Raw genomic sequence first — 53,764 nt, 5'->3', positions numbered from 1 at the left:
GTCGATGACGGCAGATTTACAGTCTGCTCCCTTTGGCCGCTCGGGAACCCCACCACGGGGTAATGCTTGGTACTGGCCTGCTTCCTTCTCGGGAAGCGGGGCGCATCATACCAAATGATGCGCCCCTGTAAAGCATTCGTTTGACAAAAATAAACTGGTTGCCTGATTTTTACGCGTAACGCCGTAAAGCTAACCAATTCATTTCTCAGTCGATTAAAGAATAATCGTCCGGTTACCGTAAACGAAGACGCGCTGCGCCAGTACCTGATACAGCGCCCGGCTCAAGACGTTTTTTTCAACATCGCGCCCAGCGCGCATCATATCTTCTGCGGTATAAGTATGATCGACGTGAATCACGTCCTGCATGATGATCGGGCCTTCATCCAGATTGTCATTCACGTAGTGGGCGGTAGCGCCAATGATTTTCACGCCGCGCTCATAGGCCTGATGATAGGGACGGGCGCCGATAAACGCCGGCAAAAACGAATGGTGGATATTGATGATTTTGTTCGGGAAGCGGGCGACAAATTCTGGCGTCAGGACGCGCATATACTTGGCCAGCACCACGTAATCCGGTTCGTGGGCGGCGATAGCATCGCCCATCCGCTGATCGTGTTCTTCGCGGCTCAGTCCTTCATGGCTGACCAGCTCAAACGGAATACCAAAGCGCTCCACCAACGAGCGCAGGGTGTCATGGTTGCCGATAACCGCGGCAATATCGACATCCAGCCCGCCGTAGTTGGCTTTCATCAGCAGATCGCCCAGACAGTGCGCCTCTTTCGTCACCAGAATCACCACCCGGCGACGGCCTGCCGGATTCAGTTCGCGGATGGAGCCTTCAGGCAGGGCGCTGTCGAGATCGGCCAGCAGAGTAGCGTCGTTAAAAATGCCTTCCAGTTCGGTGCGCATAAAGAAACGACCGGTACGGTGGTCAACAAACTCATTGTTCTGCACAATGTTGAGTTCATGCTTGTAGCAGATATTGGTGATACGCGCGATGAGGCCTTTCTGATCAGGGCAAATAGTGCGTAGTACTTTACGTTGTAATGAATGCATCGCGAGGAAAATCCTGTAATGTTTGCAAGCGCTGCGCCAGCGTTACTGGCCGCAGCATTTTTTAAATTTTTTACCTGAGCCGCAGGGGCAGGGGTCGTTACGGCCAATCAGCGGTCGTGTCCCGTCGATATAGTACCACTGTCCATTTTCTTTTAAGAATCTGGAACGTTCAATAATGGCGCCAGGGCGGTTATTGTCATTAAAGCGGGCGACAAAGCTGACAAAACCTTCATTTGGAGCTCGCCCCTCATCACTGGCGAACAGGGTTAAGCCCAGCCATTCGGTCTGGGAAAACCCTTTCTCCAGCTCGGCGCGAAATTGCTGCGCCTGACAGGACGGGTGCCAGGTTTTGATTAGATAGTCAGCGTCTTTCATGACGAACGCGCTATAACGGGAGCGCATAAGCTGTGACGGGCCCGGCGCAAGCTCAGCGCCGGACAGATATCGCTGGCAACATGAGCTATACTCCAGTGCGCTGCCACAGGGGCATAATTGCGACAAAACTGCCTCCATGGAAGAAAGAGTAACGGCGCTTCTACGCCAAAGGGCATTATGTTAACTGAGCCGTGACAATGTTGCCACGCTCAGAGTGGAAGGATAGTTATTAGTACTAATGAGAAAGCTTAAAATTGGTCTGGCGCTAGGTGCGGGAGCAGCTCGCGGATGGTCGCACATTGGCGTCATCAACGCCCTCCAGCGGGCCGGTATTGAGATTGATATCGTAGCCGGTTGTTCTATCGGTTCGCTGGTAGGGGCGGCGTATGCCTGTAACCGACTCCCGGCACTCGAATCATGGGTCTGCTCATTCAGCAACTGGGATGTCCTGAAGCTGATGGATCTCTCCTGGCGCAGGGGGGGACTGCTGCGGGGGGAAAAGGTATTCAATCATTACCGCCGCATTATGCCCGTCACCGAGATTGAACGCTGCGAGCGCCGGTTTGCTGCTGTTGCCACCAATTTAAGCACCGGTAGGGAGCTGTGGTTTACCGAAGGCGATCTACATTTAGCCATTCGCGCCTCCTGCAGTATGCCGGGGTTAATGTCGCCAGTAAGGCATAATGGTTACTGGCTGGTCGATGGCGCGGTGGTCAATCCGGTTCCTGTGTCGCTCACCCGGGCAATGGGAGCGGATATTGTGATTGCCGTCGACCTGCAACATGATGCCCATCTTATGCAGCAGGATTTGTTCTCCCTTGAAACGCCGCGGCAGGAAGCGGAAGAGAAGGAGGGGCCATGGCATACTCGTCTGCGCGCGCGCTTGACGCGAATGAGTTCCCGCCGTACGGCCGTGACGCCGACGGCGATGGAGATCATGACCACATCTATCCAGGTACTGGAAAACCGTCTTAAACGCAATCGTATGGCGGGTGACCCGCCGGATATCCTGTTGCAGCCATACTGTCCGCAAGTTTCGACGCTTGATTTTCATCGCGCCGGAGAGGCGATTGCCGCGGGGCAACTGGCGGTAGAAAAGAAAATGGATGAATTATTACCATTAGTGCGTACAGCCGTTTGACGTACGAGTTACTGACTTAAGCAAATTCTGACAGGCGATAGTGAGAATAGCGTGCCACTATTGAATTATCGTCAGCCAGGGGAGATATCATGACGCAGCCATTGGCGGGAAAACAGATTCTGATAGTTGAAGACGAACCCGTTTTCCGCTCACTCTTGCATGGATGGCTGACCTCGCTGGGAGCAACAACCTTCCAGGCGGAAGATGGCAAGGATGCCCTGCATAAAATGACGGAGGTGCATCCGGACCTGATGATTTGCGACATTTCTATGCCGAGAATGAACGGTCTGGAGCTGGTGGAAACGCTGCGTAACCGCGGCGAACAGTTACCGATCCTGATGATCTCCGCCACCGAAAACATGGCAGATATAGCTAAAGCGTTGCGACTTGGCGTCCAGGACGTGCTGTTAAAGCCAGTAAAAGATTTCGATCGCCTGCGCGAGACCGTTTACGCCTGTCTCTATCCCGCGATGTTCAGTTCGCGCGTGGAAGAGGAAGAGCGTTTATTTGAGGACTGGGATGCGCTGGTCAGTAATCCCATCGCCGCTTCAAGACTATTGCAGGAATTACAGCCGCCGGTGCAACAGGAAATGTCGCACTGCCGCGTTCATTATCGACAACTGGTGTCGGCAGACAAGCCCGGTCTGGTACTCGATATCGCGCCGCTTTCGGAAAATGATTTGGCTTTCTATTGTCTGGATGTCACACGCGCAGGCGATAATGGCGTGTTGGCAGCATTATTGCTGCGCGCGTTGTTTAATGGTCTGCTGCAGGAGCAACTGGCGCACCAGGGACAACGGCTACCAGAAATGGGAAGTTTGTTAAAACAGGTGAATCAACTGCTGCGTCAGGCAAATCTTCCGGGCCAGTTCCCTCTGTTAGTAGGGTATTACCACAGCGGGCTGAAAAATTTAATTCTGGTGTCAGCGGGACTTAATGGCACGCTGAATACGGGGGAGCATCAAATTCAGATTAGTAATGGCGTTCCTTTGGGGACGCTGGGTGATGCTTATCTTAACCAAATTAGCCAACGCTGCACCTCGTGGCAGTGCCAAATTTGGGGGGCTGGCGGTCGTTTACGCTTAATGTTGTCTGCGGAATGAGCAATTGCGTTTATATCTAAGCAGACGGGATTACCTCTTGCCCTTTAGCGGTGGTAACATCGAGCAGTTTTATGCGTAAAAGTCCTAATTCGAGGCTATCGGCAGCTTTTCAGACCAGTAAATACGCGGTTGACTGATATACTCGACACGTTATTTGTAACGAGAAGTTTAAAAAACAAACAGTCCAGGAGATTTCAATGGCTGCCTTTAATTCTAAAGTCAGAAAAGCGGTTATCCCGGTTGCGGGATTAGGCACCAGGATGCTGCCGGCCACCAAAGCGATTCCAAAAGAAATGCTGCCGCTGGTAGATAAGCCGTTAATTCAGTACGTTGTTAATGAATGTATCGCTGCAGGAATTACTGAAATTGTTCTGGTAACGCACTCGTCGAAAAACTCTATCGAAAACCATTTCGATACCAGTTTTGAGCTGGAAGCGATGCTGGAAAAACGTGTAAAACGCCAGCTGCTGGAAGAAGTGCAGTCTATTTGCCCGCCGCACGTGACTATTATGCAAGTTCGTCAGGGCCTGGCGAAAGGTCTGGGTCACGCGGTGCTGTGCGCCCATCCGGTAGTGGGAGATGAGCCGGTCGCGGTTATTCTGCCAGACGTTATTCTGGATGAATATGAATCCGATCTGAGCCGCGATAACCTCGCTGAGATGATCTCTCGCTTCGATGAGACTGGCGCCAGCCAGATTATGGTTGAACCTGTCGAAGACGTAACCGCTTATGGCGTGGTTGACTGCAAAGGCGAATCCCTGAAGCCGGGCGAAAGCGTACCGATGGTGGGCGTGGTTGAGAAGCCAAAAGCTGACGTTGCGCCGTCCAACCTGGCGGTGGTGGGGCGTTATGTCCTCAGCGCCGATATCTGGCCGCTGCTGGCGAAAACCCCTCCGGGCGCTGGTGATGAAATTCAGCTGACTGACGCCATTGATATGCTGATCGAGAAAGAAACGGTTGAAGCTTATCATATGAAAGGCAAGAGCCATGACTGCGGTAATAAGCTTGGCTACATGCAGGCGTTTGTCGAATATGGTATTCGTCACAAAACGCTGGGCGACGATTTTAAAGCCTGGCTGGAAACGGCGGTAGCGAAGTAATCCGCCGCGCGGTTGAAAGCACAAACCGGGAGCGCATCTGCGACTCCCGGTTTTTTATATCGGCCCTGAGGGCAAAAAAAATCCCGCCGCAGCGGGATTTTTTATAGCGATCAACGGAGATTAGATCAGGAAATCGTCCAGTGATTTACCTTGCTCATCCATTGCTTTTTTGATCACAGCCGGGGTACGGCCCTGACCGGTCCAGGTTTTGGTTTCACCATTTTCGTCAACATAGCTATATTTAGCCGGACGTGCAGCACGCTTGGTTTTGGTACCGGCTTTAACGGCAGCCATGGTGCTCAGCAGTTCATTCGGATCAATACCGTCAGCAATCAGCATTTCACGGTATTGCTGCAGCTTACGCGTACGCTCTTCAATTTCTGCCGCGGCAGCGTTTTCTTCTTCACGGCGCTCGTTAACGACGACTTCTAATTTTTCCAGCATTTCTTCGAGCGTTTCTAGGGTGCATTCTCTTGCCTGCGCACGAAGAGTACGGATGTTGTTCAAAATTTTAAGTGCTTCGCTCATTGTAGTAATCTCAAACTTATATTGTGGGGTGGTTTGTTGAACTAATAATAGAGCGATAAAATGCGTTGTGCAATAGGGGGGAATGTAAGGAATTCAAAATTACTGGTTATTTGTCGCGAGAATTAATTAATTTAAGTTAAAATTCCCGTGCCGCTTCACATCTTTCATCGCTTATAGCGATGAGGCGAAGGCAAGCTAAAACATTGAGACGGTATGCTTTTTGAGAGGTTCAGTGAGAGAAATGATCCTTTACATGGGTAAATAACCCTCGTCAGTATTAGCGCATTTTTGGTTACAAGGCTTAATATAAAACAACCGGCAGCCCTGCTTATAGCCCCTGGGCAACCGGTCTATAAGCACGAAAAGACAATGGTTACCGCGCCAGTAGCGTAACGGGGCGTACAAATAGTGGCCCTGTAAATTCAATTCATCTTCTTAATCCTTTCGGTTTGCAGGCCCTTCAGCTTCGCGACAATACCCCTGCTGAAAGCGCGGCTGTGCGCATAAAATATGGTACAATCGTCGCCGCGATAAAACACTTTGATTGGGGTCACGCAGCCGATGGCACAACTTTATTTCTACTACTCTGCAATGAATGCAGGTAAGTCGACCGCTCTGTTGCAATCTTCGTACAATTACCAGGAGCGGGGGATGCGTACCGTCGTTTATACCGCTGAGATTGATGACCGCTTTGGCGCCGGAAAAGTCAGTTCACGTATCGGGCTCTCCTCGCCGGCCCGATTGTATAATCCACAGACCTCGTTATTTGACGATATTGCGGCGGAGCACCAGCTAAAGCCGATTCACTGCGTGCTGGTGGATGAAAGCCAGTTTCTGACGCGTGAACAGGTTCATGAGCTGTCCGAAGTTGTCGATACGCTGGATATTCCGGTGCTTTGCTATGGGTTGCGGACGGACTTTCGCGGTGAGCTCTTTACCGGCAGCCAGTATTTACTGGCCTGGTCAGATAAGCTGGTTGAGCTGAAAACGATCTGCTTCTGCGGCCGCAAGGCCAGCATGGTATTGCGCCTCGATCAGGAGGGGCGTCCTTATAATGAGGGTGAGCAGGTCGTCATCGGCGGTAATGAGCGGTACGTATCGGTCTGCCGTAAGCATTATAAAGAGGCGCTGAGCGTCGGTTCGTTAACCAAGGTACAAAACCAGCACCGTCCCTGCTGATACCCTCAGAAGCTCGTACAGGCGCCTGTGGGCGCCTTTTTAATGTCTGCTATAGGTTGGCGTAGCTGGCGATAAAGAATGGCTGATAGCGGGGATAAAAAAAGCCCCGTCAGGTGACGGGGCTTGTCGCGATGCTATCGCTGTTGGTTAAGCGGATTTTTTCGCTTTTTTCTCAGCCTTTACCGGGGCAACTTCGGCTTTCGCACCGGCTTCGCCTTCGACGAATTCGCGGCCGTAGTAGGTATCCAGCAGGATCTGTTTCAGTTCGGAGATCAGCGGGTAGCGCGGGTTAGCGCCGGTGCACTGGTCATCGAATGCATCTTCAGACAGTTTATCAACCTGGGCCAGGAAGTCAGCTTCCTGAACGCCAGCTTCGCGGATAGATTTCGGAATACCCAGCTCAGCTTTAATGCTTTCCAGCCATGCCAGCAGTTTCTCGATTTTCGCTGCGGTGCGGTCGCCTGGTGCGGAGAGGCCCAGGTGATCGGCGATTTCAGCGTAACGACGACGAGCCTGCGGACGGTCGTACTGGCTGAACGCGGTCTGCTTGGTCGGGTTGTCATTCGCGTTATAGCGGATAACGTTGCAGATCAGCAGGGCGTTGGCCAGACCGTGCGGAATATGGAACTGGGAGCCCAGTTTGTGCGCCATCGAGTGACACACGCCGAGGAAGGCGTTAGCGAACGCGATACCGGCGATAGTCGCGGCACTGTGTACGCGCTCACGGGCAACCGGGTTCTTGGAACCTTCGTGATAGGAAGCCGGCAGATACTCTTTCAGCAGTTTCAGCGCCTGCAGCGCCTGACCGTCAGAGAACTCAGAAGCCAGTACGGAAACGTAAGCTTCCAGGGCGTGAGTCACCGCATCCAGACCACCGAACGCACACAGCGATTTCGGCATATCCATCACCAGGTTGGCATCGACAATGGCCATATCCGGGGTCAGCGCGTAGTCTGCCAGCGGGTATTTCTGACCGGTCGCGTCATCGGTCACCACGGCGAACGGCGTAACTTCAGAACCGGTACCGGAAGTGGTAGTGATCGCCACCATCTTGGCTTTGACGCCCATTTTCGGGAACTTGTAGATACGTTTACGGATATCCATAAAGCGCAGCGCCAGTTCTTCGAAGTGGGTTTCCGGATGTTCGTACATGACCCACATGATTTTCGCCGCATCCATCGGGGAACCGCCGCCCAGGGCGATGATCACGTCTGGTTTAAAGGAGTTCGCCAGGTCGGCACCTTTACGTACGATGGTCAGCGTCGGGTCAGCTTCAACTTCGAAGAAGACTTCCGTCTCAACACCCGCAGCTTTCAGTACGGAAGTGATCTGATCGGCATAGCCGTTGTTGAACAGGAAGCGGTCAGTCACGATCAGCGCGCGTTTGTGACCATCGGTAATCACTTCATCCAGTGCGATTGGCAGGGAGCCACGACGGAAGTAGATAGATTTCGGAAGTTTGTGCCACAACATGTTTTCAGCTCGCTTAGCAACGGTTTTCTTGTTGATCAGGTGTTTCGGACCAACGTTTTCAGAGATGGAGTTACCACCCCAGGAACCACAACCCAGAGTCAGGGAAGGCGCGAGTTTGAAGTTGTACAGGTCACCGATACCACCCTGAGAAGCCGGGGTGTTGATCAGGATACGCGCGGTTTTCATCATTTGGCCGAAGTAAGCCACGCGAGCCGGCTGGTTGTCCTGGTCGGTGTACAGGCAAGAGGTGTGACCGATACCGCCCATGGCGACCAGTTTTTCTGCTTTGGCTACCGCGTCTTCGAAATCTTTTGCACGGTACATAGCCAGCGTCGGAGACAGTTTTTCGTGAGCAAACGGCTCGCTCTCGTCAACGTTGGTCACTTCACCAATCAGAATTTTGGTGGTGGCCGGCACGGTGAAGCCTGCCAGTTCAGCGATTTTGGCCGCTGGCTGACCAACGATAGCCGCGTTCAGCGCGCCATTTTTCAGGATAATGTCCTGAACGGCTTTCAGCTCTTTACCCTGCAGCAGGTAGCCGCCGTGGCTGGCGAAACGTTCGCGAACCGCGTCATAGACTGAATCAACCACCACAACGGACTGCTCAGAAGCACAGATCACGCCGTTATCGAAGGTTTTAGACATCAGTACGGACGCTATGGCACGTTTGATGTCGGCGGTTTCATCAATGACTACCGGGGTGTTACCGGCGCCGACGCCGATAGCAGGTTTACCGGAGCTGTATGCTGCTTTCACCATGCCTGGACCACCGGTCGCCAGGATCAGGTTGATGTCCGGGTGATGCATAAGCGCGTTAGACAGTTCTACAGACGGCTGATCGATCCAGCCAATCAGGTCCTTCGGCGCGCCGGCCGCGATGGCAGCCTGCAGCACGATATCAGCCGCTTTGTTGGTGGCTTCTTTTGCACGCGGGTGCGGAGAGAAAATGATGGCGTTACGCGTTTTCAGACTGATGAGCGATTTGAAAATGGCTGTTGAAGTCGGGTTAGTGGTCGGTACGATACCGCAGATAATGCCGATAGGCTCAGCAATAGTGATGGTGCCAAAGGTGTCGTCTTCTGACAGAACGCCACAGGTTTTTTCGTCTTTATAAGCGTTGTAAATGTATTCGGAAGCAAAGTGGTTTTTGATCACTTTGTCTTCAACGATGCCCATGCCGGATTCGGCTACGGCCATTTTGGCGAGAGGGATTCGAGCATCTGCAGCGGCCAGAGCGGCGGCGCGGAAGATTTTGTCGACTTGTTCTTGAGTGAAACTGGCATATTCACGCTGGGCTTTCTTGACACGCTCAACAAGCGCGTTCAGTTCAGCGATATTAGTAACAGCCATAATGCTCTCCTGATAATGTTAAACTTTTTTAGTAAATCAGTCGCTCGATTCGACATTATAGACAGGCCGTTAACAGCTTGCATGTAAATGTTTATGTAGAAAAATCAGGGCGCTGTTTCACCGATTTACTAAAAAAGCTTTATCTCTTTCGCTTTCAGGTACTGCTGCCTTCCACTCTGTTGGTGTCATCAAGATTACTCACTTCTGAGTACAAATTACGTGATTTAGATCAAGTATTGTCGCTGCTGATACCTTTCAGCTGACTGCTTTTTGACCGGTTCGATCAAGTGTGATGGGAGGGTTTTGAAATTAAAAAAACGATTAGCATTAAATATACAAATGGCTAACATTCGATACATATCACCGGGTTATGCATATTTATAATGAATATTGCAGGTAAAAAGCGTATGTTTCGCGCAGTTATTTTATGCTGTTAACAGTCAACCGCCAATTTTGATGATGCTGCGGAGCCCAATGTGACTCAATCACTGTTCGATTTTTCTGCATATTTCAAGTTTTTCATCGGCTTATTTGCCCTGGTTAACCCGGTTGGCATTATTCCGGTATTCATCAGTATGACCAGCTATCAGCCGGCTGCGGTGCGTAATAAGACCAACCTCACCGCCAACCTGTCGGTGGCGATCATCCTCCTGACGTCGCTGTTCCTCGGCGATGGCATTCTGCAGATTTTCGGTATCTCCATTGACTCCTTCCGTATCGCCGGCGGCATCCTGGTGGTGACCATCGCGATGTCGATGATCAGCGGTAAGCTCGGCGAAGATAAGCAGAACAAGCAGGAAAAGTCGGAGACGGCGGTCCGGGAGAGCATCGGCGTCGTTCCTCTCGCGCTACCATTAATGGCCGGGCCAGGGGCAATCAGTTCAACTATCGTCTGGGGGACCCGGTACCACTCCTGGGTGCATCTGGTCGGGTTCTCACTGGCGATAGCGGTATTTGCCCTCTGCTGCTGGGGGATTTTCCGTATGGCGCCGTGGCTGGTCCGTTTGCTGGGGCAGACGGGAATCAACGTCATCACCCGTATTATGGGCCTGTTGCTGATGGCCCTCGGCATTGAGTTTATTGTGACCGGGATTAAAGCGCTTTTCCCAGGGCTGCTGAGTTAGTTCGTCGCCAGCAGGCGGGGAGTCTCGCTTCACGCCTGCGCGATTATTAGCAAAACCTATTAGCCAGCGCGGAGCTGGCGGTAGGGATAATATTTTGCGATATCGCTATTAATTTCATGTTTTTCATTAAGATATGAAATATTTCTCTTAACATTCTCCTCACGCCTCCCCCTCCTGTGATGTTATTTTCTTCACATCATTCTCTGGTACTTGCTGTCGGATCATCGAAATGATATTAGTAATTTTAACAAGGCGGCAGATGAATGTGCTAAAAAGTAATCTATTGTTAATTTTTTGTACAAAAAACCATCTTGCGGTCGCTGCTCAGTATGCCGGCTGATGAAATTAACGTAATTGACTGATAAATAACGATATTTTTACATCGATGTTTTATGGCAAACGCCTGTCACGCTGGCAAAACCGGCAATAAAAGAGAATTCGGTAACATATTTGCAAATTGCATTGGCGGAGGTGTTTACCTTTTGGTACTTTCCGCCGTTATCGTCTGCTGAATTATGTGCGCAAATGAGAATTATTTTTAATTAACTCATTTCGCCAGAACGACCCTCCAGCGAGGGCAACGAATCGACGTTAAGACTGCCGTTCGAGCGGTCGTAATAAATAAGTCGGTGATAGCAATCTGCCAATCGCAAACTCCTGCGTTGGACAGAACCCGAAAACGGGAAAAACAGGCTGGTTAAAAAACCAGTAATTATAATGACTGGAGTTACAACACAATGACCATCATCACTAAAAAGCGTTTAATCGCCGCGGGAGTGCTATCCGCACTGATCGCCGGCAATATGGCAATGGCAGCGGATGTCCCGGCTGGAGTGCAGCTGGCAGAGAAGCAAACCCTGGTACGTAATAGCGGCGCCGAGCCGCAATCGCTGGACCCAAATAAAATCGAAGGGGTGCCAGAGGCCAATATTAGCCGCGACCTGTTCGAAGGTTTGCTGAATACTTCGCCGAAAGATGGCCACCCGATCCCTGGCGTGGCGGAGAGCTGGGATAATAAAGATTTTAAAGTCTGGACCTTCCATCTGCGTAAAGATGCAAAATGGTCTAACGGCGAGCCGGTTACCGCCCAGGACTTCGTATACAGCTGGCAGCGTCTGGTGGATCCGAAAACAGCTTCTCCTTATGCCAGCTATCCGCAATATGGTCATATCGTTAACGTCGACGAAATCATTGACGGCAAGAAAGCGCCGAGCGAGCTGGGCGTAAAAGCCATTGACGACCACACGCTGGAAGTCACCCTCAGCGAACCGGTACCCTATTTTTATAAACTGCTGGTTAACCCGGCGATGTCTCCCGTCTACAAACCGGCCATCGAAAAATTTGGCGAAAAGTGGACGCAGCCTGGCAATATCGTTACCAACGGCGCGTATACTCTGAAAGACTGGGTGGTCAACGAGCGGATCGTGATGGAGCGTAACCCGCACTATTGGGATAATGCTAAAACCGTCATTAACACCGTTACCTGGCTGCCGACCTCTTCCGAAGTGACCTATGTTAACCGCTACCGCAGCGGTGAACTGGACATGACTTATAACCAGCTGCCGATCGAACTCTTCCAGAAGCTGAAAAAAGAGATCCCCAACGAGCTGCACGTTGACCCCTATCTGTGTACCTATTATTACGAAATCAACAACCAGAAGGCCCCGTTCACCGACGTGCGCGTGCGTACCGCGCTGAAGCTGGGTCTGGATCGCGATATTATTGCTAATAAGGTGAAAGGACAGGGCGATCTGCCGGCCTACGGCTACACCCCACCGTATACCGATGGCGCGAAGCTGAGCGAGCCGGAATGGTTTACCTGGTCGCAGGAAAAACGCAACGAAGAAGCGAAGAAACTGCTGGCCGAAGCCGGCTATAGCGCCGATAAACCGTTGACCTTCAACCTGCTGTATAACACCTCTGATTTGCACAAGAAGCTGGCGATTGCCGCCGCCTCGCTGTGGCGTAAAAACCTGGGCATTGACGTGAAGCTGGTCAACCAGGAGTGGAAAACGTTCCTCGATACCCGTCATCAGGGCACCTATGACGTGGCGCGTGCGGGCTGGTGCGCCGACTATAACGAGCCAACCTCTTTCCTGAACACCATGCTCTCTGACAGTTCAATGAACACCGCGCACTATAAGAGCCCGGCGTTCGACAAGATTATGGCTGAATCCGTAAAAGCATCCGATGAAGCGCAGCGCACGGCGGCCTATGCGAAAGCAGAGCAGCAGCTGGACAAAGACAGCGCGATCGTACCGGTCTATTACTACGTTAACGCCCGCCTGGTGAAACCGTGGGTCGGTGGCTATACCGGTAAAGACCCGATGGATAACGTCTATACCAAAGACCTCTACGTTATCAAACATTAATGGCAATACGTGGAGCGGGTCTCGGCTCGCTCCATCGTGTCTTATTTGAGAGCAGTGCAAAGGCACACGCCAGAAGGTACGGGCAATGTTAAAATTTATCTTACGTCGCTGTCTGGAAGCGATTCCGACGCTATTTATTCTTATCACCATCTCATTCTTCATGATGCGTCTGGCGCCGGGAAGTCCTTTTACCGGGGAACGCACGCTACCGCCGGAAGTCATGGCGAATATTGAAGCAAAATACCATTTAAACGACCCTATCATGACGCAGTACTTCAATTATCTGAAGCAGCTGGCGCATGGCGATTTTGGTCCCTCTTTTAAATACAAAGATTATTCCGTCAACGATCTGGTGGCCGCCAGCTTCCCGGTTTCAGCGAAACTGGGCTTCGCCGCCTTTTTACTGGCGGTGGTGATCGGCGTTGCCGCCGGGGTGATAGCCGCCCTGAAGCAAAATACCCGCTGGGACTACGCGGTGATGGGGGTAGCCATGACCGGCGTGGTTATTCCGAGCTTTGTGGTCGCGCCGCTGCTGGTGATGATCTTTGCCATTACCCTGCACTGGCTGCCGGGCGGCGGCTGGAACGGCGGGGCGCTGAAATTTATGATCCTGCCGATGGTGGCGCTTTCCCTGGCCTATATCGCCAGCATCGCGCGTATTACTCGCGGCTCAATGATTGAAGTGCTGCACTCTAACTTTATCCGCACCGCGCGGGCGAAGGGGCTGCCGATGCGTCGCATTATTCTGCGCCATGCGCTGAAGCCGGCGCTGCTGCCGGTGCTCTCCTATATGGGGCCAGCTTTCGTGGGCATCATCACCGGCTCAATGGTCATTGAAACCATTTACGGCCTGCCGGGGATCGGCCAGCTGTTCGTTAACGGGGCGCTTAACCGCGACTACTCGCTGGTGCTCAGCCTGACGATCCTCGTTGGCGCCCTGACTATCCTGTTCAACGCCATCGTTGACGTGCTGTACGCCGTTATCGATCCGAAGATTCGCTACTGAAGCCGGAGTTCGCCATGATGTTAAGTAAGAAAAATAGCGAGGCGCTGGAAAACTTCAGTGAGAAGCTGGAAGTGGAGGGGCGTAGCCTCTGGCAGGACGCGCGTCGCCGCTTTATGCATAACCGCGCCGCGGTGACCAGCCTGATTATGCTGGTGCTAATTGCGCTGTTCGTTACCTTCGCGCCGATGGTGTCGTCGTTCTCCTACTTCGATACCGACTGGGGCATGATGTCCAATGCCCCGGATATGGCCTCCGGCCACTACTTCGGAACCGACTCCTCCGGGCGCGATCTGCTGGTGCGCGTAGCGATCGGCGGGCGCATTTCGCTGATGGTCGGGGTGGCGGCGGCGCTGGTGGCGGTGATCCTCGGCACGCTGTACGGTTCGCTCTCCGGTTATCTCGGCGGCAAAGTGGATTCGGTGATGATGCGTCTGCTGGAGATCCTCAACTCCTTCCCGTTTATGTTCTTCGTCATCCTGCTGGTGACCTTTTTTGGTCAGAATATCCTGCTGATCTTTGTCGCCATCGGCATGGTGTCCTGGCTGGATATGGCGCGTATCGTGCGCGGGCAGACGCTGAGCCTGAAGCGCAAAGAGTTTATCGAAGCCGCGCAGGTCGGCGGGGTCTCGACGGCGAGCATCGTGCTGCGCCATATCGTCCCCAACGTGCTGGGGGTGGTGGTGGTGTATGCCTCGCTGCTGGTCCCCAGCATGATCCTCTTCGAATCCTTCCTCAGTTTCCTGGGACTGGGGACGCAGGAGCCGCTCAGCAGCTGGGGGGCATTGCTCAGCGATGGCGCCAACTCAATGGAAGTTTCGCCCTGGCTACTGTTGTTCCCGGCGGGTTTCCTGGTGGTGACCCTGTTCTGTTTCAACTTTATCGGCGATGGTCTGCGTGATGCCCTCGACCCGAAAGACCGCTAAGGAGCGCTGCCATGACCATGATTGAAACGGCAAAAGCGCCGCAAGCGCAGAGCCACAGCGGACTACTGCTGGACGTGAAAGATCTTCGCGTCACCTTTAAAACGCCGGATGGCGACGTCACCGCCGTCAATGATCTGAACTTCACCCTGCAGGCGGGCGAGACGCTCGGCATTGTGGGCGAATCCGGCTCCGGTAAATCGCAAACCGCCTTCGCCCTGATGGGACTGCTGGCGGCCAACGGTCGCATCGGGGGTTCCGCCACCTTTAACGGTCGGCAAATCCTCAATTTGCCCGAGCGTGAGCTGAACAAACTGCGCGCTGAACAAATCTCAATGATTTTCCAGGATCCGATGACCTCTCTTAACCCCTATATGCGGGTGGGCGAGCAGTTAATGGAAGTCCTGATGCTGCATAAAGGGCTGAGTAAAGCCGAAGCGTTTGAAGAGTCGGTGAAGATGCTCGACGCGGTAAAAATGCCGGAAGCGCGTAAGCGCATGAAAATGTTCCCGCACGAGTTCTCCGGGGGCATGCGTCAGCGCGTGATGATTGCCATGGCGCTGCTGTGCCGGCCCCGGCTGCTGATTGCGGATGAACCGACCACTGCCCTGGACGTTACCGTGCAGGCGCAGATCATGACGCTGTTGAATGAGCTTAAACGCGAATTCAACACGGCCATTATCATGATCACCCACGACCTTGGAGTGGTGGCAGGGATCTGCGATAAAGTGCTGGTGATGTACGCCGGGCGCACCATGGAGTACGGTCAGGCGCGCGATGTCTTCTATCAACCGTCGCACCCATACTCTATTGGGCTGTTGAATGCGGTTCCACGTCTGGATGCGGAAGGCGATGCGTTGTTGACCATTCCCGGCAACCCACCGAACCTGCTGCGATTGCCGAAAGGCTGTCCATTCCAGCCGCGCTGCCCGCATGCCATGGAGCAGTGCAGCAGCGCGCCGCCGCTGGAATCGTTCGCGCCAGGCCGCCTGCGCGCCTGCTTTAAACCGGTGGGGGATCTGCTATGAACGCCGTAACTGAACAACGAAAAGTCCTGCTCGAAATTGCCGACCTGAAGGTGCACTTCGATATCAAAGATGGCAAGCAGTGGTTCTGGCAGCCGTCGAAAACGCTGAAAGCGGTGGATGGCGTGACGCTGCGCCTTTACGAGGGGGAAACCCTCGGTGTGGTAGGGGAGTCGGGCTGCGGCAAATCGACCTTCGCCCGCGCCATTATTGGTCTGGTGAAAGCGACCGATGGCAAAGTGGCCTGGCTGGGTAAAGATCTGCTGGGCATGAAGCAGGAAGAGTGGCGCGACGTGCGCAGCGATATCCAGATGATCTTCCAGGATCCGCTGGCCTCGCTGAACCCGCGCATGACCATCGGAGAAATTATCGCCGAACCGCTGCGTACCTATCATCCGAAGATGCCCCGTCAGGAAGTGCGCGATCGCGTCAAAGCGATGATGATGAAAGTTGGATTGCTGCCCAACCTGATCAACCGCTATCCGCACGAGTTCTCCGGCGGACAGTGTCAGCGTATCGGCATCGCGCGGGCGCTGATCCTTGAGCCAAAGCTGATTATCTGCGATGAGCCGGTCTCCGCGCTTGACGTGTCGATTCAGGCGCAGGTCGTCAACCTGCTGCAGCAACTGCAGCGTGAGATGGGGCTATCGCTGATATTTATCGCTCACGATCTGGCGGTGGTTAAGCATATCTCCGATCGGGTTCTGGTAATGTATCTGGGCCATGCGGTGGAGCTGGGGACTTACGACGAGGTGTACCATAATCCGCTGCATCCCTATACCAAAGCGCTGATGTCGGCGGTGCCGATCCCCGATCCTGATCTCGAGAAAACGAAAACTATCCAACTGCTGGAAGGCGAATTACCCTCGCCGATTAATCCGCCCTCAGGCTGCGTATTCCGCACCCGCTGTCCGCTTGCCGGACCGGAGTGCGCCAAAACCCGCCCGGTGCTGGAAGGCAGTTTCCGCCATGCGGTTTCTTGCCTTAAGGTAGACCCGTTATAATCTCAGGGGCTGACGCAGGTCAGCCCTTTTTTTTGCGAGGTTAACGAAGTGGGTATGCTTTCTGCCGCTCGTCTGCGGCTTTATCATTTACTTTTCGATCAGAACCGACGTTCCGGCCGCCGCTTTGAAGGGCTGTGCGGACTTTTCGCCCTGCTCAGCGTACTGGTGATATTTATCGAGTCGGGACTGGGCACGCAATATCACCTGACATTAGATGAATGGCATATTTTCGTCTGGCTGGAGCTGCTGGTGACCGCGGTCTTTACCCTGGAATACCTGCTGCGTATCGCTACCTGGCCCAATCCGCTCCACTATATTTTCAGCTTTTGGGGGCTGATTGACCTGGCGACGATTTTACCGCTGTATGTGATGTGGCTATGGCCGGAAATTAGCCTCAATTATGTATTCGCCTGGCGGGCAATGCGGGCGATCCGCGCGCTGCGTATTCTCAAACTACTGCGCTTTATGCCTTCGCTCAACGTGTTCTGGCGAGCGATTGTCAGCGCGCGCCATCAGCTGATCCTGTTTTATTCGTTTATCGCCATTGTGATGGTGATTTTCGGCTCGTTAATGTATCTGATTGAGGGGCCGGAATACGGCTTTACCACGCTTAACGCCTCGGTCTATTGGGCCATCGTGACCATCACCACCGTCGGCTACGGAGACATCACGCCGCACACGCCGTTGGGTCGCATCCTGGCCTCCATTCTTATCCTGATCGGCTACTCCATTATTGCCATACCGACCGGACTTATCACCACGCATATGACCAGCGCCCTGAATCGTCGACGACAGCAGCGCCTGTGTCCGCAGTGTCAGCAGGGCGACCATGACGATAACGCCCGTTTCTGCCATGCCTGCGGTCATGCCTTGCCGAAGTAAGCTGGCGACATAAAAAAGCCTGCCGGGAGAACCGCGGCAGGCTTTTTACTGGATGTTAAAGGTTATTCACGCCACAGAATATGGCACAGCTTATGATCTTTCTCGCGGCACAGCAGAACGCGGGCGAAGATATCATTGATTTCCCCGCCGTCGGTATCCGCCAGACCAATCACCACTTCGGCGAAGAAATCCGGGTTGAGATCGTAATCCACATGCTCTTCCCAGTCTGCCGAAGGGTCGAACAGTTCGGCGCCGCCGCGCTCCTCAAACTGCAGGTTAAACAGAATGATGTCCGCCGGGTCGAGATTGTCGGCCGCCAGTTCGAGGAAGATATCGTAAGCCTGCTCGAGCGTTTCGTCTTCGGTCAGGCGGTTGTTTAAATCCATATCCATGATTGCTACTCATTCGGTATCTGATGGGCACGTTTTACAGCAACGGGCTGAAGAAGTAAAACAGTCGCTCGGCGATCCGCTGCCACAGCGGACGTTTTAACCAGAGACGGGCATCCAGCAGGCGCGAGCGCGAGATATAATCATCCTGAACCGCCGCCAGATCGCTGCCGAAACCGGCGTCATCGATGACCAGGGTAATCTCGAAGTTGAGCCACAGGCTGCGCATATCCAGGTTGACGGTCCCCACCAGACTTAGCTCGCCATCGACCAGCACGCTCTTGGTATGCAACAGTCCGCCCTCAAACTGATAGATTTTGACCCCGGCCGCCAGCAGCTCGGTGAAGAAGGCCCGGCTGGCCCAGCCTACCAGCAGCGAATCGTTCTTGCGCGGTAAAATAATGCTCACGTCAACGCCGCGCTGGGCGGCGGTACAGATCGCATGCAGCAGGTCGTCGCTGGGTACGAAGTAGGGGGTGGTCATGATCAGATGCTCTTTCGCCGCATAGGCGGCGGTGAGGAGAGCCTGATGAATCAGATCTTCCGGAAAGCCCGGTCCGGAGGCGATCGTGTGAATAGTATGTCCGCTGGCCTCTTCGAACGGCATGATATTGACGTCCGGCGGCGGCGGCAGAATGCGCTTGCCGGTCTCTATTTCCCAGTCGCAGGAGTAGACGATGCCCATCGAGGTCGCCACCGGGCCTTCCATTCGCGCCATTAGATCAATCCACTGTCCGACTCCTGAGTCCTGTTTAAAGTAGCGCGGATCGACCATATTCATGCTGCCGGTGTAGGCGATATAGTTATCGATCATCACCATTTTACGATGCTGACGCAGGTCCATCCGGCGCAGGAATACGCGCATCAGGTTAACCTTAAGAGCTTCGACGACTTCAATACCGGCGTTACGCATCATCGCCGCCCATGGGCTGCGGAAAAAGGCCACGCTGCCCGCGGAGTCGAGCATTAGCCGACAGTGAACCCCGCGGCGAGCGGCGGCCATCAGCGATTCAGCGACGCTGTCGGCCATGCCGCCGGGCTGCCAGATATAAAAGACCATCTCTATGTTGTGACGGGCCAGCTGAATATCGCGGATCAGGGCCTGCATCACGTCGTCAGATTCCGTCAGCAGCTGTAGCTGGTTGCCTTTTACGCCGCCAATGCCCTGACGCCGTTCGCACAGCTTGAACAGGGATTCGGCCACCGGGCTGTTATCTTCCGCGAAGATATGTTTGCAGGCTTTGAGGTCGTTTAGCCACTTGGCCGTCGAGGGCCACATCGCCCTGGCGCGCTCGGCCCGACGCTTGCCGAGATGCAGCTCGCCAAAGGAGAGATAGGCGATGATCCCCACCAGCGGCAGGATATAAATGATCAGCAACCATGCCATGGCGGACGGGACAGCGCGGCGTTTCATTAGAATTCGTAATGTTACACCGGCGATCAACAGCCAGTACCCCAGAATGACCAGCCAGTTCACCACCGTGTAAAAGGTTGTCATAGATGTAAAATCCTTTTGAATGACGATATGTGATGAGTTTACGCATCAGTATTTTTCTGGCAAATAAAAACGCAGCGAAAGCGGTAGTCAGTTGCTGGCAGAGGTTTATAATGGGGGCTGTTTTCACTCGTAGAGTCGTTGCAATGAAGCGTAGTAGAACGGAAGTAGGGCGCTGGCGCATGCTGAGACAGGTGAATCGCCGTAAAGCGCGCTGGCTGGAAGCCCAATCGCGCCGCAATATGCGGATCCTCGCTATCAGGAAGGGACTGGTGAAACGGCAGCGTCATGCCCTGCTGTTTATCTTCCCTGACAGCTAAGCGAGCAGGCAAACGGCACCGTACGCGGTGCCGTTGTCGTTTTCTCTCTGCGCTAAATTCCCGTTGCACATCGCCATAGGGCAATGATGGTTTTTCTTGCTGCGATGCGACGACAAAACAGAGCTCCCGCCTCAGTGAAAAAGAGATGCTACGCCTGGCTTGTAATGACGGACGACAAGATCCAGAGCCAAGTCGTTTGCGGCGCGACAGGAATTAACCGTCAGATAGCATTTATTGCCGCTCAGGGTTTATTGCCGCTCAGGAAGGGCATGGCGTTGTTAAATGCTTAATGATATGACCGGCCAGCTGCGGTAACCAGGCGGGAACTGAGGGAATGAGAAAACAGACTCAGACAGGCAAGGGGGTTATTAAGCGGTCCAGCGCGTTGAAGCTCAATGAACCGACCGATCCTGACCATGAATAATCTGAGCCTGTTATATTATCCAGAGAGGCCATGCAATAAGCATCCTGAATAAAACGCAATCGTTGCGCCAGCTTTTACTTATTTTGCATAGGCTTCCGTGGATAACGTGATGGTGACGTTATCACTTACCGCCGGCACATATTTATCAAGCTTAAAGTCTGAACGTTTTATCACCCCGGTGGCATCAAATCCAATGGCCTCTTTTTTCACCATTGGGTGCATATCCTGCTTATTCAGGACGGCATGCAGGACCACCGGTTTGGTGATGCCTTTAATGGTCAAATTACCTTCCACATCATATTTATTGTCGCCTTTGCTTTCCACTTTGGTACTCTGGAAAGTGGCGTTGGGAAACGTTTTAACATCAAAATACTCTTTGCCTAAAAACTCATCCGTTAACGCCTTGACGTGAGCGTCAATGGTTTTCACTGGCAGCGTGACGTTCACCGAGGATTTCTCCGGATTCTCTTTATCAAAGGCCAGTTTCCCTGAAACATCAGAGATATAGGCGGTAGGGTTTGAGAAGCCGAAATGGTTCCAGGAGATCACAACCGAGGTATGCTGTGGATCAAGACTGTATTCCTTAGCCGCGGCTTGCGACACAGGAATATATAAGGCAAGTACAGAAAGCAATGCGGTTTTTTTCAGGGTATTCACACAATAATCCTCAAAATCGGCAGGTACATAAATGTTAGCCCAAAAAAATACAGGGCTTATTGAAAACATTTGTTATTCCCTTTCAAATTTTTTAATCAAGCAGTGATGCCCCTACTATCACTCTGCGTGAAGTTTACGCAACGAAATTAATAGGCTTTAAAAATGATGCTCAGCAACTTAACGCTGGCAGCGTAGTTAATATCCCTTTATGCCTGCCAGGTAAACCTTTGTCTGCAGGGGTGTTATTTCCACGTGCTTTCAAGCGGCTACGGTCCTGAATATAGCAAGAGGGGCTACGTTCGGTTCCGCGGCATCCGCAGTGGATGCCCAATAATATTTTTTTCGGGCTTTCATGCCTGTCGGGAAGCAACTATCTTTCAGTAATTATTTTCTTTCTATTGCACTGTAGATTTATAGGGCTATATCAGGATGTGCTGACATTAAATGCAAGCGCTAAATAACAACGCGATCCTCCCTAACAGCCTTACACAAGGTATTAGTAATTCACTATCACGCGCGGCGTCGATGTTTTGTCAGCATTTTCTATTGCCGAAAAAAGCGAGGCGATGGTCGATGATGGGGTAGCAGGAGAAGGAGCGTGCTCATCTTCCAGGCTTCTCAGGCGGATAACAGTCAACGCTTTCACGAGGTTAAAAAGGGCGACATTTCAATGTTGTGTACCAAAATGCGCCCTTCATTCTGATGACCTGGGTGTTTTTGTGGTTAGCCAGAAAAAGGAAAGGGTATTTTCAAAAAACCTTTTTGTATGGCTTAACAGAGACCTGGCGGTAAACCCCGGCGGCGATATACGGATCGTCATTGGCCCAGGCCTGGGCCGCTTCCAGCGATTCAAACTCGGCAATCACCGTTGAGCCGCTGAATCCTGCTGCGCCCGGTTCGTTACTGTCAACGGCCGGCATTGGCCCGGCGGTAAGCAGTCGGCCTTCATCGTGTAAGAGTTGTAAACGCGCGAGATGCGCGGGGCGAACCGACAGCCGCTTTTCCAGAGAATCGGCGATATCTTCAGCGTAGATAACGTAAAGCACGGCAAAGCTCCTTATCAATAATCAGGCGAATTACGTTAAGTTAAACAGCGATGGACTGCAATGCAAAGATGCGCTCTGGAGTGGAAAGCACTGCCGACGCAGCTTTTTTCTGCAAATGGCGGCAAAAATTGACTCAGGTTAAGACGCCTTATTGAATATGATTGCTATTTGCATTTAAAATCGGAGCATCATTTTTCAACAGAAACGACTATGAGCGCAATGACCCTTGATTTACCTCGCCGCTTTCCGTGGCCAACGCTGCTGTCCGTGGCTATCCACGGTGCCGTTGTGGCGGGGCTGCTTTATACCTCGGTACATCAGGTTATTGAACAGCCTTCTCCGACGCAGCCGATAGAGATCACAATGGTGGCGCCGGCCGATCTTGAGCCGCCTCCGGCGGCGCAGCCTGTCGTGGAGCCCGTTGTTGAACCCGAACCTGAGCCGGAGCCAGAGGTAGTGCCTGAACCGCCGAAAGAGGCGCCGGTGGTGATCCATAAACCGGAACCTAAGCCGAAGCCCAAACCTAAACCCAAGCCTAAGCCGGAGAAAAAGGTTGAACAGCCGAAGCGGGAAGTGAAGCCGGCTGCAGAGCCGCGTCCGGCCTCGCCGTTTGAAAACAACAATACGGCGCCGGCGCGTACAGCGCCAAGCACCTCGACCGCAGCGGCTAAACCCACCGTTACTGCTCCAAGCGGCCCGCGGGCGATCAGCCGCGTTCAGCCGTCCTATCCGGCGCGCGCTCAGGCGCTGCGCATAGAAGGTACGGTACGGGTGAAGTTTGACGTTTCGCCTGATGGCCGCATTGATAATCTGCAGATCCTCTCTGCTCAGCCGGCGAATATGTTCGAACGCGAGGTGAAAAGCGCGATGCGCAGATGGCGTTATCAGCAGGGAAGACCGGGTACCGGCGTAACGATGACCATCAAATTCCGCCTGAACGGCGTCGAGATTAACTGATAAAACGCTGCGGCGGACCGGCAAGGTCCGCCGTGAAGCTTGTTTAACGCATTTTCTCCATCAATACATCATCCAGCGCCTGCTGGGCCGTTACCAGGTGCTGGCCGCCAAACAAAATCGCTCTGTTCAGCAGAGTATAAAGCTGATAAATCGGCTGACGATCGAGAAAACCCGACGGCAGAGGCGAAACGGACTGATAGCCGTCATAGATTTGCGGGGGCTGTTCCGGATGCATCGGCAGCATGGCTAAATCGCACTCGCGGTCGCCCCAGTAGCAGGCGGGATCGAATATATAGGGGCCATCCGGCCCTAAGGCGCAGTTGCCGGACCACAGATCCCCGTGCAGCAGCGAAGGCTGCGGCTGATGGTTGGCCAGTCGCTGCTGTACCATATCGACTAAGGTATCGATATCGCCAAAGTGCAATCCCTTCTCCGCCGCGAGCTCCAGCTGCCAGCCGATACGCTGCTCGGCAAAAAAAACCGACCAGCGACGCTGCCAGGCGTTGGGCTGCGGCGTGGTGGAAAGATCGTTATCAAAATCCAGACCGAACTGCGGCTGATCGCTCCACTGATGGAGGTGGGCTAGCTGCTGGCCAAGCAGAAACGCATTGTGCGCATCCAGCGGACGGGGAGGGAGGTACTCCATGACCACGAAGCTATAGTCGCGATCGCTGCCGACGGCAAAGACCTGCGGTACGCGAACGGTTTTGCTTCGCGACAGCAGCTCCAGCTGATCGGACTCGGCGGTGAAGATAGGCAGAAGTTCCCGTTCGTCGCATTTCACGAAGTAATCTTTCCCGCCGAAGCGTAAATGCCAGGCGGAATGGATCTCTCCACCGGGCAGCTCGGTTTTCAGTTCGATTTCAGCGTCTTCGGTATGCCAATCGCGTAAAAGAGTACTGATTGCTTGCCACATGCTGTCTCTCCCCATGTTTTCCACCATATCATAAGGTTAGCGCATTACTACCGGGTAAACCTGGAACTGACGCACAACTGACGCTTTCCGTTGCGCTAAACGCACTTATTGAGCTTTTAACCACTCGGCGAATGTGGCCACAGCGATTTCCGCCGGGCGGCCAAGGGCCGCTTCCGCCAGGCCGGCGCTGAGGGCCTTAACTTCCTCGGCCGTCTGGCCGCTCAGCAGGCCGAAGGTGTTGGTACCCAGCTCATGGGGCGTGCCCTCTTCATCATTAAGCGTCAGTACAAACCCGGCACGGGTAAAATGGTTGCTTACCTCATTGATCTCCGTCAGCGCCTGTTCATGGAAGGTCACGCTGACGACCCAGGCGGTAATCTCATTGCTCATCTCTACACCCCGTTGTTATGCATGGCCTTTCCAGCATAGACCATTCTGCTTATATTGTGATTCCCCTCCGCCGGCGCGGAGGGGGCAGGGAAGATCAACGCCCGCAGAGATAATCATAGATTTTTTGCGTATTGGCCCGCGAGCAGAGGCGGGTGCCCTGGTTGATGGTCGCGGCGCTACCGGCGGCGACGCCAAAGCGTACCATGTCTTCAAGGCTGGCGTTTTCCGCCAGACGCAAGGTCATGGCGCCCACCATGCTGTCGCCAGCGCCGACGGTGCTCTGGCTTTTCATCGGTGGCGGCACTACCTGAACGCTGCCGCTGGCGTCCACGCCTAATGCCCCCTGCGGACCCAGGGAGACCACCACCCGGCGCACTTTACCGGACTGGATCAACGACTGAGCGGCAAGGCGCACGTCATCGGGTTGGCTGAGATCGCGCTGCACGAGGGCGCTAAGCTCTTTCTGGTTCGGTTTCACCAGCTCAATATTGCCGACGTCCAGCGCGGCGGCCAGCGCATCGCCGGAACTGTCAATGATGCAGCGCAGTCCCTGCTGTTGCGCATTTTTCACCAGCTGCATCAGATTATCGACGCTAATACCTGGCGGCAGGCTGCCGCTGACCACCAGCAGAGAGCCGGGTTCGATAGTCAGAACCTTCTCTTCCAGACGGCGGAATTCATCGTCCGTCAGTGCCGCGCCGGGCATAACGAAGCGATACTGTTCGCCGCTGGCGGCCACGTGGACGTGCAGGTTTTGCCGCGTCCAGTCGCGGGTTTCGACTGTCTCGACCGGCACCTGCTCATCGGCCAGCAGGGCGGCAAGATGCTCGCCGGTAGCGCCACCGACCGGGAAAATGGCGGTGGCTTTGCCGCCGAGAAAGGTCACGGCGCGGGCCACATTGATCCCGCCGCCGCCAGGTTCAAATACCGGCGCGCTGCAGCGAAGTTTGCCTTCCGGGTAGATCTGTGGGGTTTGCGTGGCGCTATCCAGCGAGGGGGCCAGCGTGAGCGTGTAAATTTTGGTCATTCCTTCTCCTCCTTAATACGGCGACTGTCGTTAATTTAAGCATGGCACGATGACTCGGGGAGGGAAAGTCCAGTTCCTGACAGTTTTGCAAAGATGCCTCTATTTTCATTATGAAATAAAGATTGTTTCCGGAGCTGTCTTATTCAAAAAACGAAAGAGTAAGTGATTGCTATGTTATTCGTGCTTTTTTATAATTTGCTACCTTTCTTAGGACCTGCACTCCGCGATCCTCGCGAAAGTTTCCGGGACCCTCAGGTCTCTTTTATGTTGTACGGACGCTAAATTCAATGAGCCGGCGAGATTATGCCTGTTCATCATTTGTACTGTCCTAAAAAAATGTATTTTAGAGAGTTATAATGAAGCTTTTAAAGACAGTACCCGCAGCGGTTATGCTGGCGGGGGGGCTTTTTGCGTCTGTTGGCGCAATGGCCGATGATTCTGTATTTACCGTCATGGATGACCCTTCCGCTGCCAAAAAACCGTTCGAAGGGGTGGTTAACGCAGGCTACCTGGCGCAGTCCGGCAACACCAAGAGCTCTTCGATGACGGCGGATTCCACCCTGACCTGGTATGGTAATACCACCGCCTGGTCGCTGTGGGGCAACGCCAGCAACACATCGTCCAATGATGAGCGATCCTCAGAAAAATATGCTGTCGGCGGACGTAGCCGCTACAACCTGACCGATATGAACTATGTCTTTGGTCAGGGTAGCTGGCTAACTGACCGCTACAACGGCTATCAACAGCGCGATGTTGTGACGGCGGGCTATGGTCGTCAGATCCTCAACGGGCCGGTGCACAGTCTGCGGTTTGAATTCGGTCCTGGCGTTCGCTATGACGAATATACCGACGGGGATACTGATACCCAGCCGCTGGGTTATGCTTCGGGTACCTGGGCCTGGCAGATGACCGATAACGCCAAATTTTCGCAAGGGGTATCGGTGTTCGGCGCCGAGGATACCACGGTCAACTCAGAGAGCGCGTTAAACGTGGCGATTAACGCCCATTTCGCCCTGAAGGTCGCCTACAACGTGACCTGGAACTCTGAGCCGCCTGCGTCCGCGCCGGAGCATACCGATCGCCGGACCTCGCTCTCCCTCGGGTATAAGATGTAATATTTCAGGCCGGGTTTTCCCCGGCCTGTTCGTTTTGGTTTTAGCAATTAGTGATATTATTTTTTCTGGCCGTTCGTTTTACTTTTTGTAAAAAGGAAATAGCCCTCCATTTTTTCTCCATTATTCACGGGCGCCTGACAAATATTCATTCTATTTGACACAAATAGCTAAATATTCGACGGACAAATATGTGATCTGGATCTATACTAACAACCACTGACCGGAGGGCGACATTGCCCGGTCTGTTTTCCGTAATAAGAGAATTAACATCATGAAAAACAATCGATATACCATCGCAGCCCTGGCGCTGTGCGTGCTTTCTTTTGGCGCATCAGCCGCCACGCCCGTTCCGCCATCGGGTCATCAGGATCATACCCAGGTAGGTATCGCCAAAGCCTCTGACGTTGAGGCTGGTTCGAATATTGCGCCCGGCGCCCCTACCACCGGAAAATCCATGAACGACGCCTTTAATGTGCATACGCTGGTGGCCGGCGAGTGGTCTTAATATTGCAGGCTATCGTTTCGCGAGCGGTCTAATAAGCCGGGTTAAGTGGTACCGGTTTAATGGCCCGCGGTATACATTCAGCAGGCAATATCTCCACGTCTCTTTTATCATGTCCGAATAATATCGTCCGGCGCCATTGGCCAATATTACCGCGCCACATCGCTTATATTCTGCTTTTTTATCCGTGGCCCTCTTGTTTTCTCCGCATTCCGCCATCATTTATGCTGTCGCGGCTTTAATCACGTACCAATGATGTGTAAACTACTCCCCGGTGTTATCAGCAGGCGGTTGCAGGGGGGAGCGATCGTTCCGGTCGTGCTCCTATTTTCGCAGAGTGAAGCGGGAACTGCGCCTTAACCTGATGATAATTATGATTATATAGTTTTGTATGTGCTCTTTCGTGCGGGGCACCACTGCAAATAAGGACATAAAATGCCTGTAATTACGCTTCCTGATGGCAGCCAACGCCATTTTGACCACGCAGTTAGTCCGATGGATGTCGCGCTGGATATCGGTCCAGGCCTGGCGAAAGCCACCATTGCCGGGCGGGTAAACGGTGAACTGGTAGACGCCTGTGACCCGATCGAATCCGATTCCACTCTCTCTATCATCACCGCGAAAGATGAAGAAGGGCTGGAGATCATTCGTCACTCCTGCGCGCACCTGTTAGGCCATGCCATCAAACAGCTGTGGCCCAACACCAAAATGGCTATCGGTCCGGTTGTCGATAATGGTTTCTACTATGACGTAGACCTCGACCATACCCTGACCCAGGAAGATATCGACGCGCTCGAAAAACGTATGCATGAGCTCGCCGAGAAAAACTACGACGTTATCAAGAAGAAAGTGAGCTGGCATGAAGCGCGTGAAACCTTCGTGAAACGCGGCGAAAGCTATAAAGTTTCTATTCTTGATGAAAACATTGCCCATGATGACAAGCCTGGCCTGTATCATCATGAAGAATATATCGATATGTGCCGCGGTCCGCACGTACCGAACATGCGCTTCTGCCATCACTTTAAGCTGATGAAAACCGCCGGCGCCTACTGGCGCGGCGACAGCAACAATAAAATGTTGCAGCGTATCTACGGCACCGCGTGGGCAGATAAAAAAGCGCTGAATGCCTACCTGCAGCGTCTGGAAGAAGCCGCCAAGCGTGACCACCGTAAAATCGGTAAGCAGCTCGACCTGTATCACATGCAGGAAGAGGCGCCGGGGATGGTGTTCTGGCACAATGACGGCTGGACCATCTTCCGTGAACTGGAAACGTTTGTTCGTTCTAAACTGAAAGAGTACCAGTATCAGGAAGTAAAAGGTCCGTTCATGATGGACCGTGTGCTGTGGGAAAAAACCGGCCACTGGGACAACTACAAAGATGCGATGTTCACCACCTCTTCTGAGAACCGTGAATACTGTATCAAGCCGATGAACTGCCCGGGTCACGTGCAGATCTTCAACCAGGGGCTGAAATCCTACCGCGACCTGCCGCTGCGTATGGCGGAATTCGGTAGCTGCCACCGTAACGAACCGTCTGGCGCGCTGCATGGTCTGATGCGCGTGCGCGGCTTTACCCAGGATGATGCGCATATCTTCTGTACTGAAGATCAGGTTCGCGATGAAGTGAACGCCTGTATTCGTATGGTCTACGATATGTATAGCACCTTTGGCTTCGAGAAGATCGTCGTCAAACTGTCGACTCGCCCGGAAAAACGTATCGGTAGCGACGAGACCTGGGATCGCGCGGAAGCGGATCTGGCGGTGGCGCTGGAAGAAAATAACATCCCATTTGAATATCAACTGGGTGAAGGGGCGTTCTACGGCCCGAAAATTGAATTTACCCTGTATGACTGCCTCGATCGTGCATGGCAGTGCGGTACCGTACAGCTGGACTTTTCTCTGCCGCAGCGTTTAAGCGCCTCCTATGTGGGCGAAAACAACGAGCGTCAGGTGCCGGTCATGATTCACCGTGCGATTCTCGGTTCTCTGGAGCGCTTCATTGGCATCCTGACCGAAGAGTTCGCAGGCTTCTTCCCAACCTGGATTGCACCAGTGCAGGTAGTGGTCATGAATATTACCGATTCTCAGGCTGAATACGTTAACGAATTGACGCGTAAACTACAAAATGCGGGCATTCGTGTAAAAGCAGACTTGAGAAATGAGAAGATTGGCTTTAAAATCCGCGAGCACACTTTACGTCGTGTCCCGTATATGTTGGTCTGTGGCGACAAAGAAGTCGAAGCCGGCAAAGTGGCCGTGCGCACCCGTCGCGGTAAAGACCTCGGCAGCATGGACGTAAATGAAGTGATCGAGAAGCTGCAACAAGAGATTCGCAGCCGCAGTCTTCAACAACTGGAGGAATAAGGTATTAAAGGCGGAAAACGAGTTCAAACGGCACGTCCGAATCGTATTAATGGCGAGATTCGCGCCCAGGAAGTTCGCTTAACAGGTCTGGAAGGTGAGCAGCTGGGAATTGTGAGTCTGAGAGAAGCTATCGAAAAGGCTGAAGAGGCTGGAGTAGATTTAGTTGAAATCAGCCCTAACGCCGAGCCGCCAGTTTGTCGTATCATGGACTACGGCAAGTTCCTTTATGAAAAGAGTAAGTCTTCTAAGGAACAGAAGAAGAAGCAGAAAGTTATCCAGGTTAAGGAAATTAAATTCCGCCCTGGTACTGATGAAGGTGACTATCAGGTAAAACTCCGCAGCCTGATTCGCTTTCTCGAAGATGGCGATAAGGCCAAGATCACGCTGCGTTTCCGCGGTCGTGAGATGGCCCACCAGCAGATCGGTATGGAAGTGCTTAACCGCGTGAAAGACGATCTGGTTGAACTGGCAGTAGTCGAATCCTTCCCAACGAAGATCGAAGGCCGCCAGATGATCATGGTGCTCGCTCCTAAGAAGAAACAGTAAGGCCATCAAGAAACATTTCCGGTGGGCTTCGGCTCACTGGTTTTGTTCGCCTTTGTTTCGTTTATTAACAATGCGAAGTGGAAGTTATTAAAATGCCAAAAATTAAGACCGTACGCGGTGCTGCTAAGCGCTTCAAAAAAACCGGTAAAGGTGGTTTTAAGCACAAGCACGCTAACCTGCGTCACATTCTGACTAAAAAAGCTACCAAGCGTAAACGTCACCTGCGTCCGAAAGCCATGGTTTCCAAAGGCGATCTGGGCCTGGTTATCGCGTGCCTGCCGTACGCATAAGTCGTTAACGTTTAACTTTTTTAACTTAGAATAGATACAGGAGAGCACACATGGCTCGCGTAAAACGTGGTGTAATTGCACGTGCACGTCACAAGAAAATTTTGAAACAAGCTAAAGGCTACTACGGTGCGCGTTCTCGCGTATACCGCGTTGCCTTCCAGGCTGTTATCAAAGCTGGTCAGTACGCTTACCGTGACCGTCGTCAACGTAAACGTCAGTTCCGTCAACTGTGGATTGCACGTATCAACGCAGCAGCACGTCAGAACGGTATTTCTTACAGCAAATTCATCAATGGCCTGAAAAAAGCCTCTGTTGAAATCGACCGTAAGATCCTGGCTGACATCGCTGTATTCGACAAAGTAGCGTTCACCGCTCTGGTCGAAAAAGCGAAAGCAGCTCTGGCATAAGCCAGTTGAAAGAGGGAGCTTGTCTCCCTCTTTTCGTTTCAACACCATCAATACATTGACTTTTATCGGCGCAGGCTTTTCAATACAGCTCTGACGTTTCTTACCAGACAAGGTAATGCAAGCATGAATGCTGCTATTTTCCGCTTCTTTTTTTACTTTAGCACCTGAACTCAGGGGGCTTGCGCGTGAAAGAAGAAACGGAAAACAGCGCCAGAAAGCCTCCCCTGTGGAGGCTTTTTTCGTATATGAATTCGGAATATTAATTTCACTATAACCGGTGTCTGCACCGACATAATGAGGAAAACCATGTCACATCTCGCAGAGCTGGTTGCCAGTGCCAAGGCAGCCATTAACGAGGCATCAGATGTTGCTGCGCTGGACAACGTCCGCGTGGAATACCTGGGTAAAAAAGGGCATCTGACCCTGCAAATGACCACCCTGCGTGAGCTGCCGGCGGAAGAGCGTCCGGCAGCCGGTGCGGTCATCAACGAGGCGAAAGAGCAGGTGCAGCAGGCGCTGAACGCGCGTAAAGCTGAACTGGAAGGCGCAGCGCTGAATGCGCGTCTGGCCGCAGAGACCATTGACGTCTCGCTGCCGGGTCGCCGCATTGAAAACGGCGGCCTGCATCCGGTTACTCGCACCATCGACCGTATTGAAAGTTTCTTCGGTGAGCTCGGCTTTACCGTGGCGACGGGCCCGGAAATCGAAGACGATTACCACAACTTCGATGCGCTGAATATTCCGGGTCACCATCCGGCGCGCGCTGACCACGACACTTTCTGGTTCGATGCCACTCGCCTGCTGCGTACGCAGACCTCCGGCGTGCAGATCCGCACCATGGAAAACCAGCAGCCGCCTATCCGTATTATCGCGCCGGGCCGCGTCTATCGTAACGACTACGATCAGACCCATACCCCGATGTTCCATCAGATGGAAGGTCTGATCGTTGATAAAAATATCAGCTTCACCAACCTGAAAGGGACGCTGCACGACTTCCTGAACAACTTCTTTGAAGAAGATCTGCAGGTCCGCTTCCGTCCGTCCTACTTCCCGTTCACCGAACCGTCTGCGGAAGTTGACGTGATGGGTAAAAACGGCAAATGGCTGGAAGTGCTGGGCTGCGGGATGGTGCACCCGAACGTGCTGCGTAACGTGGGTATCGATCCGGAAGTCTACTCCGGCTTCGCCTTCGGCATGGGCATGGAGCGTCTGACCATGCTGCGCTATGGCGTCACCGATCTGCGCGCGTTCTTCGAAAACGATCTGCGTTTCCTCAAACAGTTTAAATAAGGGCAGGACAGAACAATGAAATTCAGTGAACTGTGGTTACGCGAATGGGTTAACCCGGCGATCGACAGCGAAGCGCTTTCCGATCAGATCACCATGGCGGGCCTCGAAGTAGATGGCGTTGAGCCGGTCGCCGGCAGCTTCAACGGCGTCGTAGTCGGGGAAGTGGTGGAGTGCGGTCAGCACCCGAACGCCGACAAACTGCGCGTCACCAAAGTCAACGTCGGCGGCGAACGCCTGCTGGACATCGTCTGCGGCGCGCCAAACTGCCGTCAGGGGCTAAAGGTCGCGGTAGCCACCATCGGCGCCGTGCTGCCGGGCGATTTCAAAATCAAGGCCGCGAAGTTGCGCGGCGAGCCGTCTGAGGGGATGCTGTGCTCCTTCTCCGAGCTGGGTATTTCCGACGACCATAGCGGTATCATCGAGCTGCCGGCAGATGCGTCCATCGGCACCGATATTCGCGAATACCTCAAGCTTGACGATAACACCATCGAAATCAGCGTCACGCCAAACCGCGCCGACTGCCTGGGCATCATTGGCGTGGCGCGCGATGTCGCTGTCCTGAACAAAGCGCCGCTGAACGCGCCGGAAATCACGCCGGTTGCCGCGACGATTGACGACGTGCTGCCGATTCAGGTTGACGCGCCGCAGGCTTGCCCGCGCTATCTGGGGCGCGTGGTGAAAGGTATCAACGTCAAAGCGCCGACGCCGCTGTGGATGAAAGAGAAGCTGCGCCGCTGCGGGATCCGCTCCATCGACGCGGTGGTTGACGTGACCAACTATGTGCTGCTTGAGCTGGGCCAGCCGATGCACGCCTTTGACCGCGACCGTATTGAAGGCGGGATCGTGGTGCGCATGGCGAAAGAAGGGGAAACCCTGGTCCTGCTCGATGGCTCTGAAGCAAAGCTCGACAGCGACACGCTGGTCATTGCAGACCATAACAAAGCGCTGGCGATGGGGGGGATCTTCGGCGGGGAACACTCCGGCGTTAACGACGAAACCCAAAACGTGCTGCTGGAATGCGCGTTCTTCAGCCCGCTGTCCATTACCGGCCGCGCGCGCCGTCATGGCCTGCACACCGATGCCTCTCACCGCTATGAGCGCGGCGTCGATCCGGCCCTGCAGTATAAAGCGCTGGAGCGTGCAACCCGTCTGCTGATCGACCTCTGCGGCGGTGAAGCCGGCCCGGTCATTGACGTTACCAGCAAAGAGAATCTACCAACACGCGCCACCATTACGCTGCGTCGCAGCAAGCTGGATCGCCTGATTGGCCACCATATCGCTGACGCGCAGGTCACCGACATTCTGCAGCGCCTCGGCTGCGAAGTGACGGTTGGCGAGGGCGAATGGCAGGCGGTTGCGCCGAGCTGGCGTTTCGACATGGAGATCGAAGAAGATCTGGTTGAAGAAGTGGCTCGCGTTTACGGCTACAACAACATTCCTGACGAGCCGGTGCAGGCGGGTCTGATCATGGGAACCCACCGCGAAGCGGACCTGTCGCTGAAGCGCGTGAAAACGCTGCTGAACGACAAAGGCTATCAGGAAGTGATCACCTACAGCTTCGTCGACCCGAAAGTCCAGCAGCTGATCCACGCCGGGGAAGAGGCGCTGATCCTGCCAAGCCCGATCTCCAGCGAAATGTCGGCGATGCGCCTGTCGCTGTGGACCGGCCTGCTGGGCACCGTGGTCTACAACCAGAACCGTCAGCAGAGCCGGGTGCGCATCTTTGAGAGCGGCCTGCGCTTTGTGCCGGACACCAATGCGCCGCTGGGCATTCGTCAGGATGTGATGCTGGCCGGGGCGATCTGCGGCAACCGCTACGAAGAGCACTGGACACTGGCGAAAGAGACGGTCGATTTCTATGATCTGAAAGGCGATCTGGAAGCCGTTCTGGATTTAACCGGAAAATTGGCGGATATCGAATTCCGTGCTGAAGCGACCACCGCGCTGCATCCGGGACAATCCGCAGCGATTTATCTTAAAGGTGAACGCATTGGTTTCATTGGGGTTGTTCATCCTGAGCTGGAACGTAAACTGGATCTGAACGGTCGCACTCTGGTGTTCGAACTGGAGTGGAACAAGCTCGCAGACCGCGTGGTGCCTCAGGCGCGCGATATTTCCCGCTTCCCGGCGAACCGTCGCGACATCGCGGTGCTGGTCGCGGAAAACGTGGCTGCCGCCGATGTTTTAGCCGAATGTAAGAAAGTTGGCGTAAATCAGGTAGTTGGCGTAAACTTATTTGACGTGTACCGTGGTAAGGGTGTGGCGGAAGGGTATAAGAGCCTTGCGATTAGCCTGATCCTGCAGGATACCAGCCGTACACTCGAAGAAGAGGAGATTGCCGCTACCGTTGCCAGATGTGTAGAGGCATTAAAAGAGCGATTCCAGGCATCATTGAGGGATTGAACCTATGGCGCTTACAAAAGCTGAAATGTCAGAATATCTGTTTGATAAGCTTGGGCTTAGCAAGCGGGATGCCAAAGAACTGGTCGAGTTGTTTTTCGAAGAGATCCGTCGTGCTCTGGAAAACGGAGAACAGGTCAAACTCTCCGGGTTCGGCAACTTCGATTTGCGGGATAAAAACCAACGCCCGGGACGTAACCCGAAGACGGGGGAGGATATTCCCATTACAGCCCGGCGCGTGGTGACCTTCAGACCCGGTCAGAAGCTGAAAAGCCGTGTCGAAAACGCGTCGCCGAAAGACAAATAATCTGAACTAATTAAAAAGGCCGCATTGCGGCCTTTTTCTTTTCTGTCAATCTTTACGCTTTGACGGCGGTGAGCATGATCTCCACCAGGATTTCTGGTCGCGCCATCTCCGCCTGCACGGCCGCTCGTGCCGGGCTATAGCCTTCCGGCATCCATTGCACCCACACCTCATTGAATGCGGCAAAGTCACGCTCGATATTTTTCAACCAGATCTGCGCGGAGAGAATGTGCTGCTTATCGCTCCCGGCTGCGGCCAGCAGCGCGTCGATCTTCTCCAGTACTTCACGGGTTTGTAAAACGATATCGTCTTCATTGCTTTTTGGCGTCTGCCCGGAGAGGAACAGCAGATCGCCATACGCAACGCTGGCGGAAAGACGAGGTTGTGGATTATTGCGAATAATTGTCATGCGGTTTGTTTCCATGTGAGACCTTCTAAAGAAATGTCTGGCATCTGATTATCGATTAACGCGCCCAGCACCACCGCGCTGCCGGCGGCGAGAGTAAAGCCGAGGCTACCCTGGCCGAGGTTCATCCACAGGTTGGGGTAGCTGGCGCGTCCCAGCATCGGCGGGCCGGCTGGCGTTGACGGGCGCATGCCGGTCCAGACTTCGGCCTCGTCCAGCCCCTCCAGTTCAGGAAAGCTGCGGGCGACGATGTTCTTCAGCGCCTGAATGCGGCATTCGCGCAGTTCGTCGCCGTCGTAGCCGATGTCCACCATCGCCGCGATGCGCAGCTGTTGGCCAAGGCGGGCATAAACGATTTTGTGCCCGTAGTCGGTGACGCTGATGTCAGGGGCAATACCTGCTTTTTCAGGATAGGGCAGGGTCAGGCTGTACCCCTTCAGGGCGCACAGCGGCACGCGAACCCCCAGATGCCCAAGCAGAGAACCACTGCCGTTACCGGCGGCGACGACATACTCATCGCCGGTGAGGGTCCCCTGACTGGTCTCCAGGCTGCTGATGCGTCCCCCGCGCTTATGGAGTCGCCGCACCTCACACTGGGTCAGCAGGCTAAAGTCGCTGCTGGCATTGAGCTTGTCGAGCAGGGCAAGGCAGAACTGATGACAATCTGCCGTTTCATCGCCTGGCGAATAGATTCCGCCCTGCAGAGAAGGACTAATATGTTTGAGCGCCGGCTCCAGCTGCAGGCAGGCTTCAGCATTCAGCGCCTGCTGATACTGAGGATCAATCCCTTTTGCTGCTTTATTAAAATCATATTCGCGACGATGGATAATTAATTTTCCGCTGCGCCGCCAGTGGAAATCGGCAAGATTATCCTCATCCCGCCACGCCTGCATGACCTGACGGCTGAGCAGCGACAGGCGTAAAATATGGTCGCCATTCATTTTATTGGTCTGGTTATTACAGGCGCGCAGAAACTGCAGCAGCCAGCGCCACTGCTGGAGAGACATCCTGAGACGCATATTCAGCGGCGAATCGGCTTTGCCCATCCATTTCATTCCCTGCAGGGGAACGCCGCTGTCGGCAAGGGGGGCGACGTAGCGGTAACTTAATTGTCCGCCGTTGGCAAAACTGGTGGCGCTGCCCGGTTCGGCATTGCGCTCCAGTAATTGCACCTGATGGCCGCGCTTGATCAGTTCCCAGGCCGTGGCCAGACCGACCACGCCGCCGCCGATAATGACAATGCGTTTGTTCATAACCCGATATATCCACCGCTGATAAATTTATCGGGTTATGTCAAAGCATTTACCCCAGCGGCGCAATTGACTTTTTATGGTCAGGGTATAACCGCAGGTTAATCTCCTTGAGCTGCTGGCGCAGACGCTGGCAGAGAAAATCGACGAACTTTTGCGCCATCGGGCTCAGGGAAACGTCGGCCCGGCGTAACAGACAGAGGTTAATCGCCATCGGCGGCGTAATGGGATGGATCATCTCCGGGGCCAGGTTGTGCTGGGCGGAGAAGATATCAGTGATGCTGCAGCCCATGCCGCGCTTCACGAACTCGGTGGCCATATAGTAGGTCTGGACGTTTAGCCGGGTGGTGGAAAAGTCGCGACGGGTGGCGATGGCGGCAGAGAGCGAGTGCGGTCCCGGCGAGATCCAGCGCTGCTGGTCGATCTGGTCGATCTCCACCGCCCCCTGACGATAATGACGGTCGATGTACACCAGCGGTACTTCGGCAATCAGGGTGGTCAGGATCTCTCCCTGCTGCACCGGCTGTAGCGTCAGCGCCAAATCTATCTCGCGCAAATCCAGTTTTTTGACCAGCGTCTCGGTGTGCTCGGTAGTGAGCGTCATCACCAGGTTGCTGTTTTGCTGATAAAAGTCGGTCACCAGCTCCGGCACCAGGCTTAACCCCAGGCTTGGCAGACAGCCTAAAGTGATCTTGGCGCGCGGATCGCGAGCCAGGTTGTCGGCCAGCAGGCGCAGGTTGTCCAGGTCCTGATAAATGCTCTGCGCTTTTTCGAAAAGTGTGATCGCCTCGCTGGTCGGCAGCAGCTTGCCGCGCACCCGCTGAAACAGGGTAAAACCCAGCTTCATTTCGGCGCTTTTTAACGCTTTGCTGGCCGCGGGCTGGGAGATATTGAGCGCTTCCGCCGCCCGCGATAAAGAGCCGCAGGTCATGACGGCATAGAAGATTTCCAGATGACGCAGTTTCATGAACAGTTAACTCAGGGTTATAGCCTACCGATAAAAAGTCATTTTCTACTAACACTAAGTTAACATAGATTTAATCACCAATCAGCGCATTGGTTACATCTTGTGCTGTAGACCCCGCCCAATGGCGGCATATTACGCTCTCAGAATCGTTTCCTTTGTACCCAAACAAACCCTCAGGCCGCGGCCAATCAATAATGAAAAAGAGGGAGGATATTTTCTGAGCAGGCCCCCATACACCACCTGACCATCATGGTCGGATTGATTGGCATTAAGGAGTGTTATGAGTGACTCAACGCTCACAGGCAATGCGCCTGTCAGACAAAATATCACGCGGAAAAACGTTATTATTGGTCTGTTATTGCTGCTGTTCGTGTTGATCGCGCTGTGGTGCCACGGTCGACCAGGCAGCGAGCTTGGTCTGCTGGGATTTACGCCGCTGGTGGCGCTAGCGATATTATCGCTGATCGGCGTTGATATTGTGCTGGCGGTCATCTCCTCGATTATTATCGCCATGATAATGACCTCGACCGGCCTGCCGGAAATGGGCACGATGCTGGCGAAATCCACCGGGTCATTTATTGCCACCGTTGGGCTTATCATTATGCTCGGCGCCGGCGTGGGGGAAGTGGCCACCCGCACCGGCGCAGCGGTTGAGCTGGTAAAATTTGTCGTCCATCGCATCGGGTTGTCGAGTCAGACGCGGGTGAAATTCGGCATTGTGGCGTCATCGATTTTAATTTGCGGTTCGCTGGGCACTATGGCCGGTGGCAATGCCATTATCGTGGCAGTAATCATTCCGGTGGCGGCAGCGGTACGCTTGACGCCGCCAACGGTCGCCGCGCTGATGATGACCGCCGGTTCCGTTGGGCTGTTTACCGGGCCTTTCACCCCCAGTACCGTGACGATCCTCAGCCTCGGTGGGTTGAGCTACCCGGATTATCTGCTGTACGTTGGTCTGCCGATGAGCGCGGTCACGCTGCTGGCCGGCTGGGTAATGGCGGGACGGATCCAGAAGATGACCGAAGGCAAACTGCGCTATGACGTCGATCTCGCGGAAAAGCCGCAAGAGGATCTCAGCGCCGCGCAGCAGCGTCGGCGTAAATTAAGCGCGCTGGCCTTCGCGGCGACCATCATCGTGATGGCGATCGTTGGCGTGGTGATTAAAGCCGGCTTCAGCTTCGCGATAATCGTGATGCTGCTGGTGGCCCTGATGACCGGCCTGGTAGGCGGCCTGCGACCGACGCAGATCCTTCAGGCCCTGTATCACGGCTGCGGCCGCCTGGTGTGGATGTTTATTCTCTACTGGCTGTACAACCCGATCCTTGAGCTGATGGATGGCCTGCACGCCTATCAGGGGCTGCTGGAGTATACCCAACCGCTGCTGGAGGGGATCTCCCCGGCCTGGCTGTGCTTTAGCATCTTCGCGTTCAATATTATCGGCCATGTGCCCGGTGCGGCGGTGGCCCAGATGACCTTTACTCATAAAATCTTTGGCCCGATGCTGATGGCCGCCGGCGTGCCGCCCCAGGGGACCACCGCCGTGCTGCTGGCCTCATCCCAGGTGGACTGGTTCGGGCCGTTTCCCTCATCAGATATGTTCGGCCAGATGGGGCTGGCGCAGTCTACTCATCTGAAATATATGCTTTATAACGGCTGGGCAATCGTGGTGGCGAACATCATTCTCTTTGCGCTGCTGTTTCAGATTCTGGTGTGACGAACGACCGCAGACGCGGAGGAGATTTTCCTTCGCGTCGACGTTTGGTCGTGAGGTTTTCCTTTTCTCACCGCGACAGCCACCGTAAAATCAGCCTCTTGTTCCCCCTGCGTAATGGAATCTATGCTGACTCTCGCCCATCTTCAACAGCGCCGCAGCCGGCGTTGGCTCTTCGGATTAACGCTGTTGCTGCTGGTCACCCTGCTGATCAGCCTGTGCGCGGGGGAGCAATGGATCCCGCCCGGCGAGTGGCTCAGCGCCAAAGGCCAGCTGTTTATCTGGCAGATCCGCCTGCCGCGAACCCTGGCGGTGCTGCTGGTGGGGGCGGCGCTGGCGCTCTCCGGGGCGATTATGCAGGCGTTGTTTGAAAATCCGCTGGCGGAGCCGGGGCTGCTGGGGGTCTCCAACGGCGCGGGCGTCGGGCTGATTGCCGCCGTCCTGCTGGGCAAAGGAGTCTTGCCCGGCTGGGCGCTCGGCCTGTGTGCCATCTTTGGCGCGCTGCTGATCACTTTTATTCTGCTGCGTTTCGCCCGCCGCCATCTGTCTACCAGCCGTCTGCTGCTGGCGGGGGTGGCGCTGGGGATCATCTGCAGCGCCCTGATGACCTGGGCAGTCTACTTCTCCACCTCTTTTGACCTGCGTCAGCTAATGTACTGGATGATGGGCGGGTTTGGCGGCGTCGACTGGCAACAGCTGTGGCTGATGATAGCCCTCCTGCCGGTGCTCTGCTGGGTCTGTCTGCAGTCGCAACCCCTGAATTTACTGGCGCTGGGCGAAGTCTCCGCTCGTCAGCTTGGGCTGCCGCTGTGGCTGTGGCGCAAATTACTGGTGGTGGCGACCGGCTGGATGGTCGGCGTTAGCGTGGCGCTGGCGGGGGCGATTGGCTTTATCGGTCTGGTGATCCCGCATATTCTGCGGCTATGCGGCTTGAGCGATCACCGGGTGTTGCTCCCGGCCTGTATGCTGGCCGGGGCAAGCGCCTTGCTGGGGGCGGATATCATTGCCCGGCTGGCGCTTTCCGCCGCAGAGCTGCCGATTGGCGTGGTGACGGCGACCCTGGGCGCGCCGGTCTTTATCTGGTTGCTGCTGCGTTCGCGGGGGCGGGGATAGCGCGGCGCCGTCGGCAGGGACGGCGCCGGTTCAGGCTTACCAGCCTTTGATCGCGTCGCCTTTGTAGACTTCCTTCGCTTTTTCCGCGACTTCGCTGGTCTGGAAGGCGGCTTTTAATTCCTGAATTTTCTTGCTGTCCTTATTATCCTCGCGGGCGACTATCGCATTCACGTATGGGGAATCCGGCCCCTCCATAAACAGACCGTCGCGGGCGGCCGACAGGCCCGCCTGGGCGGAGAAGTTGGTGTTAATGATTGACAGGCTGACGTTCGGATCGTCAAGGGTACGGGTCAGCTGCGGGGTATCCACTTCAACAATTTTCAGCTGTTTCGGATTGTCGATGATATCCAGCGTGGTGGGTAAATAGCCGACGCCCGGTTTCAGCTTGAGTAACCCCTGCGCCTGAAGCAGCAGCAGGCTGCGGCCCAGGGTGGTGGTTTCATTAGAAATGGTCACCGTCGCCCCTTCGGGCAGTTCGCTGATATTTTTGATCCGGTGAGAATAGGCGGCGATAGGGAAGACAAAGGTTTTACCGACCACCGCAAATTTATAGCCGCGTTCTTTCGACTGCGCCTCAAGGTACGGCAGGGTCTGGAAGGCGTTGGCATCGACATCTTTGTTGTTCAGCGCTTCGTTGGGCAGCACATAATCATTGAAGGAGACCACTTCGACGTCGAGGTGGTATTTATCCTTCGCCACCTGCTCCACCACTTTCCAGATGGCTTCGTCCGGCCCGGTATTGATAGCGACTTTTACTTTATTATCTTCATCCGGGGAGCAGGCGCTCAGCAGGGCGACAGAGGTGGCGATTAACGCCAGGCTAAACAACTTCTTCATCACTAAAACTCTCTTAAATTAACAAGTAACGAAACCATATTACATTCATGGAACACTGTACACGGAAATGGTCGACGGCCCAATTGAGAGGATTTCATGTTGCCGGCGGCCAGCGAAGCGCTGTTACATCATGCGACAACTCGGGGGGAATGGCAGTAGAATGGCGGGCGCTGAATCCGCTACAGTAGAAAGGGATCACCTTCACCGGAAACCGGTTTATCCATTGAGGACAGGCTATGCAACATGACATTCTGAATACCGAAGTGACGACCATTGATGGCGAGAAAACTACCCTGGCATCCTTTGCCGGCAAGGTGCTGCTGATCGTCAATGTGGCCTCGAAATGCGGCCTGACGCCGCAGTATGAGCAACTCGAGGATCTGCAAAAGCAGTTTGCCGCCGAGGGCTTCAGCGTGCTGGGGTTCCCCTGCAACCAGTTCCTCGGCCAGGAGCCGGGCAGTGAAGAGGAGATTAAGACCTTCTGCAGCACTACCTACGGCGTCACCTTCCCGCTGTTTAGCAAAATTGACGTCAACGGCGAACATCGCGCGCCGCTCTATCAAAAACTGATTGCCGCCGCGCCGAAAGCGGTGGCCCCGGAAGGCAGCGGTTTTTATGAGCGGATGGCCAGCAAAGGCCGGGCGCCGCTGTATGTGGACGACATTCTGTGGAACTTCGAAAAATTCCTCGTCGATCGCCAGGGCAACGTCATTCAGCGCTTCTCTCCGGATATGACGCCGGACGATCCGCAGCTGGTGGCGGCGATTAAAGGAGCGCTGGCGCAATAATGTCGTTTCTGATGCAGCTACAGGATGTAGAAGCGGCGGGGCGCCTGGCCCCGTTTTCTGCGGCTTTTCGCGCCGGGGAGATTGTCCATCTGGTGGGGCCGAACGGCGCAGGGAAGAGCACGCTGCTGACCCGCATGGCGGGGCTGTCCGACGGCCCCGGCACGGTTCATTTTAACGGCCGGCTGCTTGACGAGTGGCCGGCGAGGGAGCTGGCGCGCCGTCGCGGATATCTGTGTCAACACCAGACCCCGCCGTTCGCCATGCCGGTATGGCACTACCTGGCGCTGCATATGCAGCAGCAGGGTGATAGCGCCCGTCTGAGCGATATCGCGGCCAGGCTTGGTCTGGACAATAAGCTGGGCCGTCCGGTCAATCAGCTGTCGGGCGGCGAGTGGCAGCGCGTGCGGCTGGCGGCAGTGATCCTGCAGATCGATCCCTTGAGTAATTCCGCGGGTCAGCTGCTGCTGCTGGATGAGCCGATGAACAGTCTGGATGTGGCCCAGCAGGCGGCGCTGGATCGGCTGTTACACGAGCTGAGCGCGGCGGGGATTGCTGTGGTGATGAGCAGCCACGATCTCAACCATACCCTGCGCCACGCCGGTCAGAGCTGGCTGCTCTGCCAGGGGGAAGCCATCGCCTGCGGGGAGACCGCCGAGGTGCTGAATGAGGAAAATTTAACCGCCGCCTATGCGATCCCGTTCCAGCGCGTTGAGGTGGCCGGTCATATTATGCTCATCGCGTCACAGTAGCACGCAGTTATCTTGTCACTATATTGATAAACAAGCTAAATTATTGCGATAGAGACTAGGGACAGAGGGATCATCTGAAATGCGCTTCTGGTTCATGTTGGCGGCGGCGTTAATTTTAGCCGGCTGCAGCAGCCATCGGGCACCGCCGCCGAATCCTCGGCTGGCTGACTCCATCACGGTGGTGGCGAATCTGAACGAGCAGCTGCGCAGCTGGCGCGGCGCACCGTATCGCTACGGCGGCATGACGCCGCGCGGCGTTGACTGCTCCGGCTTCGTGGTGCGCACGTTTCGCGATAAATTTGCCCTCCAGCTGCCGCGTGAAACCCGCGAGCAGGCGGAAATCGGCACCCGCATCGATAAGCGCGATCTGCTGCCCGGCGATCTGGTGTTCTTCAAAACCGGCTCAGGGGAGAGCGGTCTGCACGTTGGCATCTACGATACCGACAACCAGTTTATTCACGCCTCCACCAGCCAGGGCGTCACCCGTTCCTCGCTGGATAACGTCTACTGGAACAAAAAGTTCTGGCAGGCGCGGCGAATCTGACGTCATTCAGAAGCAAGAGGGAAGCGAACGCTTCCCTTTTTTATGCCGATAACCCTGCACTCCGCCCGTGTTAATCCGCTGTTCCAGGCACTACACTGGAGAGAGGAGGAACCATGACCCTTTCTTTTACCACCCACTGGCGGGATGAACTGCCGGACTTTTACACTTCCCTGTCACCAACGCCGTTGGATAACGCCCGACTCATCTGGCGCAACGCCCCGCTGGCGCAACAGCTGGGGGTGCCCGACGCCCTGTTTGCGCCTGAAAGCGGGGCCGGTGTCTGGGGCGGCGAAGCGCTGCTTCCGGGCATGTCGCCGCTGGCGCAGGTATATAGCGGCCATCAGTTTGGCGCCTGGGCCGGCCAGCTGGGCGACGGACGCGGGATCCTGCTCGGCGAGCAGCAGCTGGCGGATGGCCGCCGTTACGACTGGCATCTGAAAGGCGCCGGCCTGACTCCTTATTCGCGGATGGGGGACGGCCGCGCCGTGCTGCGCTCGACGATCCGGGAAAGTCTGGCGTCGGAGGCGATGCACGCTCTGGGGATCCCGACGACGCGCGCCCTGGCGATGGTGACCAGCGATACCCCGGTCTACCGCGAGCGCGTGGAGCCCGGCGCGATGCTGATGCGGGTGGCCGAGAGCCATGTCCGCTTCGGCCATTTCGAACATTTTTACTATCGCCGTGAGCCGCAGAAGGTCCAGCAACTGGCCGACTATGTTATTCGCCACCACTGGCCGCAGCTGCAGGATGAGGCGGATAAGTACCTGTTATGGTTCCGTGACATTGTCATGCGTACCGCGCAGACTATCGCCAGCTGGCAAACCGTGGGCTTTGCCCATGGGGTGATGAATACCGACAACATGTCGATTCTCGGTCTGACCATCGACTACGGCCCGTATGGCTTCCTTGACGATTTCCAACCGGACTTCATCTGCAACCACTCCGATTATCAGGGGCGCTACAGTTTTGAAAACCAGCCGGCGGTGGGGCTGTGGAATCTGCAGCGTCTCGCCCAATCGCTGTCGCCGTTTATCAGCGCTGAAGCGTTAAACGTGGCGCTGGATGAGTATCAGCACGCCTTGCTGACCGCTTATGGCCAGCGGATGCGCGATAAACTCGGCCTGTTCAGCCAGCAGAAAGGGGATAACGACCTGCTGGACGGGCTGTTTGCCCTGATGATCCGCGAGAAGAGCGACTATACCCGGACGTTCCGCCTGCTGAGCCACAGCGAACAGCTCAGCGCCGTTTCGCCGCTGCGCGATGAGTTTATCGACCGCGCGGCCTTTGACAGCTGGTTTGCCGGGTATCGTGCGCGGCTGCGTGATGAACAGGTGGACGACGCGCAGCGCCAGCAGAGGATGCAGGGCGTGAATCCGGCGCTGGTGTTACGTAACTGGCTGGCGCAGCGGGCGATCGAGCAGGCTGAGGCGGGCGATATGGGCGAGCTGGAGCGCCTGCATGCCGCGCTGGCAGACCCCTTTACCGATCGCGAGGACGACTACGTCCGCCGCCCGCCGGACTGGGGGAAACGTCTGGAAGTCAGCTGCTCGAGCTAACTTGCCTCGCCCCGCGTTCAGCGGGGCGCTTACTTGGTCAGAATTAACTTCCCGGCGTGGGTCTGGCGCAGCAGATAGCGCTGGCCGCCATGCTCAATCACTACTCGTCCTTCGCTGCCTAACAGAACCCGACTGCTGATCTCTCTGTCCGTCGCCACGGGATAAGGGGCATTGTCTTTTGGTTTTTCAGCTGTGGCAGTGTTATCCATACGCGTCATAGCTCTCAAAATAAAAATCAAGGCAACAATGATAATCATTATCAATAATGTTGTTTTTGACGGCAAGCGTTATTTATCGTGTTACCGGATTTGGTAGGGGAGTCAGCGAAGAGAATTGCCCGCCGCAGGCGCGGCGGGCGGAGCGGTTACAGGCGTGTGGCGGTGGCCGCAGCCAGCTCGCTCAATAATCTTTCGCTGTCTTCCCAGCTCAGGCAGGGGTCGGTGATCGACTGGCCCCAGGTCAGCGGCTGGCCGGGGACCACTTTCTGAGTGCCTTCCTGCAGGAAGCTCTCTGCCATAATCCCGGCGATGGCGGTAGAGCCCGCGCGAATTTGCTGACAGATATCGGCGCACACTTCCAGCTGACGGCGGTGCTGCTTCTGGCAGTTGCCATGGCTGAAATCAACGACCAGCTGTTCCGGCAGATCGAATTCACGTAGCGCCTCGCCGGCGGCGGCGATATCCTCGGCGTGATAGTTTGGCCGTTTGCCGCCGCGCATAATAATATGCCCATACGGATTGCCGCTGGTCTGGTAAATCGTCATCTGCCCCTGCTTGTCCGGGGAGAGGAACATATGGCTGGCGCGGGAGGCGCGGATGGCGTCCACCGCGATGCGCGTATTGCCGTCGGTGCCGTTTTTAAATCCAACCGGGCAGGAGAGCGCTGAGGCCATTTCACGGTGGATCTGGCTTTCAGTGGTGCGCGCCCCGATGGCCCCCCAGCTGATGAGATCGGCGATAAACTGACCGGTCACCATATCGAGAAACTCGGTGGCCGTCGGTACCCCCAGCTCATTAACCTGCAGCAGCAGGCGCCGCGCCAGCTCAATTCCGTGGTTGACCCGGTAGCTGCCGTTGAGGTCCGGATCGGAGATTAAGCCTTTCCAGCCCACCACGGTACGCGGTTTTTCAAAGTAGGTGCGCATCACGATCTCCAGCTGCGGCTGGTAGCGCTCGCGCATGCCCTGCAGGCGGCGGGCATACTCCAGCGCCGCGTCGGTGTCGTGAATGGAGCAGGGGCCGATAATCACCAGCAGTCGGCGGTCTTCGCCGTTGAGGATTTTTTCAATTCGGCGGCGGGAGGCCGAGACGTGGGCAGCCACGTCGGCCGTCACGGGATGGCGCTGGGCCAGCTCCGCGGGCGTTACCAGGCTCTCAATGCGCGCGGTACGCAATTCGTCTGTTTTATTCATTGGGGTCTCAAAAATCTGTTTCTTCCGCGGCGAAAATGCCGGGAAGTGATGCGCATCACGATAAACCAATCCCTGCTTATTGCAAGAGCAGGGCATGATCCTGTATAGGCCACGGGTGATAGCATAAACAAATTTTTAATAATGTACTAGTGTATTAGTACATTCTGCGATTCAGCCCCATGATGTCCATGATTTTTGTCGCTATTTCCTCAACGGAATAGTTGGTGCTGTTCAGGCAGGGGATTTTATTCTTGCGATACAGGGCCTCCACTTCGGTCACTTCCATCCGACACTGGCGCAGCGAGGCGTAGCGGCTGTTCTCCCGGCGCTCCTCGCGGATCGCCGCCAGACGCTCCGGATTGATGGTCAGGCCGAACATCTTATGCTGCAGGGGTTTCAGCGAGGCCGGCAGCACCAGATTGTCCATATCGTCGGCGATAAACGGATAGTTGGCGGCGCGAATACCGTACTGCATGGCGAGATACAGACTGGTGGGTGTTTTGCCGCAGCGCGAGACGCCGAGGAGGATCACCTGCGCCTGGTCAAGGTTGCGCAGCGAGATGCCATCGTCATGGGCGAGGGTATAATCGATGGCGGCGATACGCGCATCGTATTTAATCAGGTTGCCGGGGTTGAGGCCGTGGGTGCGGTGGGCCACCGGCGTCGGGTCGAGGTTGAGCTCCTGCTGCAGCGGGGCCACCAGCGCCTGCACGATATCCTGACAAAAGCCTTCACTTTGCAGAATAATGTCGCGTATTTCCGGGATGACGATGGAGTAGAACACCAGCGGGCGAATACCCGTTTGCTGATAGATGGCGTCGATCTGCTCCTTTACCGCCCGCGCGCGGCTGATGTTTTCCACAAACGGCAGGGTTACGCTGCTGATGGCGACCGGGAATTGCGACATCACGGCATGCCCCAGCACCTCCGCCGTGATGGCGGTACCGTCAGAAATATAAAATACGTGGCGATCTACAGCACTTTCCATTTTGACCATCCGGTATAATGAGTTTAATTGCCTGAAAGCGGATATTAAATTTAAGCATATCCCTGTTTGATTTGTCTCTTGTTAAAATTGAAACGCTATTTTTGTTTTTTATGAAAAGGGTGGTTCATTTTCTTTTTGTCGCCGTTATTTCCAGCGTTTTTCATCAGAATTCCTAAAAATCATCAAGTTAGCAATATCGGGGGAACAGTCCGAAAAATGAAAAAATAATTTGCTTGAACGATTCACCGTTTTTTTCAGCTTCATAAATATGTCAGGATAATCCTGCAGTCGATCGTGAAATTTTTTTCACTGGTATTAAATCACAAAAGGATTGTCTCGATGTCCAACAATGGCTCGTCACCGCTGGTGCTTTGGTATAACCAACTCGGCATGAATGATGTAGACAGAGTTGGGGGCAAAAATGCCTCCCTTGGTGAAATGATTACGAATCTGTCCGGTATGGGTGTTTCCGTACCTAACGGGTTTGCCACCACCGCTGATGCTTTCAATCAGTTCCTGGACCAAAGCGGTGTTAACCAGCGCATCTATGCGCTGCTGGATGAAACCGACATTGACGACGTTTCCGCATTAGCGAAAGCGGGCGCGCAGATCCGACAGTGGATCATCGATACCCCCTTCCAGAGCGAACTGGAAAACGCGATTCGCGATGCTTATGACCTGCTGTCCGCCGATGACGCCGAGGCCTCATTCGCCGTGCGCTCTTCCGCCACCGCGGAAGATATGCCGGACGCCTCCTTCGCCGGGCAGCAAGAGACATTCCTCAACGTGCAGGGCTTTGACGCCGTGCTCGTTGCCGTGAAGCACGTGTTTGCTTCGCTGTTTAACGATCGCGCAATCTCCTACCGCGTGCATCAGGGTTACGATCACCGCGGCGTGGCGCTCTCCGCCGGGGTGCAGAGGATGGTCCGCTCCGATCTGGCCTCCTCCGGCGTCATGTTCTCCATCGATACCGAATCCGGCTTTGACCAGGTGGTGTTTATCACCTCGGCGTGGGGTTTGGGCGAGATGGTGGTGCAGGGCGCGGTGAACCCGGACGAATTCTACGTCCACAAACCGACGCTGGCCGCTGGCCGTCCGGCGATCGTGCGCCGCACCATGGGGTCGAAAAAGATCCGTATGGTTTACGCGCCGACCCAGGAGCACGGTAAACAGGTGCGTATCGAAGATGTGCCGCAGGCGCAGCGCGATATTTTCTCGTTAAGCAACGAGGAGGTGCAGGAGCTGGCGAAGCAGGCGGTGCAGATCGAGAAGCACTACGGCCGTCCGATGGATATCGAGTGGGCGAAAGATGGCCACACCGGTAAGCTATTTATCGTCCAGGCGCGTCCTGAAACCGTGCGTTCCCGCGGCCAGGTGATGGAGCGTTATACCCTCCACGCTCAGGGGCAGATCATCGCCGAAGGGCGCGCCATCGGCCACCGCATTGGCGCCGGTCCGGTCAAGGTGATCCATGATATCAGCGAGATGAATCGCATTGAGCCAGGCGACGTACTGGTTACCGACATGACCGACCCGGACTGGGAACCGATCATGAAAAAAGCCTCGGCGATTGTCACCAACCGCGGCGGGCGTACCTGTCACGCGGCGATTATCGCCCGTGAGCTGGGGATCCCGGCGGTGGTCGGCTGCGGCGATGCTACCGATCGCATTCAGGAAAATCAGAATGTCACCGTCTCCTGCGCCGAAGGCGACACCGGCTATGTCTACGCCGAGCTGCTCGACTTCAGCGTCAAGAGCTCCAGCGTCGGCGACATGCCGGATCTGCCGCTGAAGGTGATGATGAACGTCGGCAACCCGGATCGCGCGTTCGACTTCGCCTGCCTGCCGAACGAAGGCGTCGGTCTGGCGCGGCTGGAATTTATCATCAACCGTATGATTGGCGTTCATCCGCGCGCGCTGCTGGAGTTTGACGACCAGGAGCCGGGCCTGCAGAACGAAATCCGCGAGCTGATGAAAGGCTACGATTCGCCGAGAGAGTTCTACGTTGGCCGCCTGACCGAAGGGATCGCCACCCTCGGCGCCGCTTTCTATCCGAAACGGGTGATCGTGCGTCTGTCGGACTTCAAATCGAACGAATACGCCAACCTGGTGGGCGGCGAGCGCTATGAGCCGGAAGAAGAGAACCCGATGCTCGGCTTCCGCGGCGCCGGACGCTACGTTTCCGAAAGCTTCCGCGACTGCTTCGCCCTTGAGTGCGAAGCGATGAAGCGCGTGCGTAACGATATGGGACTGACCAACGTTGAAGTGATGGTCCCGTTCGTCCGTACCGTCGCCCAGGCGAAAGCGGTGGTCGAAGAGCTGGAGCGTCAGGGGCTGAAGCGCGGCGAGAACGGGCTGAAGATCATTATGATGTGCGAGATCCCGTCGAACGCCTTGCTGGCGGAGCAGTTCCTCGAGTACTTCGACGGCTTCTCCATCGGTTCGAACGACATGACCCAGCTGGCGCTCGGTCTGGACCGCGATTCCGGTGTGGTTTCTGAGCTGTTTGATGAACGCAATGACGCGGTGAAAGCCCTGCTGTCGATGGCCATCCGCGCGGCGAAGAAACAGGGTAAATACGTCGGCATCTGCGGCCAGGGGCCGTCTGACCATGAGGATTTCGCCGCCTGGCTGATGGAAGAGGGGATTGATAGCTTGTCCCTGAACCCGGATACCGTGGTACAAACCTGGTTAGGTCTGGCGGAACTGAAAAAATAAGTTCGCCCTGACAGGACCGATCCCCGGCAGCGATGCCGGGGATTTTTTTTACCGGTGTCAGGCTATCTGGTGTCGTGATGCGCAGGGCAAAAAAAAGCCCATCGTGGGAGATGGGCAAAGACTACACACAGCAATTCGTTGTTTCACTCAGGGGATTTCCATGCTTATAAATCAAGGTGTTGATTTATAACCGTGAGCTAATAGTAGGCAGCAGGGCCTTTGCCGTCGATCAGATTCCTCTCAATAGTTAAATTGTTGTGAAGGACCGGGGGAGGAAAGCGAGGTGAAGGGCGCGCGGGGCCAGCGCATTGCCGGCGATCAATAAATTTTGCTTAACAATATGCGGGCAAAGAAACAGGCGGGTCTCCCCGCCTGCCAGGCATTACTTGCGACCGGCCTCCAGCTCACTGAGCTCTTCAAGGACGACGTCAGGGTCTTTCGGCGGCGGCGGCACCTCATGCACCCAGGCGTCATACAGCCGCCAGGAGACGGCGAGCAGCACCGGACCGATAAACAGGCCGATCATGCCGAAGGCGATCAGGCCGCCAATGACGCCGGTGAGGATAAGGATCATTGGCAGATCGGCGCCCATGCGGATGAGCACCGGACGAATAACGTTGTCCATGGTGCCGACTACGCAGCTCCAGACCAGCAGCACGGTGCCCCAGGTGGTGTCCCCGCTCCAGTAAAGCCAGATAATCGACGGCACCAAAACCAGTAAAGGGCCGAGCTGGACCAGACAGGTAAAGATCATCACCACGGTCAGCAGAGCGGCGTAGGGCACGCCGGAGACGGCAAGGCCAATCCCGCCCAGTACCGCCTGAGTGAGGGCAGTGACCACCACGCCCAGCGCCACGGCGCGCACGGCCTGGCCGGCCAGCAGCACCGCGGCGTCGCCGCGTTTGGCCGCGAGGCGCGTGGCGAAGTAGCGGAAACCATAGGCCACCTGCTCGCCGCGCCAGTAGAGCAGCGCGCTGAACAGCAGCATCAAACCGCAGTAGACCAGCAGCTTGCCGATGTGCGCCGCCTGACCGACAAACCAGCTGGTGGTGGTGCCAATATAGGGACGAACCTTGGCCATAATCGCCGAGCCGCCCATATCCAGCAGACCGTGCCAGGCGGAGTACAGTTTATCGCCGACCAGCGGTACGCTGTTGAGCCAGGCGAAATCCGGCAGCGTCACATTTCCGCTGCTGATGAGTTTGATCAGCGGAACGCTGTTATCCACCAGGCTGTTGACCAGCAGAGCGATAGGAATAACGAATAGCAGAAACAGCAACAGGGTCATCGCCAGCACCGCCAGCAGTCGTTTGCCGAACAGCACACGCTGCAGACGCAGCAGCACCGGCCAGGTGGCGATCACCACCGTACCGGCCCAGGCGAAGGACAGAATAAACGGCTGCACAACCCACAGGCAGGATATGATAATCAGGGCCAGGAACAGCACCGACAGCAGTATTTGCGGAATGTCCCGAGGCTGATGGGGATTAATCATAGAGAAATTTTACCTTTCCAGTCGCGCCAAACAGCTGGCGCCGCGTAAATCCATATACTGATAATAATATCAATAATTTTGCCGGGCTGATTTTGCACAGAAAACACGTGGGCGCATATGAAAAAAATGTGATAAAAAGTTGAATGCGCTACGCAAACGTTTAGTTAGCACCAACACAATATTTTCAAACACAACATAGTCAGGCAGGGTCAAGCGTGATGATCCCACAAATTTCTCAGGCGCCAGGGGTAGTTCAACTGGTGCTGAATTTTTTGCAGGTACTGGAGCAACAGGGTTTTACCGGCGATACCGCCACCAGCTATGCCGACAGGCTAACGATGGCCACCGACAACAGCGTCTATCAGCTGCTGCCGGATGCGGTCATTTTTCCACGATCCACGGCGGACGTGGCGCTGCTGGCGCGCGTTGCCGCCGAACCGCGTTTTAAATCGCTGATTTTCACCCCGCGTGGCGGCGGCACCGGCACTAACGGCCAGGCGCTGAACGGCGGGATTATCGTTGATATGTCCCGCTATATGAATCGCATCATCGAGATTAACCCCGAAGAGGGCTGGGTGCGCGTTGAAGCCGGGGTCATCAAAGATCAGCTGAACCAGTTTCTTAAACCCTATGGTTACTTTTTTGCGCCTGAGCTATCCACCAGCAACCGCGCCACGCTGGGGGGGATGATTAACACCGACGCGTCCGGCCAGGGATCGCTGGTGTACGGCAAAACGTCGGATCACGTGCTCGGCCTGCGGGCGGTGCTGATGGGCGGGGATATCCTCGATACCCAGGCGGTGCCGGTGGCGCTGGCGGAGACGCTGGGCAATACCCCCTCGACGGTTGGCCGGATCTACAACACGGTCTACCAGCGCTGCAAGGCGCAGCGTGACCTGATCATTGATAAGTTTCCCAAACTCAACCGCTTCCTCACCGGATACGATCTGCGTCACGTCTTTAACGATGAGATGAGCGAGTTCGATCTGACCCGTATTTTAACCGGTTCGGAAGGGACGCTGGCGTTTATTACCGAAGCGCGGCTGGATATCACCCGCCTGCCGAAGGTGCGCCGTCTGGTCAACGTCAAATATGACTCCTTCGACTCTGCGCTGCGCAATGCGCCCTTTATGGTCGAAGCGAAAGCCCTGTCGGTGGAGACCGTCGATTCTAAAGTTCTCAATCTGGCGCGCGAGGATATCGTCTGGCACTCGGTAAGCGAACTGATCACCGACGTACCGGATAAAGAGATGCTCGGGCTCAATATCGTCGAATTCGCCGGCGATGACGCGGCGCTGATTGACCAGCAGGTTACTACCCTGTGCCAGCGGCTGGACGAGCTGATGGCCGCCAGCGAGGCGGGCGTCATTGGCTGGCAGGTCTGTCACGATCTTGAAGGCGTGGAGCGCATCTATGCCATGCGCAAGAAGGCCGTCGGCCTGTTGGGCAATGCCAAAGGCGCCGCCAAGCCTATTCCTTTCGCCGAGGACACCTGCGTACCGCCCGAACATCTGGCGGATTACATCGTCGAGTTCCGCGCGCTGCTCGACAGCCACGGCCTAAGCTACGGCATGTTTGGCCACGTTGATGCCGGGGTGCTGCACGTGCGCCCGGCGCTGGACATGTGCGATCCGCAGCAGGAGGTGCTGATGAAGCAGATCTCCGACGAGGTGGTAGCGCTGACGGCGAAGTATGGCGGCCTGCTGTGGGGCGAACATGGCAAAGGGTTCCGCGCGGAGTACAGCCCGGCCTTCTTTGGCGAGACGCTGTATGCCGAGCTGCGCAAGATCAAAGCGGTCTTCGATCCCGATAACCGCCTGAATCCGGGGAAAATCTGTCCTCCGGAAGGTATCGACGCGCCGATGATGAAAGTCGATGCGGCGAAGCGCGGCACCTGGGATCGGCAGATCCCCATCGCGGTGCGCAGCAGCTGGCGTGGGGCGATGGAGTGTAATGGCAACGGGCTGTGCTTCAACTTTGACGTCAAGAGCCCGATGTGTCCGTCGATGAAAGTCAGCAACCAGCGCATCCACTCGCCGAAAGGGCGGGCGACGCTGGTGCGGGAATGGCTGCGCCTGCTGGCCGACCGCGGCGTCGATCCGAACCAGCTGGAGAAGGCGCTGCCGGAGCAGGGCGTCAGCCTGCGCTCGCTGGTGGCGCGCACGCGCAACAGCTGGCATGCGCGCAAAGGCGAGTATGACTTCTCGCATGAGGTCAAAGAGGCGATGTCCGGCTGTCTGGCCTGTAAAGCCTGTTCGACCCAGTGCCCGATCAAAATCGATGTTCCCGAGTTCCGCTCGCGCTTCCTGCAGCTGTACCACAGCCGCTATCTGCGGCCGGTGCGCGATCATCTGGTGGCCTCGGTCGAATCTTATGCGCCGCTGATGGCGCAGGCGCCGAAGACCTTTAACTTTTTTATTAACCAGCCGTGGCTGAAAAAGCTGTCGGAGAAGCATATCGGGATGGTCGATCTGCCGCTGCTCTCGGCGCCGTCGCTGAAGCAGCAGATGGCCGGCCACCGCTCCGCCAATATGACCCTTGAGCAGCTCGAAGCGCTGAGCGCCGAGCAGAAAGCGAAGATGGTGCTGGTGGTGCAGGATCCCTTCACCAGCTACTACGACGCCCAGGTGGTGGCCGACTTTATCCGTCTGGTCGAGGCCTTAGGCTATCAGCCGGTGCTCCTGCCGTTCTCGCCGAACGGCAAGGCGCAGCATATCAAAGGCTTCCTCACCCGCTTCGCGCGCACCGCGCAGA

At 55.3% G+C, this 53,764-nt stretch carries 54 protein-coding genes, 1 other RNA gene and 1 other annotated feature (1 of these 56 cut by a window edge); of the genes, 32 read left to right on the top strand and 23 right to left on the bottom strand.

Annotated elements, in window-relative coordinates:
* Nucleotides 1-213: 213 nt before the first annotated feature.
* On the bottom strand, nt 214-1,056 hold the full coding sequence (gene purU, locus RRF55_RS18535; protein WP_004151854.1) for a formyltetrahydrofolate deformylase: 843 nt from the start codon (nt 1,054-1,056) through the stop codon (nt 214-216).
* Between the two features lie 42 nt (nt 1,057-1,098).
* The gene (locus tag RRF55_RS18530; RefSeq protein ID WP_002910109.1) at nt 1,099-1,557 is read right to left on the bottom strand and encodes a YchJ family protein; all 459 of its coding nucleotides are present in this window, start codon (nt 1,555-1,557) and stop codon (nt 1,099-1,101) included.
* Between the two features lie 112 nt (nt 1,558-1,669).
* On the opposite strand from RRF55_RS18530, the gene rssA reads away from it, so the two are divergent.
* From rssA to galU, 3 genes are all read left to right on the top strand, one after another.
* Entirely contained in the window at nt 1,670-2,572 is a 903-nt protein-coding gene (rssA, locus tag RRF55_RS18525; RefSeq protein WP_002910108.1) for a patatin-like phospholipase RssA, read from the top strand.
* 89 nt (nt 2,573-2,661) lie between these two features.
* The gene (gene rssB / locus RRF55_RS18520; RefSeq protein ID WP_004175574.1) at nt 2,662-3,675 is read left to right on the top strand and encodes a two-component system response regulator RssB; all 1,014 of its coding nucleotides are present in this window, start codon (nt 2,662-2,664) and stop codon (nt 3,673-3,675) included.
* Nucleotides 3,676-3,872: 197 nt separating this feature from the next.
* Nucleotides 3,873-4,775 carry a UTP--glucose-1-phosphate uridylyltransferase GalU gene (galU, locus tag RRF55_RS18515; RefSeq protein ID WP_021313027.1) on the top strand — a complete coding sequence of 301 codons (903 nt, stop codon included), beginning with the start codon at nt 3,873-3,875 and terminating at the stop codon, nt 4,773-4,775.
* A 120-nt stretch (nt 4,776-4,895) separates the two neighbouring features.
* On the opposite strand, the gene hns is transcribed toward galU, so the two are convergent.
* Both hns and RRF55_RS18505 read right to left on the bottom strand, forming a co-directional pair.
* Nucleotides 4,896-5,303, bottom strand: a complete 408-nt coding sequence (gene hns / locus RRF55_RS18510; RefSeq protein ID WP_002910103.1) for a histone-like nucleoid-structuring protein H-NS — start codon at nt 5,301-5,303, stop codon at nt 4,896-4,898.
* A 422-nt stretch (nt 5,304-5,725) separates the two neighbouring features.
* Nucleotides 5,726-5,857, bottom strand: coding sequence for a hypothetical protein (locus tag RRF55_RS18505; protein WP_004145401.1), 132 nt, complete (start codon nt 5,855-5,857; stop codon nt 5,726-5,728).
* Between the two features lie 7 nt (nt 5,858-5,864).
* Between RRF55_RS18505 and tdk the strand changes: the two genes are divergently transcribed.
* Nucleotides 5,865-6,482, top strand: coding sequence for a thymidine kinase (gene tdk / locus RRF55_RS18500; RefSeq protein WP_002910100.1), 618 nt, complete (start codon nt 5,865-5,867; stop codon nt 6,480-6,482).
* Between the two features lie 147 nt (nt 6,483-6,629).
* Here tdk and adhE read toward each other — a convergent pair whose 3' ends face one another.
* Nucleotides 6,630-9,305, bottom strand: a complete 2,676-nt coding sequence (adhE, locus tag RRF55_RS18495; RefSeq protein WP_439419153.1) for a bifunctional acetaldehyde-CoA/alcohol dehydrogenase — start codon at nt 9,303-9,305, stop codon at nt 6,630-6,632.
* A gap of 77 nt (nt 9,306-9,382) precedes the next feature.
* Between adhE and RRF55_RS18490 the strand changes: the two genes are divergently transcribed.
* The 8 genes from RRF55_RS18490 (at nt 9,383) to RRF55_RS18455 (ending at nt 17,638) form a co-directional block, all read left to right on the top strand.
* Nucleotides 9,383-9,568 carry a hypothetical protein gene (locus RRF55_RS18490; protein ID WP_032103886.1) on the top strand — a complete coding sequence of 62 codons (186 nt, stop codon included), beginning with the start codon at nt 9,383-9,385 and terminating at the stop codon, nt 9,566-9,568.
* Nucleotides 9,569-9,781: 213 nt separating this feature from the next.
* The gene (locus RRF55_RS18485) at nt 9,782-10,429 is read left to right on the top strand and encodes a YchE family NAAT transporter (RefSeq protein ID WP_002910095.1); all 648 of its coding nucleotides are present in this window, start codon (nt 9,782-9,784) and stop codon (nt 10,427-10,429) included.
* Between the two features lie 737 nt (nt 10,430-11,166).
* A complete protein-coding gene (oppA, locus tag RRF55_RS18480) occupies nt 11,167-12,801 on the top strand; it encodes an oligopeptide ABC transporter substrate-binding protein OppA (protein ID WP_004148754.1) in 1,635 nt (544 codons plus the stop codon).
* A gap of 85 nt (nt 12,802-12,886) precedes the next feature.
* Nucleotides 12,887-13,807, top strand: coding sequence for an oligopeptide ABC transporter permease OppB (oppB, locus tag RRF55_RS18475; RefSeq protein WP_002910089.1), 921 nt, complete (start codon nt 12,887-12,889; stop codon nt 13,805-13,807).
* A gap of 14 nt (nt 13,808-13,821) precedes the next feature.
* Entirely contained in the window at nt 13,822-14,730 is a 909-nt protein-coding gene (oppC, locus tag RRF55_RS18470) for an oligopeptide ABC transporter permease OppC (protein WP_004145396.1), read from the top strand.
* Between the two features lie 11 nt (nt 14,731-14,741).
* Nucleotides 14,742-15,755, top strand: a complete 1,014-nt coding sequence (locus RRF55_RS18465) for an ABC transporter ATP-binding protein (RefSeq protein ID WP_004151853.1) — start codon at nt 14,742-14,744, stop codon at nt 15,753-15,755.
* Nucleotides 15,752-16,756 (top strand): murein tripeptide/oligopeptide ABC transporter ATP-binding protein OppF, encoded by a 1,005-nt coding sequence (gene oppF / locus RRF55_RS18460; protein ID WP_002910083.1) that lies wholly within the window; start codon nt 15,752-15,754, stop codon nt 16,754-16,756. Before RRF55_RS18465 ends, oppF begins: the two co-directional genes overlap by 4 nt.
* 54 nt (nt 16,757-16,810) lie before the next feature.
* On the top strand, nt 16,811-17,638 hold the full coding sequence (locus RRF55_RS18455) for an ion transporter (protein ID WP_002910080.1): 828 nt from the start codon (nt 16,811-16,813) through the stop codon (nt 17,636-17,638).
* A gap of 62 nt (nt 17,639-17,700) precedes the next feature.
* Here RRF55_RS18455 and RRF55_RS18450 read toward each other — a convergent pair whose 3' ends face one another.
* Both RRF55_RS18450 and cls read right to left on the bottom strand, forming a co-directional pair.
* Nucleotides 17,701-18,030 carry an HI1450 family dsDNA-mimic protein gene (locus RRF55_RS18450; protein WP_002910079.1) on the bottom strand — a complete coding sequence of 110 codons (330 nt, stop codon included), beginning with the start codon at nt 18,028-18,030 and terminating at the stop codon, nt 17,701-17,703.
* A gap of 34 nt (nt 18,031-18,064) precedes the next feature.
* Nucleotides 18,065-19,525: a cardiolipin synthase gene (gene cls / locus RRF55_RS18445; RefSeq protein WP_002910077.1), complete on the bottom strand. Its 1,461-nt coding sequence runs from the start codon at nt 19,523-19,525 to the stop codon at nt 18,065-18,067.
* Nucleotides 19,526-19,668: 143 nt separating this feature from the next.
* Between cls and RRF55_RS18440 the strand changes: the two genes are divergently transcribed.
* Nucleotides 19,669-19,842 carry a YciY family protein gene (locus RRF55_RS18440; RefSeq protein WP_004194006.1) on the top strand — a complete coding sequence of 58 codons (174 nt, stop codon included), beginning with the start codon at nt 19,669-19,671 and terminating at the stop codon, nt 19,840-19,842.
* 502 nt (nt 19,843-20,344) lie between these two features.
* Here the strand turns inward: RRF55_RS18440 and RRF55_RS18435 are convergent.
* From RRF55_RS18435 to RRF55_RS18425, 3 genes are all read right to left on the bottom strand, one after another.
* A complete protein-coding gene (locus tag RRF55_RS18435; protein WP_072196945.1) occupies nt 20,345-20,992 on the bottom strand; it encodes a YceI family protein in 648 nt (215 codons plus the stop codon).
* Nucleotides 20,993-21,419: 427 nt separating this feature from the next.
* Nucleotides 21,420-21,560 carry a hypothetical protein gene (locus RRF55_RS18430; protein ID WP_032103891.1) on the bottom strand — a complete coding sequence of 47 codons (141 nt, stop codon included), beginning with the start codon at nt 21,558-21,560 and terminating at the stop codon, nt 21,420-21,422.
* A 112-nt stretch (nt 21,561-21,672) separates the two neighbouring features.
* The gene (locus RRF55_RS18425; RefSeq protein ID WP_002910042.1) at nt 21,673-21,969 is read right to left on the bottom strand and encodes a YciI family protein; all 297 of its coding nucleotides are present in this window, start codon (nt 21,967-21,969) and stop codon (nt 21,673-21,675) included.
* 210 nt (nt 21,970-22,179) lie between these two features.
* On the opposite strand from RRF55_RS18425, the gene tonB reads away from it, so the two are divergent.
* Nucleotides 22,180-22,926 carry a TonB system transport protein TonB gene (gene tonB / locus RRF55_RS18420; protein ID WP_004145385.1) on the top strand — a complete coding sequence of 249 codons (747 nt, stop codon included), beginning with the start codon at nt 22,180-22,182 and terminating at the stop codon, nt 22,924-22,926.
* A 43-nt stretch (nt 22,927-22,969) separates the two neighbouring features.
* Here the strand turns inward: tonB and RRF55_RS18415 are convergent, their stop codons facing one another.
* The 3 genes from RRF55_RS18415 to pfkB all read right to left on the bottom strand — a co-directional run bounded on the left by RRF55_RS18415 (nt 22,970) and on the right by pfkB (nt 25,259).
* Nucleotides 22,970-23,842, bottom strand: a complete 873-nt coding sequence (locus RRF55_RS18415) for a fructosamine kinase family protein (protein ID WP_002910036.1) — start codon at nt 23,840-23,842, stop codon at nt 22,970-22,972.
* A gap of 105 nt (nt 23,843-23,947) precedes the next feature.
* Nucleotides 23,948-24,232, bottom strand: coding sequence for a type V toxin-antitoxin system endoribonuclease antitoxin GhoS (gene ghoS, locus RRF55_RS18410; RefSeq protein ID WP_002910033.1), 285 nt, complete (start codon nt 24,230-24,232; stop codon nt 23,948-23,950).
* Between the two features lie 94 nt (nt 24,233-24,326).
* Complete coding sequence (gene pfkB, locus RRF55_RS18405) at nt 24,327-25,259, bottom strand: 6-phosphofructokinase II (protein ID WP_004145382.1); 933 nt, start codon at nt 25,257-25,259, stop codon at nt 24,327-24,329.
* Nucleotides 25,260-25,615: 356 nt separating this feature from the next.
* Here pfkB and RRF55_RS18400 point away from each other — a divergent pair, with 356 nt between their 5' ends.
* From RRF55_RS18400 to ihfA, 10 genes are all read left to right on the top strand, one after another.
* Entirely contained in the window at nt 25,616-26,374 is a 759-nt protein-coding gene (locus RRF55_RS18400) for a DUF481 domain-containing protein (RefSeq protein ID WP_002910030.1), read from the top strand.
* A 271-nt stretch (nt 26,375-26,645) separates the two neighbouring features.
* Complete coding sequence (locus tag RRF55_RS18395) at nt 26,646-26,879, top strand: hypothetical protein (protein WP_002910028.1); 234 nt, start codon at nt 26,646-26,648, stop codon at nt 26,877-26,879.
* Between the two features lie 432 nt (nt 26,880-27,311).
* Nucleotides 27,312-29,240, top strand: coding sequence for a threonine--tRNA ligase (thrS, locus tag RRF55_RS18390; protein ID WP_002910026.1), 1,929 nt, complete (start codon nt 27,312-27,314; stop codon nt 29,238-29,240).
* 3 nt (nt 29,241-29,243) lie between these two features.
* Entirely contained in the window at nt 29,244-29,786 is a 543-nt protein-coding gene (gene infC, locus RRF55_RS18385) for a translation initiation factor IF-3 (protein ID WP_004189469.1), read from the top strand.
* A 92-nt stretch (nt 29,787-29,878) separates the two neighbouring features.
* Nucleotides 29,879-30,076, top strand: a complete 198-nt coding sequence (rpmI, locus tag RRF55_RS18380; protein WP_001124225.1) for a 50S ribosomal protein L35 — start codon at nt 29,879-29,881, stop codon at nt 30,074-30,076.
* 50 nt (nt 30,077-30,126) lie between these two features.
* Nucleotides 30,127-30,483: a 50S ribosomal protein L20 gene (rplT, locus tag RRF55_RS18375; RefSeq protein ID WP_000124850.1), complete on the top strand. Its 357-nt coding sequence runs from the start codon at nt 30,127-30,129 to the stop codon at nt 30,481-30,483.
* 118 nt (nt 30,484-30,601) lie between these two features.
* Nucleotides 30,602-30,726, top strand: a sequence feature (Phe leader region).
* Complete coding sequence (pheM, locus tag RRF55_RS18370) at nt 30,607-30,651, top strand: pheST operon leader peptide PheM (protein ID WP_001386830.1); 45 nt, start codon at nt 30,607-30,609, stop codon at nt 30,649-30,651. (Overlaps the previous feature by 45 nt.)
* 63 nt (nt 30,727-30,789) lie before the next feature.
* Nucleotides 30,790-31,773, top strand: a complete 984-nt coding sequence (gene pheS, locus RRF55_RS18365; protein ID WP_020802654.1) for a phenylalanine--tRNA ligase subunit alpha — start codon at nt 30,790-30,792, stop codon at nt 31,771-31,773.
* A 15-nt stretch (nt 31,774-31,788) separates the two neighbouring features.
* A complete protein-coding gene (pheT, locus tag RRF55_RS18360; protein ID WP_064153503.1) occupies nt 31,789-34,176 on the top strand; it encodes a phenylalanine--tRNA ligase subunit beta in 2,388 nt (795 codons plus the stop codon).
* 4 nt (nt 34,177-34,180) lie between these two features.
* Complete coding sequence (ihfA, locus tag RRF55_RS18355) at nt 34,181-34,480, top strand: integration host factor subunit alpha (protein ID WP_002909098.1); 300 nt, start codon at nt 34,181-34,183, stop codon at nt 34,478-34,480.
* Between the two features lie 52 nt (nt 34,481-34,532).
* Here ihfA and RRF55_RS18350 read toward each other — a convergent pair whose 3' ends face one another.
* The 3 genes from RRF55_RS18350 to RRF55_RS18340 are packed head-to-tail and all read right to left on the bottom strand — an operon-like array spanning nt 34,533 to nt 37,100.
* Nucleotides 34,533-34,886 (bottom strand): RidA family protein, encoded by a 354-nt coding sequence (locus RRF55_RS18350; protein WP_021440321.1) that lies wholly within the window; start codon nt 34,884-34,886, stop codon nt 34,533-34,535.
* Nucleotides 34,883-36,148 (bottom strand): D-amino acid dehydrogenase, encoded by a 1,266-nt coding sequence (locus tag RRF55_RS18345; protein ID WP_323055136.1) that lies wholly within the window; start codon nt 36,146-36,148, stop codon nt 34,883-34,885. The genes RRF55_RS18350 and RRF55_RS18345 overlap by 4 nt, the downstream gene beginning before the upstream one ends.
* 37 nt (nt 36,149-36,185) lie before the next feature.
* On the bottom strand, nt 36,186-37,100 hold the full coding sequence (locus tag RRF55_RS18340) for a LysR family transcriptional regulator (protein ID WP_002909089.1): 915 nt from the start codon (nt 37,098-37,100) through the stop codon (nt 36,186-36,188).
* A gap of 280 nt (nt 37,101-37,380) precedes the next feature.
* Here RRF55_RS18340 and RRF55_RS18335 point away from each other — a divergent pair, with 280 nt between their 5' ends.
* Complete coding sequence (locus RRF55_RS18335) at nt 37,381-38,814, top strand: gluconate:proton symporter (protein WP_004184568.1); 1,434 nt, start codon at nt 37,381-37,383, stop codon at nt 38,812-38,814.
* 123 nt (nt 38,815-38,937) lie between these two features.
* Nucleotides 38,938-39,924 (top strand): vitamin B12 ABC transporter permease BtuC, encoded by a 987-nt coding sequence (btuC, locus tag RRF55_RS18330; protein ID WP_004151850.1) that lies wholly within the window; start codon nt 38,938-38,940, stop codon nt 39,922-39,924.
* A 36-nt stretch (nt 39,925-39,960) separates the two neighbouring features.
* Here the strand turns inward: btuC and RRF55_RS18325 are convergent, their stop codons facing one another.
* A complete protein-coding gene (locus RRF55_RS18325; RefSeq protein ID WP_002909085.1) occupies nt 39,961-40,761 on the bottom strand; it encodes a MetQ/NlpA family ABC transporter substrate-binding protein in 801 nt (266 codons plus the stop codon).
* Between the two features lie 236 nt (nt 40,762-40,997).
* Here RRF55_RS18325 and RRF55_RS18320 point away from each other — a divergent pair, with 236 nt between their 5' ends.
* The 4 genes from RRF55_RS18320 to selO all read left to right on the top strand — a co-directional run bounded on the left by RRF55_RS18320 (nt 40,998) and on the right by selO (nt 44,398).
* Entirely contained in the window at nt 40,998-41,549 is a 552-nt protein-coding gene (locus RRF55_RS18320) for a glutathione peroxidase (RefSeq protein ID WP_004898898.1), read from the top strand.
* Complete coding sequence (gene btuD, locus RRF55_RS18315) at nt 41,549-42,298, top strand: vitamin B12 ABC transporter ATP-binding protein BtuD (RefSeq protein WP_009485707.1); 750 nt, start codon at nt 41,549-41,551, stop codon at nt 42,296-42,298. The genes RRF55_RS18320 and btuD overlap by 1 nt, the downstream gene beginning before the upstream one ends.
* 79 nt (nt 42,299-42,377) lie before the next feature.
* Nucleotides 42,378-42,842: an NlpC/P60 family protein gene (locus tag RRF55_RS18310; RefSeq protein ID WP_002909082.1), complete on the top strand. Its 465-nt coding sequence runs from the start codon at nt 42,378-42,380 to the stop codon at nt 42,840-42,842.
* 113 nt (nt 42,843-42,955) lie between these two features.
* Complete coding sequence (selO, locus tag RRF55_RS18305) at nt 42,956-44,398, top strand: protein adenylyltransferase SelO (protein ID WP_087791394.1); 1,443 nt, start codon at nt 42,956-42,958, stop codon at nt 44,396-44,398.
* A 29-nt stretch (nt 44,399-44,427) separates the two neighbouring features.
* Here selO and hemP read toward each other — a convergent pair whose 3' ends face one another.
* From hemP to RRF55_RS18285, 4 genes are all read right to left on the bottom strand, one after another.
* On the bottom strand, nt 44,428-44,607 hold the full coding sequence (gene hemP, locus RRF55_RS18300; RefSeq protein ID WP_014343179.1) for a hemin uptake protein HemP: 180 nt from the start codon (nt 44,605-44,607) through the stop codon (nt 44,428-44,430).
* A 155-nt stretch (nt 44,608-44,762) separates the two neighbouring features.
* The gene (aroH, locus tag RRF55_RS18295; protein WP_004180369.1) at nt 44,763-45,809 is read right to left on the bottom strand and encodes a 3-deoxy-7-phosphoheptulonate synthase AroH; all 1,047 of its coding nucleotides are present in this window, start codon (nt 45,807-45,809) and stop codon (nt 44,763-44,765) included.
* A 154-nt stretch (nt 45,810-45,963) separates the two neighbouring features.
* Complete coding sequence (gene ppsR, locus RRF55_RS18290; RefSeq protein WP_002909061.1) at nt 45,964-46,797, bottom strand: posphoenolpyruvate synthetase regulatory kinase/phosphorylase PpsR; 834 nt, start codon at nt 46,795-46,797, stop codon at nt 45,964-45,966.
* Between the two features lie 144 nt (nt 46,798-46,941).
* Nucleotides 46,942-47,061: a hypothetical protein gene (locus RRF55_RS18285; protein WP_002909058.1), complete on the bottom strand. Its 120-nt coding sequence runs from the start codon at nt 47,059-47,061 to the stop codon at nt 46,942-46,944.
* Nucleotides 47,062-47,136: 75 nt separating this feature from the next.
* Here RRF55_RS18285 and ppsA point away from each other — a divergent pair, with 75 nt between their 5' ends.
* On the top strand, nt 47,137-49,515 hold the full coding sequence (ppsA, locus tag RRF55_RS18280; RefSeq protein ID WP_002909055.1) for a phosphoenolpyruvate synthase: 2,379 nt from the start codon (nt 47,137-47,139) through the stop codon (nt 49,513-49,515).
* Between the two features lie 86 nt (nt 49,516-49,601).
* On the opposite strand, the gene rprA is transcribed toward ppsA, so the two are convergent.
* Nucleotides 49,602-49,709: antisense sRNA RprA (gene rprA, locus RRF55_RS18275), an RNA gene on the bottom strand.
* A 188-nt stretch (nt 49,710-49,897) separates the two neighbouring features.
* On the bottom strand, nt 49,898-51,010 hold the full coding sequence (gene ydiK, locus RRF55_RS18270; RefSeq protein WP_004148729.1) for an AI-2E family transporter YdiK: 1,113 nt from the start codon (nt 51,008-51,010) through the stop codon (nt 49,898-49,900).
* Nucleotides 51,011-51,228: 218 nt separating this feature from the next.
* Here ydiK and ydiJ point away from each other — a divergent pair, with 218 nt between their 5' ends.
* On the top strand, nt 51,229-53,764 hold the 5' portion of the coding sequence (gene ydiJ / locus RRF55_RS18265; protein WP_004175614.1) for a D-2-hydroxyglutarate dehydrogenase YdiJ. 521 nt of this gene lie beyond the right edge of the window; only the first 2,536 of its 3,057 coding nucleotides appear in the window; its start codon is at nt 51,229-51,231; its stop codon lies beyond the right edge, outside the window.

The sequence above is a fragment of the Klebsiella sp. K47 genome (genome assembly GCF_051858335.1).
Classification (GTDB): Bacteria; Pseudomonadota; Gammaproteobacteria; order Enterobacterales; family Enterobacteriaceae; genus Klebsiella; species Klebsiella pneumoniae.
This window is presented reverse-complemented; position numbering and strand designations above follow the sequence as displayed.

What these genes read in the sequence shown, in the direction of transcription:
- purU (WP_004151854.1), bottom strand. Translation starts at nt 1,056, where the DNA reads ATGCATTCATTACAACGTAAAGTACTACGCACTATTTGCCCTGATCAG.
- rssA (WP_002910108.1), top strand. Translation starts at nt 1,670, where the DNA reads ATGAGAAAGCTTAAAATTGGTCTGGCGCTAGGTGCGGGAGCAGCTCGC.
- rssB (WP_004175574.1), top strand. Translation starts at nt 2,662, where the DNA reads ATGACGCAGCCATTGGCGGGAAAACAGATTCTGATAGTTGAAGACGAA.
- galU (WP_021313027.1), top strand. Translation starts at nt 3,873, where the DNA reads ATGGCTGCCTTTAATTCTAAAGTCAGAAAAGCGGTTATCCCGGTTGCG.
- hns (WP_002910103.1), bottom strand. Translation starts at nt 5,303, where the DNA reads ATGAGCGAAGCACTTAAAATTTTGAACAACATCCGTACTCTTCGTGCG.
- tdk (WP_002910100.1), top strand. Translation starts at nt 5,865, where the DNA reads ATGGCACAACTTTATTTCTACTACTCTGCAATGAATGCAGGTAAGTCG.
- adhE (WP_439419153.1), bottom strand. Translation starts at nt 9,305, where the DNA reads ATGGCTGTTACTAATATCGCTGAACTGAACGCGCTTGTTGAGCGTGTC.
- oppA (WP_004148754.1), top strand. Translation starts at nt 11,167, where the DNA reads ATGACCATCATCACTAAAAAGCGTTTAATCGCCGCGGGAGTGCTATCC.
- oppB (WP_002910089.1), top strand. Translation starts at nt 12,887, where the DNA reads ATGTTAAAATTTATCTTACGTCGCTGTCTGGAAGCGATTCCGACGCTA.
- oppC (WP_004145396.1), top strand. Translation starts at nt 13,822, where the DNA reads ATGATGTTAAGTAAGAAAAATAGCGAGGCGCTGGAAAACTTCAGTGAG.
- RRF55_RS18465 (WP_004151853.1), top strand. Translation starts at nt 14,742, where the DNA reads ATGACCATGATTGAAACGGCAAAAGCGCCGCAAGCGCAGAGCCACAGC.
- oppF (WP_002910083.1), top strand. Translation starts at nt 15,752, where the DNA reads ATGAACGCCGTAACTGAACAACGAAAAGTCCTGCTCGAAATTGCCGAC.
- RRF55_RS18455 (WP_002910080.1), top strand. Translation starts at nt 16,811, where the DNA reads ATGCTTTCTGCCGCTCGTCTGCGGCTTTATCATTTACTTTTCGATCAG.
- RRF55_RS18450 (WP_002910079.1), bottom strand. Translation starts at nt 18,030, where the DNA reads ATGGATATGGATTTAAACAACCGCCTGACCGAAGACGAAACGCTCGAG.
- cls (WP_002910077.1), bottom strand. Translation starts at nt 19,525, where the DNA reads ATGACAACCTTTTACACGGTGGTGAACTGGCTGGTCATTCTGGGGTAC.
- RRF55_RS18440 (WP_004194006.1), top strand. Translation starts at nt 19,669, where the DNA reads ATGAAGCGTAGTAGAACGGAAGTAGGGCGCTGGCGCATGCTGAGACAG.
- RRF55_RS18435 (WP_072196945.1), bottom strand. Translation starts at nt 20,992, where the DNA reads ATGTTTTCAATAAGCCCTGTATTTTTTTGGGCTAACATTTATGTACCT.
- tonB (WP_004145385.1), top strand. Translation starts at nt 22,180, where the DNA reads ATGAGCGCAATGACCCTTGATTTACCTCGCCGCTTTCCGTGGCCAACG.
- RRF55_RS18415 (WP_002910036.1), bottom strand. Translation starts at nt 23,842, where the DNA reads ATGTGGCAAGCAATCAGTACTCTTTTACGCGATTGGCATACCGAAGAC.
- ghoS (WP_002910033.1), bottom strand. Translation starts at nt 24,232, where the DNA reads ATGAGCAATGAGATTACCGCCTGGGTCGTCAGCGTGACCTTCCATGAA.
- pfkB (WP_004145382.1), bottom strand. Translation starts at nt 25,259, where the DNA reads ATGACCAAAATTTACACGCTCACGCTGGCCCCCTCGCTGGATAGCGCC.
- RRF55_RS18400 (WP_002910030.1), top strand. Translation starts at nt 25,616, where the DNA reads ATGAAGCTTTTAAAGACAGTACCCGCAGCGGTTATGCTGGCGGGGGGG.
- RRF55_RS18395 (WP_002910028.1), top strand. Translation starts at nt 26,646, where the DNA reads ATGAAAAACAATCGATATACCATCGCAGCCCTGGCGCTGTGCGTGCTT.
- thrS (WP_002910026.1), top strand. Translation starts at nt 27,312, where the DNA reads ATGCCTGTAATTACGCTTCCTGATGGCAGCCAACGCCATTTTGACCAC.
- rpmI (WP_001124225.1), top strand. Translation starts at nt 29,879, where the DNA reads ATGCCAAAAATTAAGACCGTACGCGGTGCTGCTAAGCGCTTCAAAAAA.
- rplT (WP_000124850.1), top strand. Translation starts at nt 30,127, where the DNA reads ATGGCTCGCGTAAAACGTGGTGTAATTGCACGTGCACGTCACAAGAAA.
- pheS (WP_020802654.1), top strand. Translation starts at nt 30,790, where the DNA reads ATGTCACATCTCGCAGAGCTGGTTGCCAGTGCCAAGGCAGCCATTAAC.
- pheT (WP_064153503.1), top strand. Translation starts at nt 31,789, where the DNA reads ATGAAATTCAGTGAACTGTGGTTACGCGAATGGGTTAACCCGGCGATC.
- ihfA (WP_002909098.1), top strand. Translation starts at nt 34,181, where the DNA reads ATGGCGCTTACAAAAGCTGAAATGTCAGAATATCTGTTTGATAAGCTT.
- RRF55_RS18350 (WP_021440321.1), bottom strand. Translation starts at nt 34,886, where the DNA reads ATGACAATTATTCGCAATAATCCACAACCTCGTCTTTCCGCCAGCGTT.
- RRF55_RS18340 (WP_002909089.1), bottom strand. Translation starts at nt 37,100, where the DNA reads ATGAAACTGCGTCATCTGGAAATCTTCTATGCCGTCATGACCTGCGGC.
- RRF55_RS18335 (WP_004184568.1), top strand. Translation starts at nt 37,381, where the DNA reads ATGAGTGACTCAACGCTCACAGGCAATGCGCCTGTCAGACAAAATATC.
- btuC (WP_004151850.1), top strand. Translation starts at nt 38,938, where the DNA reads ATGCTGACTCTCGCCCATCTTCAACAGCGCCGCAGCCGGCGTTGGCTC.
- RRF55_RS18325 (WP_002909085.1), bottom strand. Translation starts at nt 40,761, where the DNA reads ATGAAGAAGTTGTTTAGCCTGGCGTTAATCGCCACCTCTGTCGCCCTG.
- RRF55_RS18320 (WP_004898898.1), top strand. Translation starts at nt 40,998, where the DNA reads ATGCAACATGACATTCTGAATACCGAAGTGACGACCATTGATGGCGAG.
- btuD (WP_009485707.1), top strand. Translation starts at nt 41,549, where the DNA reads ATGTCGTTTCTGATGCAGCTACAGGATGTAGAAGCGGCGGGGCGCCTG.
- RRF55_RS18310 (WP_002909082.1), top strand. Translation starts at nt 42,378, where the DNA reads ATGCGCTTCTGGTTCATGTTGGCGGCGGCGTTAATTTTAGCCGGCTGC.
- selO (WP_087791394.1), top strand. Translation starts at nt 42,956, where the DNA reads ATGACCCTTTCTTTTACCACCCACTGGCGGGATGAACTGCCGGACTTT.
- hemP (WP_014343179.1), bottom strand. Translation starts at nt 44,607, where the DNA reads ATGGATAACACTGCCACAGCTGAAAAACCAAAAGACAATGCCCCTTAT.
- aroH (WP_004180369.1), bottom strand. Translation starts at nt 45,809, where the DNA reads ATGAATAAAACAGACGAATTGCGTACCGCGCGCATTGAGAGCCTGGTA.
- ppsR (WP_002909061.1), bottom strand. Translation starts at nt 46,797, where the DNA reads ATGGAAAGTGCTGTAGATCGCCACGTATTTTATATTTCTGACGGTACC.
- RRF55_RS18285 (WP_002909058.1), bottom strand. Translation starts at nt 47,061, where the DNA reads ATGAAGCTGAAAAAAACGGTGAATCGTTCAAGCAAATTATTTTTTCAT.
- ppsA (WP_002909055.1), top strand. Translation starts at nt 47,137, where the DNA reads ATGTCCAACAATGGCTCGTCACCGCTGGTGCTTTGGTATAACCAACTC.
- ydiK (WP_004148729.1), bottom strand. Translation starts at nt 51,010, where the DNA reads ATGATTAATCCCCATCAGCCTCGGGACATTCCGCAAATACTGCTGTCG.